The sequence below is a fragment of the Ruegeria sp. R8_1 genome, from assembly GCF_017743815.1.
In the GTDB taxonomy this organism is placed as follows: Bacteria; Pseudomonadota; Alphaproteobacteria; order Rhodobacterales; family Rhodobacteraceae; genus Ruegeria; species Ruegeria lacuscaerulensis_A.
Genome location: NZ_JAGHRL010000004.1, coordinates 337900 through 393728, shown reverse-complemented (window position 1 = coordinate 393728; position 55829 = coordinate 337900). Strand labels below are relative to the sequence as shown.

Sequence of the window (55829 nt, the reverse complement as noted above, 5' to 3'; positions counted from 1 at the left end):
TAGCCCCGCCGCAGACGTGGCCGCCAAGGCGGACCGGATGGTTCAGGCGATGCAGGACTGCGGCTGTCAGTTGAACAACGCCTATATGCAGCACTCGCTGCTGGCCCTTGTCGTGATCCCCGAACTGCGGATTTCCGACCTTGGGCTGGTGGATGTGCGGACATTTGAAAAGATCGACCTTTTGGAACTCCTCGCATGACAATAATAAGAACACCCGACGTCCCAAGCCCCGAGAAATTCACCGACCCAGCCGCCGCTGTGGCGCGCCTGGAAGAGCTGTATGAAAAGGCCACAAGTTTCCTGTGCGAAAACTTCGCCAAAGCGATGGAGGCAGGCACTCCGTCCGAGCGATTCAGAGCCTATTACCCAGAGATTCGCATCAAAACGACCTCGTACGCGCATGTGGACAGCCGTCTGAGCTTTGGTCACGTCTCGGAACCCGGCACCCATGCCACCACGGTCACACGGCCTGATCTGTTCCGGGCCTATCTGACCCAACAAATTGCCCTGCTGATCAAAAACCATGACCAACCGGTGACGATTGGCGCCTCGGATACTCCGATCCCGGTGCATTTCGCCGTGGCCAATAACCCTGACCTTGTGGTGCCCCACCAGGGCGCGGCGGGGTTCACCTTGCGCGATGTGTTCGACGTGCCGGATCTGACGACCACCAATGACGATATCGTCAACGGGGTGCATGACCACGAAACCGAGATTGGCCCGCTTGCGCTGTTCACCGCCCAGCGTGTGGATTATTCGCTGGCCCGTCTGGCGCATTACACCGCCACAGATCCCAGCCATTTCCAAAACCATGTGCTGTTCACCAACTACCAGTTCTACGTGTCCGAGTTCGAGAACTACGCCCGCGACCAACTGGCTGACCCGGAAAGCGGCTATACCAGCTTCGTCTCGACCGGGAATGCGCAGATCACATCGGCCGATGGTGTTTTGGAGCAGCCTCTGAAGCTGCCTCAGATGCCGACCTACCACCTGAAACGCGCCGATGGGTCAGGGATCACGCTGGTCAATATCGGGGTAGGGCCATCCAACGCAAAAACCGCGACCGACCATATCGCAGTGCTGCGCCCGCATGCGTGGTTGATGGTCGGCCATTGCGCCGGCTTGCGCAACACGCAGGCGCTGGGGGATTTCGTGCTGGCCCATGCCTATCTGCGCGAAGACAAGGTGCTGGACGATGACCTGCCTGTCTGGGTCCCCATCCCGCCCCTGGCCGAAGTGCAGGTGGCGCTGGAGCGCGCCGTGGCTGAAGTGACAGAACTGGACGGCTACGAGCTGAAGCGCGTCATGCGTACCGGCACTGTCGCCTCGGTCGATAACCGCAACTGGGAACTGCGCGACCAGTCCGGCCCGGTGCAGCGCCTCAGCCAGTCGCGGGCAATCGCGCTGGATATGGAAAGCGCCACGATCGCCGCCAATGGTTATCGATTCCGGGTGCCCTATGGCACTTTGCTCTGTGTCTCGGACAAACCGCTGCACGGGGAATTGAAGCTTCCGGGCATGGCCTCGGACTTCTATACCACGCAGGTCAGCCGCCATTTGGCGATCGGAATTCGCGCGATGGAACACCTGCGAGGCATGCCGCTTGAACGCCTACACAGCCGGAAATTGCGTTCTTTCGACGAAACAGCCTTTCTCTGAAGCAAAAAAGCAACGTTTTCCCCCTATTTTTAGGGTTTTCCGCGCTACTATTCGTTGTGTTCGCCCACAATATCCCGTTACAGTTACGCGGTGAGGCCCAAGACATCGGGCACGTTAAGGAGACCAAGAAATGGCAAAGCCTATGACAAAGACTCAGCTGGTTGCTGCTCTCGCTGAGGAAATGGGGACTGACAAGAAAGCCGCGAATGCCGCGCTGGAGGCCATGACCGGCCTGATCACCCGCGAAGTATCCGCCGGCGGCGCAGTAACCCTGCCCGGCGTTGGCAAAATCTACTGCCGCGAACGCCCCGAGCGCATGGTGCGCAACCCCGCCACCGGCGAGCAGTTCAAGAAAGAGGCCGACAAGGTGGTCAAGATGACCATTGCGAAAGCTCTGAAAGACAGCGTTAACGGCTGATCACAGCCTTTACAGAGATACGATCAAGGGCCGCCGGTTGGGGGCCCTTTTTCTTTGGGATCAGTGCAAACTTAACAGCACTTCCAGATCACGACGGCTGAGCCGGTTCATCAAGGCCCGATCGTCTGCAGACAGTTTCGCTTCCTTACGAATATACGTTTCAAGGTACGTCGCGATCTCACTGGTCGGGCGATAGTACAGATCAGGCGAGGTTTGGCTGAGTTCATCCACAAGCCGAAACAGCAGTTTTTTCTGCCGCTCTGAATCCAGATCTTTTCGCTTCTCTTCCAACATAACAGGGTTCGCCTTCGTTGTGATCATTTATGATCTAGCGTGCCGAAAAGTAACTCCAACTCCGGTCAGATATAAAATATGCGCTGTGCGTGTCGTGCTCCTATTAGGTTCCTAGCTCGTACGGCCAGACGGTACATCTTGCGACCCTTACTGATTTAAGGAACAGTGCGCGAAACCAACAAAGGGGATGGGCGATGGATCTGCGCGCCATGGCCATGGGGTTGACATTTGCACTGATCTGGTCGTCGGCCTTTACTTCGGCGCGGATCATCGTGATGGACGCATCACCGCTGTTTTCGCTGGCGTTGCGGTTTTTGGTATCGGGGCTGATCGGCGTAGCCATTGCGCGCGCAATGGGGCAGAGCTGGCGGCTGACGCCGCAACAATGGTACGCAACCATCCTGTTCGGAATCTGCCAAAATGCCCTGTATTTGGGTCTGAATTTCTACGCAATGCAAACGGTCGAAGCCTCGGTTGCGGCTATCATCGCCTCGACCATGCCATTGCTGGTGGCGCTGGCAAGTTGGCTGTTTCTGGGTGATCGTCTGCGGCCCATGGGCGTGATCGGCCTGCTGGCAGGGTTTGCAGGCGTCGCCCTGATCATGAGCAGCCGCATCAGCGCGGGCGTTGATATGTTCGGCGTGATGCTCTGCGGTGTTGGAGCCTTGGCGCTGACCTTCGCCACCTTGGCGGTGCGCGGGGCGACCTCGGGCGGGAATTTCATGATGGTTGTGGGGTTGCAGATGCTGGTTGGTTCAGCCGTTCTGTTCATCGCCGCACCGGTATTCGAGACGATCTATATCCACCCCACCGTTCCGCTGGCGCTGGCTTTCACCTACACAACCCTATTCCCCGGCTTGCTGGCCACATTGATCTGGTTCTTGCTGCTGGACCGGATCGGAGCGACCCGCGCAGCCACCTTCCACTTCCTCAACCCTGTTTTCGGTGTGACGATTGCTGCGTTGCTTCTGGGGGAGAAACTCGGCCCACTGGATGCCGTTGGTGTCCTGATCACCACCGCCGGCATTCTGGCCGTGCAGCTATCACGCCAACCTGCTCAGGGCAGCAAAGCCTCGACCTGAGAAAGTACCTGCCGGGAATCGGGGCGCGTAGATGATCCATAGGTGGCAACCACCGTGCCATCACCGTCCAGCAGGATTTTGTTGAAGTTCCAGCGCGGCTCAAACCCGGTCTGCTCCGCCACCGACTTGTAGAACGGATGTGCTTCGGCCCCTTTGACCGGAGTAATATCGGTCATCGGCAGGGTCAGGTTGTAGTTGAAGTCACAGAACTCTTTGACTTCTTCCGCCGATCCCAACTCTTGGTTGAAGGAATCCGACGGCACCGCCAACACGACCAGACCACGCGGGCCATAAGCCTCATGCACCTGCTGTAGCGCGCTGTATTGCCCGGTAAAGCCACAATGCGAGGCCGTGTTCACCACCAAAACCGGCTGCCCGCGCCAATCCGCAATCGACAAGGTGCCGCCGTCGATCGACGGAAACTCTCCGCTCAACGGCGCAGCCTGCACTGTGCGTCCGGTCAGAATCAAAGCGGTCAACAGCAAGATACGGAACATGGTGAACCCTCCTCTGCCCCAGTATACGCGCCAAATCGCCCGCCGGATCAACGCACGAGGGCGCGAGGTGCAAGAATCAGGCTTTGATTTCTGCGCCCCAGCCCCCAAATATTAGTGCAAGTCAACCGACCGGAGGATCCATGACCCAATACACCAAATCCCCCGAGGCCATCGCCGCCCTCTCGCCCGAAGAGTACCATGTCACGCAGAACAGCGGGACCGAGCGACCGGGCACCGGCAAGCTGCTGAACAACAAGGAACCGGGGATCTATGTGGATATCGTCTCGGGCGAGCCGCTGTTCGCCTCGACCCATAAATACGAATCCGGCTGCGGCTGGCCCAGTTTCACCAAACCCATCGTGCACGAGTATGTGGAAGAGTTCCGCGACACCACCCATGGTATGATCCGCACCGAAGTGCGTTCAAAACACGGCGACAGCCATCTGGGCCACGTCTTCCCCGACGGGCCGCGCGAACATGGCGGGCTGCGCTATTGCATCAACTCGGCCTCCTTGCGGTTTGTCCACCGCGATGACATGGAGGCCGAAGGCTATGCCGACTATCTGATCCATGTGGAGGAAATCCAATGACCGAAGAACGCGCTGTCCTGGCCGGAGGTTGTTTCTGGGGAATGCAGGACCTGATCCGCAAGCTGCCGGGCGTGTCCCGCACCAGCGTCGGCTATACCGGCGGCGATGTCCCCAACGCCACCTATCGCAACCACGGCACCCATGCCGAAGGGATCGAGATTTTCTTTGACCCGGCGCAGATCAGCTATCGTGACCTGCTGGAGTTCTTCTTCCAGATCCACGATCCGACCACGGTAAACCGTCAGGGCAATGACCGCGGGATGAGCTATCGTTCGGCCATCTACTATGTCGATGACGCACAGAAACAGGTGGCCTTGGACACGATTGCGGATGTGAACGCCAGCGGTTTGTGGCCCGGCAAGGTCGTGACAGAACTGGAGCCTGTCGGTGATTTCTGGGACGCCGAGCCCGAGCATCAGGACTATCTGGAGCGTATCCCCAACGGCTATACCTGCCATTTCCCGCGCCCCGACTGGGTTCTGCCCAAACGCGACGCGGCAGAATAAGCGATCAGCCGGCGGCAACCCTTGGGCGGCCGCTGGCTTCAACCGTGATCATGGCTTCGACAAACACCTCCTGCGCCTCGACGCGGGCAGTGCGGATGTCGCGGTCAACGATCACGCGGATATCTTCGGCCCCGGCATCGCGTACCGCGCCCTCAGCCTCGCTTCGCAGCACGGATTCCAGCAGCGACAACGCCGCCTCGGAGTCGTTGAAATCCTGCGGTCCGTCCTCAAGATGCACCCGGAACTTGCCCTCAGACGGTGAGGTGACAGTTCCCGCCCGGCGCAAGGTCAAGCGACCAACGACCGCGCCAATGGCATTGGCCACGCCGGTATGTTCGGGCAAGATCATCTTGCAATGCAAACGCTCCCCGACCGCCGGATAATAGCTGGGGGCCGAGGCACCCAACCCGATCACATCCACGTTCAGCGCAGCATCCAACGCCAGCAGGCCCCGATGCCCGGCCAACCCCTTACGGGTCAGAACATGCCGCGCCAGATCGGCGGGGGGGAAGCCGAAATCCTCAGCCTCTTCGGCAAAAGCAGTCTCTAACAAAGTCAAAGAGGTCTGTTCCGTCAATTGATCGACGATCATCTGCGCCAAAGCCTCTGGGTTTTTCGCCAGCACATCGCCTGACCCAACCCGTTTGCGCGACACCAGTTCCAGCGCTTTGCGCGCAGCCTCGGCATCCCATGCGTCCAGCCGTCCCAAGACATGACTGGCATCCGACGGCGTCACGCCCGAGACCTGAACGATCCCGCGATCCACCAACCGCGTCAGAGCGCCATTCTCCATCCGTGTGCGCAACAGATCGCTCAGCGGCAGAACCTGATCACAAAGACGGTCCAACAGCGCCTCTTCCCGCGCGCCCAGCCCTTCGGCGTGGATACCGGGCACACGACGCGCGAACCGCGTGTCATGTTCCCCTACGGTGGTCGCGCGCAGTTGTTTGTCCAACTCAGCATGCACCACATCCGGGGCCTCGGCTGCGATCAGCGACACTGGCAAAACCCGGCGCGGCCCAAGGACAACGCCGCCGCCCAAGCCTTCGGTCACCACATGCACCTGACTGTCGCCGCCCAGCCCATGGGTGCGCATCGCCACCGCCTCGACCATAGTGCGGAAACCGCCGACCTGTGCACCATTGGGGTCAATCGCTGGCTTGCCGTCGCAGATCACGGCGATGTCCGTGGTCGTCCCACCAATATCCGACACAAGGGCATTCTCGGCCCCCGTCAACCAGCTGGCTCCCACGATCGAGGCCGCAGGCCCGCTGAGGATCGTTTCGATCGGGCGTTCCCGCGCCTGCTCGGCGCTCATCAACGCGCCATCGCCACGCACCACCATCATCGGCGCGGTGATACCCAGCGCCAGCAACAGATCCTGCGCCCGTCCGATCAGCCGGTCGATCATCCCGATCAGCCGCGCGTTCAATACAGCCGTCACCGCCCGTTTCGGGCCGTTCAGCTTGGCCGACAGGTGATGCGAGCAGGTGACCGGAGCCCCCGTCCGCTCGGTAATAATCCGCGCCGCTTCCAACTCATGCGCGGGGTTGCGCGTGGCAAATTGCGCGGCCACAGCAAAGCCGGAAATGCCTTTATGAGTGTCTAAAAAGGCCTCCAACGCGGCCACATCCAACGGCGTGGCTTCGCCCCCCGCATGACTGTGACCCCCAGCAATAACCAAGGCCGGATCATCCTTCAACGCGTCGCGTAACCCGTGCCGATCCAAATCGCCTTCCTTGAACCCGATATAGACCAGCGCCACACGCCCGCCCTGCCCCTCGACCAGAGCATTGGTGGCCAATGTGGTCGACAAAGATGCCATCGAAATCTGCTCAGGACCAACCGCCGCCTGCTCCAACACAGCGGAAATCGCCTTGCCCACACCGATTGCCAAGTCTGCCCGCGTGGTCAGCGACTTGGCCGACGCGATCACCTCAGCCTCATCCCGGATCAGTACCGCATCCGTATAGGTTCCGCCCGTATCCACCCCCAAAGCCAGCGCCATCGGGTTCTCCTTCCTGTTCGCTGAATTGGGTGTAGCGGTTTGGACCGACACGTCCAGCCTGTTTGCGGCACTTATGACAGTTGTTGCACCGCCCAGCGCGCGGCGTCAGCCACGGATGCATCCGGATCGTCCACTAACCCCCGCGCCACCGGCCTCAGGGCGGGCAATCCGGAATTACCAATCGCATACAGCACATTGCGCACAAACCGATCCCGTCCGATGCGTTTGATCGGTGATCCGGAAAATTTCGCCCGGAACGCCGCGTCATCCAGCGCCGCCAGGTCCGCCAGGGCGGGGGCCTTCAGATCCTCGCGCGCGGCATAGCGAATGTCACTGGCCGCTACGGCAAACTTGTTCCACGGACAGGCCGCCAGGCAATCGTCGCAACCATAAATCCGGTTGCCAAGTTTGGCGCGCAATTCCTCATCCACCGGGCCTTTATGCTCGATGGTCAGATAGGAAATACAACGCGTCGCATCCAGCTTGTAAGGGGCAGGGAACGCATCTGTCGGACAGGCGTTCAGGCAAGCACGACACGAGCCGCAATGATCCACCTCGGCCCTGTCCGACGGCAGCTCCAGAGTGGTAAAAACAGACCCTATAAAAGCCCAATTCCCCCAATCCCGGCTGACCAGATTGGTGTGCTTCCCCTGCCATCCCAACCCGGCCGCTTGGCCCAGCGCTTTCTCAGGCACCGGCGCGGTGTCGACAAACACCTTAACCTCGCCGCCAGCCTCGGCAATCAACCAGCGCGCCAGACGTTTCAGGCGCTTTTTGACCAGATCATGGTAATCCTTGTTCTGGGCATAAACCGAAATGGCCGCGCGATCCGGATAGGCCAAAACCTCCGTCGGATCATGTTCAGGCGCATAGCTTTCGGACAGCATGATCACCGACCGCGCCTCGGGCCACAAAGCCGACGGATCGCCCCGCCAATGGGTCCGCTCGGCCATCCAACCCATCTGCCCGTGATACCCGGCATCCAAAAACGCCTGTAACCGCGCAGGCACTTCCGGCACATCCCAGGGCCGACACACACGACAGGACACAAACCCCTCGCTCAATGCCCGAGCGACCACCTTGTCCTTTAAATCCGATCCGCTCTTCATCTGGCTAAAAATACCTTCGGGGGGAATCGCGCCCCGGCGCGATGGGGGGCAGACGGCCCCCATGCCACCCTATCAGAAATCCAGATCGGCGTAATGCGGCGGAGGCCGGAACCCCGGCACCTGATCCGCCAGTATCGACCGGAACGCAGGCCGGGACTTGATCTTGGCATACCAATCCTTCACCGCCGCCGACCGGTTCCAATCCACATCCGAGATATAGTCCAACGCCGACAAATGCGAAGCCGCCGCGAAATCCGCCAGCGTCATCTGATCGCCAGCCAACCAACGCCGGTGATCCAGCAACCATGCCATATAATCCAGATGATATTTAATGGCCTTGGCACCCTCTTTCACGTTCTTGCTGTCCGGGTATCCCTGACCGGTCATCTTCTTGTTGACCCGCTCATACAACAGTTTCGATGTCACCTCGTGATGAAACTTGTCGTCGAACCAACCCACCAAACGCCGCACCTCATACCGAGCTTCGGGGGTTTTCGGCATCAAAGATGGCTCGGGGCGCGTTTCCTCAATGTATTCACAAATCGCTGCGCTTTCCGCCATCACCTGACCGTCCAACCGCAGAACGGGAACTTTACCCGCCGGATTGCGACGCAGGAAATCCGGATCTTGCTCCCAATACTTCTCTTCGACCAGCTCAACTTCGATCTTCTTTTCCGCTAGCGAAAGACGGACCTTGCGGCAATACGGGGACAGGGGAACGTGAAACAGACGCGCCATGAGCTTCCAATCGAACCAGTGAATACAATCCAGCTTTAGCGCCGAGAGGGTTAGTATTTCAATCCTCGAAACAATCTGCGCGACCATCTGCGCGGATGGTGGCCGCCCCATCCAGGATCGAGGCCGCCCGCCTACGTGTGCGCACTGATGGATCAGTGACTGATCTGTTTCGGGGGGAGGGCAGGATCGCAGCGATCCGCGCGGCCTGAACCGGCGACAGCTTGGAGGCGGGTACATTGAAGTTACGCTGAGCCGCTGCTTCGACTCCAAAAACGCCATTCCCGGTCTCGGCCACGTTCAGATACACCTCAAGGATACGTTGTTTGCTCCAGAAGATTTCAACAACCGGAGTGATCGAGGTTTCAAGCGCTTTGCGTACCCAGCTGCGTCCTTGCCACAGGAACACATTCTTCACCACCTGCTGTGTAATCGTTGACGCACCCCTTGACCCACCGTCCTCAAGTGCATCGCGAATGGCTTCGACATCAAAGCCCCAGTGCAGACAGAAATTGGCGTCTTCCGCCGCCACAGCCGAGCGCGCCATGACCGGAGAAATCTGTTCTATCGGAACCCAATCCCGTTCGACTTTGCCTAGGCGCCGCCACTCGGACCAGATCGTGTGGGTCACCGGCGGATTCACCACCGAATACAAAACCACCAGCCCAACAACACATGCGATCACCACCAAAAACCCACGCCCTACCCAGCGGCGGATTCTCGGAATAATCGGTGTTTTTCTTTTAGCGGCCTTGCGTTTCTTGCTGCTCGATTTGCGCGCTGCTTTTTTTGCCATGCTGTTGCTATACGACGCCGAAGACGGGTATGGAACGGGTTAAATCGCAATTACGCGGGCTTCGCGCGGGCGTACTACCGGACGGGCGGTATCCGGCAAAACAGGGTTCTCGCGACCAAGCTCGGGAAACAAGGTCAAAATCTCGGCCTGCGTTTGGCTGTCGGCCATTGATACGGCATGACCCGGATAAAAACTTTCGCTTTTTGCGCCATTTGCCGTCACGATTTCATGTCGTGTAAACAGCAGATGCAGATATTCGACCTCGCCCCCTTCGACGCGCGTGACCGTTTTGCCGTTCACAAGACAATGCGCCGCAATCAGAACTTCGGAATGCCCAAATAGATAGGGCGCGCGCCAGTCCTCGATCAGAATACGGTGTTGCGGAGAGACGATCAGCGGTTTGTTCGTCCCCAAAACACCGGCTTCAAAGCGTACCGGGGCAAGTTTCCCCTGGGCTTTCACCGTTGTTCTGCCGACCCAAAGCAAAGGCTGTGCCCCGTTGTCAGAGGTCAGAACCAGATCACCCGGACGCAAGTCCTCGACCCGGCGAGGGCCGGATGCCGTCTCGATCATTGTGCCGGGCGTGAAACACGGTGGGCCCAGATCGCCGGCTCCGATATCGACCGAACCAAATGAACCTCCGGTGTCGCTGAAATCAGTCACAGATGAGCTGACGAACGTCCCGCTTTCCAAAACTTGTCCGTCGGTGGGTGTGAACACCTCGCGCCCATCGGCAAGATAGAAGGTCACACCCGTGTAGGTGATCTGAGTGCCGTCATCCAATTCAATGGTCACCATGTCATTGAAATAGGACGCCGTAATGTCTGATCCGTCGACCGAGTCGTTGTTCAGCCGGTTGATCAGGCCGTTGTCGTTCTGGTCGACGATGTCGAATTTCTGAACCGTCAGGGTCGAGCCAGGTGTCGTACCGTTCGCTCCGGGATTGGCCGGGTCGATGACAAAAAACTGATCCGTGTAGGTTGTTGGCATATGCCTGCTCCCTGCGACGCGTTAAATGGGCTGGCGACCAGAGCGCCGAGATAACGTTTTCGTTAGCTAGGCGTGAAACGATTAAAAACGCAAGAAAACCGTCAAAAATGCCAAAAAATAGAAAAACCCGCGTGTTTCAGGAGACACGCGGGTTTCTCGATTAACGATCAGACGGGGTCTTACTCCGCAGGAACAGCTTCAACTTCGTTTGTCAGAGGATGGCTGAGCTTGTTCAGCATCTCCTTTGGGCAGACCTGAAGGAAGTTTGCCTTTTCCACATCCCAATGCTGCAGGATATCTGCAGCTTTGCGACTGTTGGTTTCCAAAGCATGGCGTTCAATCAGCGTTTTCATCTGATCCATCCAGTGATCCACCGTCACCGGGCAGGTCACCAGTGTTTCCATGTTCATCAGCGCCTGCGCCTTGCCTTCCGGATCGTACAGGTACGCCATGCCGCCGGTCATGCCCGCGCCAAAGTTGGCACCAATGTCGCCCAGAATCACCGCGACACCGCCGGTCATGTATTCGCACCCGTTCGAGCCGCAGCCCTCGATCACCACTTTGGCACCCGAGTTCCGAACCGCGAACCGCTCACCGGCGCGACCAGCCGCAAACAGGTGTCCATCGGTAGCCCCGTACAGAACGGTATTGCCGATAATCGTGTTGTCGTCTGCCTTCAGCGGGCTGACCTGCGGCGGGCGCACGACGATCATGCCGCCCGACAGGCCTTTGCCGACATAGTCATTGGCGTCGCCAGACACTTCTAGCTTCAGACCCGGAGCCGCAAACGCCCCCAGCGACTGACCGGCCGAGCCCTGCAGTTTCACATGCAGATGGTCGTCCTGGAACGTGTTCCGCATACCGAAATTCTGCACAATATGGCTGGAGACGCGGGTGCCCACGGTCCGGTGCGTGTTCTGGATCGCGTAGGACAGCTGCATCTTCTCGCCGTCCTTCAGGAACCGCGCCGCATCGCGCACGATCTCGGCGTCCAGCGTATCGGGCACCGCGTTGCGGTCCTTGTCGCGGTTATAGACGATGTCATGTGCGCCATCGACGGTGATCAGCAGCGGGTTCAGGTCCAGATCGTCCAGATGGGCCGAACCCCGGCTGACCTGCGCCAGCAGATCGGCCCGGCCGATGATCTCATCAATCGAACGCGCACCAAGGCTGGCCAGCAGCTCGCGCACTTCCTGCGCATAGAAGGTGATCAGATTGACGACCTTATCCGCATTGCCGGTGAATTTGGCGCGCAGGGATTCGTCCTGCGTACAGACGCCGACCGGGCAGGTGTTCGACTGACACTGACGTACCATGATACAGCCCATCGCGATCAGGGCAGCGGTACCGATGCCGTATTCCTCGGCTCCCATCATTGCAGCCATGACGATGTCGCGCCCGGTGCGCAGCCCGCCATCGGTGCGCAAGGTCACACGATCCCGCAGGTTGTTCATCGCCAGAACCTGATGCGCCTCGGTCAGGCCCATCTCCCACGGCAGACCGGCGTATTTGATCGACGTCGCGGGAGACGCGCCGGTACCGCCATTGTGACCCGAAATAAGGATAATATCCGCTTTCGCCTTGGCCACACCGGCTGCAATCGTGCCCACGCCCGAGGATGCAACCAGCTTAACCGTCACTTTACAGCGCGGGTTGATCTGCTTCAGATCATAGATCAGCTGCGCCAGATCCTCGATCGAGTAGATATCGTGATGCGGCGGCGGCGAGATCAGCGTCACACCCTTGGTCGAATGCCGCAGGCGCGCGATCAGGTCGGTCACTTTCATGCCCGGCAGCTGGCCACCCTCACCGGGTTTCGCACCTTGGGCGACCTTGATCTCAAGCTCTTCGCACTGGTTCAAGTACTCGGCAGTCACGCCAAACCGGCCCGAAGCCACCTGTTTGATCTTGGCCGAAGGGTTGTCGCCATTCGGCTCGGGCACGAAATGCGCCGGATCTTCGCCGCCTTCACCCGAGTCGGACTTTGCACCAATCCGGTTCATCGCCACGTTCAGCGTCTTATGCGCCTCGGGCGACAGAGCGCCTAGCGACATGCCCGGCGTCACGAACCGTTTGCGGATCGAGGTGATGGATTCCACCTCTTCAATCGGCACCGGTTTACCCAACGGTTTGAAGTCCATCAGATCGCGCAGGTGAATCGGCGGATTCGACTGCATCTTGGCCGAATATTGCTTCCACAGCTCATAGGATGCGCGATTGCAAGCCATCTGCATCATATGCATCGAGGTCGCTTCCCACGCGTGGGTCTCACCCGATTTGCGCGATTTGTAGAAACCACCGATGGGCAACACGTCCAGACCGCTGTCCCAGCCTTTGGCGTGGATTTCTTCGGCCTTGGCCTGAATACCGGTGACGCCGATACCGGAAATCCGGCTGGTCATCCCGGGGAAGTATTCGGCAACCATGGCGCGGCTGAGGCCAACAGCCTCGAAGTTCAGACCACCGCGGTATGAGGAAATCACTGAAATCCCCATCTTGGCCATGATCTTCAGCAGACCCTGATCGATGGCCTCGCGATAGCGTGCGACGTTCTCGGTCAGCGTGCCTTCCAACAGACCACGGTCAATCCGATCGGCCAGCGAATCCTCGGCCAGATAGGCGTTCACCACGGTGGCACCGCAGCCGATCAGAACCGCAAAGTAATGCGGATCGACACATTCGGCGGACCGCACGTTCAGAGAGCAGAAGGTCCGAAGCCCTTGCCGCGTCAGATGCGAATGCACAGCGCTGGTCGCCAGGATCATCGGCATCGCCACACGGCCCTCGCCCGAGTTCATATCGGACAGTACCAGATGCCCCGCGCCCGAGCGCACGGCCTCTTCTGCTTCGGCTCTAACACGAGCCAAAGCGGCGCTCAGCGCGCCCCGTCCGGGTTCAAAGCTACAATCAATTTCCGCCAACGGAGAACCGAGATTTTCAACCAACTTGTCCCACTGGGCGTTGCCGACAAAGGGGCTGTCCAGCGTGATGATCTCGGTCTGGCTGCTGTCTTCGTCCAGCACGTTTTTCAGGTTCCCGAACCGGGTTTTCAGCGACATGACGCGGTATTCGCGCAGGCTGTCGATCGGGGGGTTGGTCACCTGGCTAAAGTTCTGACGGAAGAAATGGCTGAGAGGGCGGTATTGCTTGGACAGAACCGCCGACGGGGTGTCATCGCCCATCGAGGCGAGTGATTCCTTGCCATCTTCGGCCATGGGGGCAAGGATTTGCTCAAGCTCTTCAACAGAATAACCGGCTGCGATCTGGCGCTTGCGCAGTTCTTCGCCGCTGAACTTTGCGGTCTCGGCTACGCCTGACAGGCTTTCATTCAAGTCGTTGATCTTACCGACCCACTCACCAAACGGCAGGGCGCGGGCCAGCTTGTCCTTGATCTGCTTGTCGCGGTACAGCTTGCCGCGCTTCATATCCACGGCCAGCATCTGCCCCGGACCCAGCGCGCCTTTTTCCGTCACCGATGCCTCATCAATCGGAACCATCCCCGCCTCAGAGCCCGCGATGACCAGACCATCACCCGTCACCACATAGCGCATCGGACGCAGGCCATTCCGGTCGAGCCCGGCGCAAACCCAGCGACCATCGGTCATGGCCAAGGCGGCGGGGCCGTCCCATGGCTCCATCACCGAGTTGCAGTAGGAATACATGTCGCGCCACGCCTGCGGCAGTTCCACGGCCTGCTTGGACCAGCTTTCCGGCACCAGCATGGTTTTCGCCATCGGGGCAGACCGGCCTGCACGCACCAGAACCTCGAAAACCGAGTCTAATGCGGCGGAATCCGACGATCCGCCCGCGATGATCGGTTTGATGTCCTCGGCGTAGTCCCCAAAGGTCGAGGATGCCATGCGGATCTCATGGCTTTTCATCCAGTTGACGTTGCCTTTCAGCGTGTTGATCTCGCCGTTATGGGCCAACATGCGGAAGGGCTGCGCCAGCCACCATTGCGGGAAGGTATTGGTCGAATAGCGCTGGTGATAGATCGCAAAGGCCGACTCGAACCGCTCATCCATCAGGTCGGGGTAGAAGACAGCGACCTGTTCGGCCAGCATCATGCCCTTGTAGATGATCGAGCGGCACGATAGCGACGCCAGATACATCCCCGAAATCCCTGCGGCGGCCGCCGCTTTTTCGATCCGGCGACGGATCACATACAGCTCACGCTCAAAGGTTTCTTCGTCCACGCCTTTGGAGTTCGAGATCAGGATCTGCTCAATCTCGGGACGGGTCGCGTTGGCCTTTTCACCCAGACAGGTCACATCGACCGGCACGTGGCGCCAGCCATAGATGTAGTAACCCATGCGCAGAACTTCGGTTTCAACAATTGTCCGGCAGCTTTCTTGCGCACCGAAATCGGTCCGGGGCAGGAAGACCTGACCAACGGCGATCAGCTCGTCCAGATTGGGCTCGTGACCGGTGCGGCGGATCTGATCATAGAAGAAGGGGACCGGAATCTGCACATGGATGCCTGCGCCGTCGCCGGTCTTGCCGTCGGCATCCACAGCGCCGCGGTGCCAGATCGCCTTGAGCGCATCAATCCCGGCATCTACCACCTTGCGCGACGGCTTGCCGTCAACAGACACAACAAGGCCCACACCACAGGAAGAATGCTCTTCCTCCTCGGAATAGAGACTGTTTTCTGCCATCCATTGACGTTTGGCTTCTTCGGCGCGCACCCAATCGGCATCATATTTGGTCATTGGCTGTCTCCTTCTTCCGAGGGGGCGAACATGGCCTCAACCTCGGCTTTGGTCATTTGCTGGCGCTCACCTGCGAACGCATAACCCTGGGGTTTTTTGTCGATAAAAAGTTCATGTGTCAGGCCGTGCCCGGTATCCGGGAACAACCCTGCGGCCATAAGCGTCTGGCCATGCATCTCACCTTCTGTGGTGATCCGGTACCATAGCACCGAGCCACATTCGGCGCAGAAGGCGCGCTCGGCCCAATCGGACGAGGTGAAGGTTTTCACAGGGCCTAACGCGGCATAGCCCTCTTCTGCCTCAAACGTCACAAGCATCGAGCTGGTCCAGCGGCGGCACTGGTCGCAATGACACGCGCCCAGCGCATTTTGCGCCGGGGTGGCGGTCACGGTGACCGCGCCACACATGCATTGGCCTTGCAACTCGGGCATTCCGGCGCTCCTGATTGCTGGGTTATTCGGCTGCAACCGCCGCCTTGGCGTTTAAACGGTCGATGATCGCATCGGCACAGTCGCGCCCGTCGCGGATCGCCCACACGACCAGAGAGGCCCCGCGAACGATATCACCGATGGCGTAAACACCGTCCATCTCGGTCTCGCCGGTCTGGAAGGCGGCCTTGACGGTGCCCCAGCGGGTTACGGGAAGGTCGGGCTGGCCGAACAGGGTGGGCAGGTCTTCGGGCTCAAACCCCAGCGCCTTGATCACCAGATCGGCGTCTTCGACATAATCCGCGCCTTCGATCACCTCGGGGGCCTGACGGCCAGTGGCATCGGGCTGACCCAGGCGCATTTTCTGCACCATGACGCCCTGCACTTTGTCGTCGCCGGTAAAGCCCTTGGGGGCGCTGAGCCATTCAAATACCACGCCTTCTTCTTCGGCGTTCTGAGTCTCGCGCTGCGAGCCGGGCATATTCGCACGGTCGCGGCGATACAGGCATTTGACCGAAGTCGCGCCCTGACGGATCGAGGTCCGCACGCAGTCCATCGCGGTATCCCCACCGCCGATCACGACAACCTTTTTGCCAGCCGCGTTCAGGCGACCATTGTCAAAGTCTTCGACCGCATCGCCAAAGCTTTTGCGGTTCGAGGCGGTCAGGAAGTCAATCGCCTTCTCGATCCCGGCCAGACCACTGCCCGGCATGGACAGGTCACGCGATTTGTATACGCCAGTGGCAATGATTACCGCGTCATGCTTGCCACGAATGTCTTCGAATTTCGTGGCGTCGACATCGCAATTCAACTCGAATGTCACGCCGCCATCGGCCAGCAGGTCGTTGCGGCGCTGCACGATGTCCTTTTCCAGTTTAAAGCCCGGAATACCGTACATCAACAGGCCACCCGCGCGATCATAGCGGTCATAGACCGTGACCTGAATACCCGCGCGGCGCAACATGTCCGCCGCCGCCAGCCCACCAGGGCCCGCACCGATGATACCAACGCTTTCGCTGCGCTCGGCTGTGGGGACGGTGGGTTTGACCCAGCCTTTGTCCCACGCGGTATCGGTAATGTATTTCTCGATCGTGCCGATGGTTACTGTCCCGTGACCGGACTGTTCAATCACGCAATTACCTTCGCACAGGCGATCTTGCGGGCAGATGCGGCCACAGATTTCGGGGAATGTATTGGTCGCCTGGCTGGTCTGATAGGCCTCTTCCAGACGGCCAGTGGCGGTCAGGTGCAACCAGTCGGGGATATTGTTGTGCAACGGGCAATGTGACTGACAATAGGGCACACCACATTGGCTGCAGCGGCTGGCTTGCTCTTCTGCTTTGGCCGAGGCGTATTCGGCATAGATCTCGTCAAAGTCTTCCTTGCGCGTGTCAGCGGCACGCTTTTCAGGCATGGCGCGATCGACTTGCACAAATTTCAGCATCGGTTGCTTGGCCACGGGTCAGACTCCATGAATTGGCTTGGTCGAGCTTCTTTAAGTGATGCAAGATCGGATGAAAAGTCAATTATGCTGACCTAATTGGTGAATTTGCGATCAAAAATCCTAGGGTCACATGAAAAAAGCAAAAATTTAGATCCGAATCGGACCTATATGCGTTCTTTCCTTTTCTTCATCACGCTTATACCCATGAATCGCAAAGAACACGTGACGATGGCACGGGCAGGTTAATGAGTCTATTTCAACTGATTCTTGCGGCGATCATTCAGGGTATCACCGAATTTCTGCCGATTTCGTCATCCGGGCACCTGATTCTGCTGCCCAACTTAACTGGTCTGGCGGATCAAGGCCTTGCCATTGATGTGGCGGTTCATGTGGGCACCCTAGGCGCGGTGGTTCTTTATTTTTGGTCTGACGTCAAATCAGCCGCAGCAGGTTTGCCAGACGCGCTGCGAGGTCAAACAGACACGCCACAGGCGCGGCTTGCGCTTGGTCTGATCATTGCGACGATTCCAACGGTTATCGTTGGGGCCATTCTTTATCAAACCGGGCTCAGCCAGTCTTTGCGATCGATGGCGGTGATTGGATGGACCATGTTGGGATTTGGTCTTCTGCTCTATTGGATGGACCAGAAAGGACAGCAAAGAAAAAAGGCAAATGACTGGGGTCTGAAAGATGCGGCCATTATGGGTTTGTGGCAAATGCTGGCGCTGATCCCCGGCACATCCCGGTCCGGCATCACGATTACAGGCGCCCGGCACTTGGGGTACACCAGAGAAGACGGCGCGCGGATCGCAATGTTGATGTCGATCCCGACTATCTTGGCGTCGGGCATATTGCTTTCAGTCGATGTGATCAAAGAAGCCGACGCTCAACTGGCTATTGACGGAGCAATCGCCGCGCTTTTTGCCTTTGCTGCGGCCCTTCTGGCGCTGTCCTTCATGATGCGCTTGCTGCGCAGCGTCAGCTTTACGCCATACGTAATTTATCGCGTTGTTCTTGGCATAGTTCTGCTGGCCATTGCCTACAGTTGATCAGGTCCGCAGGTTGTCAGCGGATCTTTGAATCTCGTCATACTGGCCCGAGGGGCGGAACTTCCAAAGATAGTCCGGCAGAACCGACTCCAGCGTGGCCGGCTCGATCCCAAGATCGGCGAAGCTTTTCGCCCCATCCGACACGACGTTGTCGCGGCGCAGGTTTTTCAGCTGATCCCGCGTCAGAATGCTATTCGGGAACAGTTGGAAACTGACGTATTTAACGATGTCCAGAACCCCGGCCATGATCCGCGCGGCAAAAAACGGCATCCCGACAATCACGCGGCGTCGGTGGATCACGTCAAGCATCTGCTGCATGAGCGCGCGGAATGTCTTTACCTCGGGACCGCCCAGTTCATACGTGCCGGCCGCAGCTTGCCCCAGAACGCCCTGAACAGCAGCTTTAGCCACATCATCGACATAGACCGGCTGAAACTTCGTTTCGGCCCCGACCAGCGGCAGGAACGGCCCCATCCGGGTCATCCCGGCAAAGCGGTTGAAGAATTGATCCTCGGTCCCGAAAATAACCGAGGGGCGCAGGATCACGGCGTTGGGCATATGAGCAAGCACTCCGGCCTCACCCTGCGCCTTGGTTTGCGAATACTCACTGTCCGAATCCGCGTCTGCACCGATTGCCGACACATGAACCATCGTAGTGATCCCTTGTTCGGCTGCGATCCGTGCGATCCGCTCGGCCCCGTCGGCCTGTACGGCGTCAAACGCGTTCTTGCCCAGCTCGTTCAGCACACCCACGCAGTTCACCACCGCATCCGCGCCCTGCATCGCCGCCGCAACCGACGCATCGTCGCGAATGTTGCACAGGATGGGTTCAACCTGTCCAACCACGCCGTAAGGTTTGACGAACATCGCTTCATTCGGGCGCCTGACAGCGACCCGAACACGCCACCCTTCGTTCGCCATACGCCTTGCGACGTACCTGCCGACAAATCCGGATCCGCCATAAATCGTGACCAGTTTTGACATAGAAGGGCTCCTGCTTTTGGCTCCTGATCCGATCTACCGCTCAAAGAGGCGCGGAACAAGGCGCAATAACGCCGCGCGCAGGTGAAAAACCCTGCCTTTTTCGGGTGCGTTTTGGATGGGGTCAAAAAACTTTCAAAAAACTTCCCGAATCCGGTTGACCCTCCTCTCCAGTGGGCTTAAACGCCCCTCCACGACACCTGCCCAGGTGGCGGAATTGGTAGACGCGCTAGCTTCAGGTGCTAGTGTCCGTATGGACGTGGAGGTTCGAGTCCTCTCCTGGGCACCATATCCCCGACATCATTAGAATAGCTCGGAACGCCGGATTTCGCGGTTGTTTGCTGCTGTGTTGCGAGCGCACCTTGTCTTTGCAGACAGGTTTTCATCAGCGGTAGGGTAAGGTGCATCTGTGGATCAAAGAATCCCAACAGGGCAGCGGACTAAACCCCAACCGTCATCGAGTCCGGCGGCTTTCATGGCTGAGACGAGACGTTCGGAGAGGAAAAGAATTCGGGGTGTCTTTTGATCAATCCAGAGGTCAGGGCCGTCTAGTGCTTCGGGGACAACGACCAATTTATGCTCCCACCCCGACCTTGGACTGAAAATCTTGCCGGCAAGATTGTTCAATGGAGCTGCAAAATCGCCCTCGGGTCCCAAGGCTTCATAATTCCCAATAGACCGTTTGTTGCATACATTCAGGATGTAATAGGGCTCGTCCGTGCTCGCATGGCCAGCCGGGGTCTGCAATCTGATCGAGTGGAAATAGGTGTCACCCAGATCGAACTGTTCCAAAACCGTTTTGGCAGAGTCTGACAGCACCGGCAGACCGCCTCCGTTCATGAAACTCGGCGCCGGATTGCCGTCCTGAGAGCCATAGTACCAGACATCGCCGATTTCTTCCGCCGTCAGCACCTCGCCCATAGGAACTTTCTATAAGTTCGTTGGAGCAATTCACTGTATTTTTGACCGATTTCTTTGGGCTGACCCGCGCGCCAATGCCGCTCATATTCCCTCCGCGTCATCGGAGTTACGCCAACCGCATCGTTCCAGGTCGTAGAAATCCAGACATGAGAATCCCACCCCGAAGGGTCATTTTCATCAATCATTTTCACCGCTTAACTCTGTGCTAAAAATATCAATATATTCTAACGACTTGCACCAAGCGCACAAAGATCAAAGCTTTTCGCACGGGATAAATTCACACAGCAAAATTCGGGCCAGTCCGGAAACCGGCCCAAAAAAATGATCAGGACACAGCCTGTTCCGCCACGATCTCACCAAAGCGGGTGAAGAACTTGCCCGACAGCTTTTTGGCCGTACCCGCAATCAGACGGCTGCCCAGCTGGGCGATCTTGCCTCCCACGTCAACCTTGGCGGTGTAGGCCAGAATTGTCTCGGCTCCATCCTCGGTCAGTGTGACCTCGGCACCGCCTTTGGCAAACCCGGCTGCACCGCCTTTGCCTTCACCGGTCAGGGAAAACCCGCCGGGGGCATTGGAATTGTCCAGCGTCACTTGCCCGGCAAATTTCGCTTTGACCGGACCGATTTTCAGGACCACCTTGGCCTCAAGATCCTCGGGCGAGTTCTGGATCAGCTCTTCACAACCCGGAATGCATTCCTGCAGAATCTCGGGCGTATTCAGCGCCTTGTAGACCACGTCGCGCGGGGCGGCGATGCGGATTTCGTCACTCAGTTCCATTCATGTTTCCTTTGTTCAACAGCATTTCGGAAAGACCAAAAGCGCGGTTTCCGTCGCCTGTTCCGGTGTTTGTTTCGGACGCGCCGGCCATAGGCGCTTAAGCAAGTTTTTCATCCTGAGAGACCTCCGTCGATTTGTCTGTGTTTCGCCACATCACGATCTCGGCCAGGATCGACAGGGCGATTTCGTGCGGATCAATGGCATGAATGTCCAGCCCGGCTGGGGATTTCAGACGCGCCGCGCGGGCCGGGTCCAGACCCTGTCCAATCAGCTTTTCCATGAGTGTTTCGGCTTTGCGGCGGCTGGCCACCATCGACACCCGCGCGGCTTGCGTCCTCAGCGCGGCCCCAAGGGCTGCGCCATCCCCCTGCCCTTGTGAGGCGACGACAACAAAGTCGCGCGCCTCGATATCCAAATCTCCGACCGTCTCGGGCGTGCTGGATGTCACCCGAAACCCGGCAAGCGTCCCGTGTTCGCCCAGCGCCTTGGCGATCAACGAGGTGCCAAAGATCACCAATCTTGGCGCGTGCTGATACGGTTCAACCAGCAAATCCACCGTCCCGCCCGAGGGACAGCCGCTTTTAAAGGTTTGCACGCCATCCGGGTCCGTCATGTCGACCACCTTGTCCGAGGGTTTCACGCGGATCATCTGCGGCGCACCGCTGGCCAGCGCTTGTGTCGCTGAACTGCGCACCGCGCGCTGCACACAGGCACCGCCCAGATGACCCAATATCCGCCCGTCGCGCGCAATCGCCGCCTTTCCCCCGGCCTTGGCCGAGGTCGCATCCGCTGTGCGCAGAACCGTGGCGACGCAGAACGGCTCACCGGTTTGGCGCAGGGTTTCGATCGTGTCAAATATGTCGAAATTTGCCATATCAGACTCCTTTCACAACTTGCGAAACTGCGGCTCAAGCGCTGCCAGCGCCTCGAGTGTGTTGGCAGGCAAGTGCGCGTCCAAATGGGGTTCGGCCGCCTGCATCGCCGCTGCGATGGGTTGGTAGTCTTTCCATCCCTTCAACGGGTTCAACCAGACGATGCGCCGTGACTTGCGCCGGATGCGCGCCAGAACTGCGCCCAGCGCTTGCGGGTCGGAACTGCAATAGCCGTCGGACAGGATCAGCACGATGGTCCGCCCGTTCAAAGCGCGCGCGCCATAGCCGTTCAGAAAGCTCTCTAGGCTGCCCGAAATGTCGGTGCCGCCACCGAACCCTTCGGCCATCAAGGACAACCGCCCAGCCGCACGGATCGAGTCGTGATCGCGGAGGGCGTCCGTCACCCGCATCAGGCGCGTGTGAAACAGATAAGCATCCGCTTCGGTCCCGCTACCGATCAGACCTTTGAGAAAGGCCAGAAACACCCGCGAATACACAGTCATCGAGCCGCTGACATCGCACAGCGCCACGATCCGCATAGGACGCGGCGGTTTCGCCCGTCGGTACAGATCCATCGGCTCACCCCCGCGCGCCAGACTTGCGCGCTGGATTCGTCGCATGTCCAGTGCAGGCCCCCGCAATGCCCGTTTCCGCCGACGCGAGCGTCGATCCCGAATGGCACGTGCCAACATCAAAGCCGCCTTTTCCGCCTGCCTTAGAGCCTCGTCATCCATCAACTCGCGCAGGTCCCTGCGTGACAGGTTGACTGTGCGTGTCGCAATCAACTTGCCATCAGTCCCCTCGGCCTCGCCTTCGCCCTGATCGGCAGAACCCTCTTGCTCTGCGCTTTCGGCACCCTGTTCGTCGGAATGTGCGGCATCCTGCCAAATCATGGGTTTGGCAGATTGCACCCTCACGTGGTTCGTTTGCGCGACCCCTTCGCGCTGCTTTCCAACGTTGAACCAATAGGCATCGAACAGATCATCAAAACGTCGCCAATCCTCGGCGTCACTCGCCAGCAACACACATAGCGCCCGACGGGCCTGATCCGCATCCGTCGCTGTGATCTGAGACAATGCAGACAACGCATCCGCGGTCTCACCCGGACCAACCCGCAGCCCGTTCGACCGCAAATGCGCGATGAACCCAGACATCCGATCTGCCAACCCATCAGCCCGAGAAGGAAACCGCGTGACCTGCATCACGCCACCTTGCCGATCAGCCGGTCCATCACCTCGGGCGGAGCCGCGTCATAGTCCGCAGCCGTCTTCAACAAACATACAAGCGTTGCCTGCACAGCGTCGCGCGATTGCGCCATGTCGTTGACGCCCAAACCTGACAGGGCTGCAGCCCAATCCAACATCTCTGCAATGCCCGGCGTCTTTTCCAATTCCTCTTGGCGCAACGCCTGTACGACCCCAATGATCTGCCGCGCCAGCACGCCTTCAACCTCGGGCATCCGCGCCCGAAGGATCGCCATTTCAACCTCTTTCGAGGGGTAATCAAGGAAACTGTAAAGACACCGCCGACGCAAAGCATCCGACAAATCACGCGTCCCATTGGCGGTCAGGATCACAATGGGCCGAGTCGTCGCCTCGACCGTCCCAAGCTCGGGGATGGTGATCTGAAAGTCGGACAGGATTTCCAGCAAATAAGCTTCGAATTCCTCATCCGCCCGATCAATCTCATCAATCAACAAAACCGGAGGCTCGTCCTGCGAAATAGCCTCTAATAAAGGGCGTTTCAGCAAATACGCATCGGAAAACAACTGCGCCTCGCCAACCCCTCCCTGCGCCTCCGACGCCCGGATCGCCAGCAGTTGCCGCTGATAGTTCCACTCATAAATCGCGTGGCTGGCATCCAGCCCTTCATAGCACTGCAACCGGATCAATCTGGCATCCCGCCAAGCCGCCACCGCTTTGGCGACCTCGGTCTTACCCACCCCGGCCGGGCCTTCCAACAACAATGGCCGCCCCAAAGCCTGCGCCAGATGCAGTGCCATCGCCAACCGATCATCAGCAACATAGCCTTGCGCGGCCAATCCGTTCTGCACATCACTCAAAGTCAAAACCGGGATCCATTCTTCATCTGGCAAAAAATACCTCGGGGGAGGTTCGGAGGGGGCTGGCCCCCTCCGTTTAGTCGGATCGGGCAAGCCGATCCGAACCCAATCACCCATGCATCCCCAGCCCATTGGCAATCTTCCAGATGCGCCAGTGGTCATGCGGCATATGGCTCTGCACCAACCCAAAGGGCCGGAATGCATCATGCACCGCGTTCGAGAAACAGGGAACGCCCCCAACATTCGGGCTCTCACCCACACCCTTCGCACCAATCGGATGATGCGGGGACGGTGTCACCGTATAGTCGGTGATATAGTTCGGCGTCTCCCACGCAGTCGGCAGGAAGAAGTCCATCAGCGTGCCGGTCTTCACATTGCCCATCTCATCATAGGCAATCTCCTGCCCCATCGCGATGGCCAGCGCCTCGGTCACGCCGCCATGAACCTGCCCGTCGATGATCATCGGGTTGATCCGCGTGCCGCAATCGTCCAGCGCATAGAACTTGCGAACATCCCATTCGCCAGTATCCACGTCGATCTCCATGACACAGATATAGGCTCCGAACGGATAGGTCATGTTCGGCGGGTCGTAGTAGCTGACCGCCTCAAGACCGGGCTCCAAGCCAGGGATCGCCTGATTATAGGCAGCAAAGGCGATTTCCTTCATCGTCTTGAACCGCTCAGGCGCGCCCTTGACGGCGAACCGATCCACATCCCATTCGACATCGTCATCATGGACCTCCAGCAGATAGGCCGCAATCATCTGCGCCTTGGCGCGGATCTTACGCGCGGCCATTGCCGTTGCCGCACCGGCCACAGGCGTGGACCGAGACCCGTAAGTCCCCAGACCATAGGGCGCGGTGTCGGTGTCGCCTTCCTCCAACGTGATGTCATCGGCAGGCAACCCGATCTCACTGGCAATGATCTGCGCAAAGGTCGTGGCATGACCTTGACCCTGAGAGATCGTCCCCAGCCGTGCGATAGCCGACCCGGTCGGGTGGATGCGGATTTCGCACGAGTCAAACATACCCAGCCCAAGGATATCGCAGTTCTTGACTGGCCCGGCCCCGACGATTTCAGTGAAATGCGTCAGACCAATGCCCAGCAATTTGCGGGTTTTACCAGCCTTGAAATCCTCGACCCGCTGTGCCTGTTCCGCCCGCAAGCCGTCATAATCCACAGCCTTCAGCGCCTTGTCCCAGGCGGTGTGATAGTCGCCCGAGTCATACTCCCAGCCCAGCGCGGACTGATAGGGGAACTGATCGGCCTTGATGAAGTTGATCCGGCGCAGTTCGGCCGCGTCCATGTTCAGCTTGATGGCCAGAACCTCGATCATGCGCTCTATGAAATAGGCGGCCTCGGTCACACGGAAAGAACAGCGATAGGCCACCCCGCCCGGAGCCTTGTTGGTATAGACACCATCCACGGCCAGATAGGCGGTCGGGATGTCATAGGACCCGGTGCAGATATTCATGAACCCGGCAGGAAACTTTGTCGGGTCCGCACAGGCGTCAAAGCCACCGTGGTCCGCCGTGGTGTGACACCAGAGCCCAGTGATCTTGCCGTCCTTGGTAGCCGCGATCTTGCCCTGCATCCAGTAGTCGCGGGCAAAGGCGGTGGACATCAGGTTCTCCATCCGGTCCTCGACCCATTTCACTGGCTTGCCGGTCACGATGGACGCCACGACCGAACAGACATAGCCCGCATAGGCCCCGACCTTGTTGCCAAAGCCACCACCGATGTCGGGGCTGATGACGCGGATATTGTGCTCGGCAATGCCCGAGATCAGCGACACAACCGTGCGGATCGCGTGCGGGGCCTGAAACGTACCGTAGAGCGTCAGCTTGCCGGTCACCTTGTCCATGCTCGCGACCGACCCGCAGGTCTCCAGCGGGCAAGGATGGGTGCGGTGGTAATAGACCATCTCTTCAGCCACCACATCGGCCTCGGCCAGAATAGCCTCGGTCGCGTCTTTGTCGCCCTGTTCCCAGGTGAAGATGTGGTTGTGATGCTTGCGCGGCCCGTGCGCACCTTCGGTCTGACCCTCAAGGTCTTCACGCAGGACCACATCGGATTTCAGCGCCTCGAACGGGTCGGTCAGAACGGGCAGTTCTTCGTATTCAACCTCGACCAGTTCCGCAGCATCCGCCGCGATATAGCGATCCTCGGCCACAACGAAAGCGACTTCCTGACCTTGGAACAGCACTTTGCCATCGGCCAGCACCATCTGCTTGTCACCCGCCAGTGTCGGCATCCAATGCAGGCCCAGCGGCGACAAGTCTTCAGCAGTCAGAACAGCGATCACGCCGGGCAGCGCCAGCGCGGCCTCTTTGTTGACGCTGACAACGCGGGCATGTGCGTAGGGGGAGCGCACAAAGTCGCCGAACAGCATCCCGTCCAGCTTGATGTCATCGACATAATTGCCCTTGCCTTGGGTAAAGCGCACATCCTCGACGCGTTTGCGCGAGCTGCCCATCCCTTTGAGGTTGGCGGCGCGTTCTTCGGGGGTCAAAGTTTGATCGTTCATTCCGCGGCCTCCTTCTGAGCGTTCAGCATGTCAGCCGAAGCCGAGATCGCCTTGACGATGTTCTGGTAGCCGGTGCAGCGGCACAGGTTCCCAGCCATACCGAAACGGATTTCTTCTTCGGTTGGGTTCGGGTTCTCCTGCAGCAGGCGATGCGCGCGGGTGATCATGCCCGGCGTGCAGAAACCGCATTGCAGGCCATGATGTTCGCGGAACATTTCCTGCAGTACGCCAAGGCTGCCATCGTCGTTGGTAAGCCCTTCGACCGTTGTGATGTCGGCACCGTTCACCTGCGCCACGAAGGTGGTGCAGGATTTGACGGACTTGCCATCGATATCAACGGTGCAAGCGCCGCAATGGCTGGTTTCGCATCCGATATGGGGTCCAGTGATTTTCAGATCTTCCCGCAGGAAGTGGATCAGCAACGTGCGCGGCTCGGCCAGACCTTCGACCTCGCGCCCGTTCACGGTGAGTTTGACGTGCATTTTTGACATGGGTTCTCCTCCCCTCAACCCGCGCGGCTTTGGGCGCGGTCGATGGCGCGGCGCAGCATGACGCCTGCCACATGTTTCTTGAACTCGACGGGGCCGCGATTGTCGGCAACCGGATCAATCGCATCCAGCATCGCCGCGACGCAGCCATTCACATCGCCATCGGCCAGCGCCGCACTGGCACCTTCGGACCAGATCGGCGTGTCGGCCAGGTTGGTCATCGCGACCGAGGCCGTTCCGTTGCCCACCATCACAGCCGCCGCAGCCGTGGCATAGTCGCCGATCTTGCGCTTTTGCTTTTCATAGGCCTGACCGACTCCCGCGCTGGGCACCGGGATCGAGATACGGGTCAGGATTTCCTCATCCTCACGCGCGGTGAAATACGCGGCCTCGTAAAACTCACGCGCGGCGACGCTGCGATTGCCATCGGGGCCGGACAGATCAAACGTGGCGTTCAGGCACTGCATCAACCCCGGCATGTCATTGCCCGGATCGCCATTGGCGACGTTACCGCCGACAGTACCCACATAGCGCACCTGCGGATCAGCGATCTGCAACGCCGCCTCGCGGATCAGTGGAATGGCAGCGGCCAGACCGTCATGCGTGATCAATTCGTGCTGCGTGACCATCGCGCCCAAGGTCACGGTGTCGGAGCCGACCTCGATGCCCTTTAGTTCGTCGATGGCCTGCAAATCGACCAGATGGCCCATCTCGGCCATGCGCAGCTTCATCATCGGAATCAGGCTGTGCCCGCCCGCGATCACGCGCGCCTCGTCTCCGTGTTCCTGTAAAATGCCGATGGCCGAGGCGATATCGCCTGGCCGGTGATACTCAAAACCGGCTGGTATCATGTTTTTCCTCCCTGGGTCCGAGCAATATGCCTTGGGGGACCTAGGGTCAGGAAAGAACGCCCGTGTCAGCCGTTCCAGTCAACGGGAACGGGGCGCGCAGCTTGTTTCACGAAATGCGAATAGGCTGCACGAGTTGCGATCAAAGGCCCAGCGCTTCGCGAATGTCAGACAGGCGTGACCGGCTGACAGGCACCTTGGTCAACGCATCCACACCGTCGAAATAACAGGTGCCATTGTCCTTGTGACGCTCAAAACTGGAGACATGTTTGGGGTTCACCAGATAGCTGCGATGGGCACGCAAAAAGCCATCGGGGGTCAGGCGGGTTTCAGCCTCGGTGATGGACCAGGGACAGAACAGTTTCTCGGCCCCAATATAGAGCACGGTATAATGCCCCTCGGCCCGGATGGCGGCGATCTCGGACGGGGCGGCGAAAAAGGTCTGGCCTTCGCGCTCAAAGGGAATCCCTGCCCGCAAGGTTGCGGGTTCGGGGCTGGGCGAAGCAGGCGCCGCAACTGCGGCAGGTTCAAGGAAGCTAACGCCAGTCAACAGGAACGCTCCACAGATCAGGAACACAGCCACGGTGACACCCATCGCCAGCACCTGATTGTTCAGTGCCGGACCGGCCCCGCCGGTGCTGTCGCTGACGGTGAAATCGGTCAGACCGGTGGCTACGAAATGCATGGTAAACACCGCCAATCCGAAACAGGCCGTTCCCAGCAAGATGTTACGCTGCGTGCGGTTGTCGTAGGCCACCCAGATCGCCACAACCGACAGCACGACCGAGGCCAGCGTTGACAACACTACGTCCCACACGTTGTAGACCGGGCGGCACAGTTCCATCCCGGCCATACCGATATAGTGCATCACAACGATACCAAGACCCACGATCACGCCCGCCCCCACTATGGTCTGCACCGAACGTGGTCGGAAATGCAGCAACAGCAGCGCCAGACCTACCATCAGGATCGCCACAAGGGCCGAAATCAGAGTGATCAGCGCGTCATAGTAGAACAGGATCGGAAGTTGCAGGCCCAGCATGGCGACGAAATGCATCGACCAGATGCCGCCGCCCAGAACCACCGCAGCCAGCGCCACGATGATCTTACGGCGCTGGTCGTCCAGCTTCGATGCACCATGCGTAAGATAAAGGCCGGTAAAGCCTGCCATCAGCGCCACAGCTAACGAGGCTGCCACAAGCCAAGCGTTATGCGAATAGTCCAGCATTTTTGGTTTAGGCGCCCTCCCCGACGCGTGGATGACGTTAGCAAACGGATTTGATTGGGACAATTGGCTCTCGAACACGAATACGGTGCTCGCCTCGGCCGTAACCTTTTTTCGTTTGCGACTAAGAAATTCAGCACGTTACAAGTTCGCGCTCAGATCTACTTGATGGTCTCCGCTGCCTATTGAATCACCGCATTTTCCCATGCGGAAAGAAACTTTTTACGCTTAAGGTCATCCAAAAAAGTCAGCAAAGCCGGGTTCAATCCAATCGTTTCTCTGTCAGTCACCCCTCCCGGAGACGTCAGCGGCGGGAGGGAGGACTGCGTTTCCTGCACGGCAGATTTTTCGGCAACGAGATGGCGGATGAAAGCTTCTGCTGCGTCTGGTTCCTGAGTTGCATTTGAAACCAAAGCAGTACGCATCATAATCGTTTGAAAATCAGTCGGAAAAATAACTTCAAGCGCATCTTTACCTTCGGCTCGGACAGCGGCGTAGCTGCCCAACACGTTATATGCGACCAGAATCGTGCCATCGGCCAGATCATTGATCATTTCGCCCGAGCAACAATACAGCCGCACATCAAGCCCGCCCATAACTTCCATCAAGCGCCAATAGGTTTCCGAAGCTCGCGCATCCTGCGTTGCAAAGAGGTAACCCAAACCGGACTGGCGAACATCATAAGTGCCTACCTTGCCACGGAATTCTTCCGGACGTTTCCGTAAAGCTTCGATCAACATTTGGCGCGTTACGGGAACTTGCTGGCCTTCAAATGCCGCCCTGTTGATCACAATGGCCGCCGGCTCAGTGGTGAACGAGAAAAGGCTATTGTGCCATTGTGCCCAGTGCGGTGTATCGATGTCGTCGATTGGTAGGGCATACCCATCATTGGCCAGTTTGAGTTGCAGATCCATCGCACTGGACACAACCACGTCAAATGCATCAGCAGCGGCTCGGACCCGCATGTTGATATCGGCCGTGCCCGAGACCAGATATTCGACACTAATTAAGGGGTTCTTCGCCACAAACTCCTCAATCAGTGGCGCAAATAGAACTGTGTCCGTGCTAGAGATTACCCGCAGCCTGGGACCCTCTGCACCTTCGTTGAAAATCAACTGATCTTCCCAGTCTTCTGCCCATCCAGCGCCGGGCAGAAAAGCCAGCATCAAAGCGATAATGTAACGCATGCGCCCCCCTTGGGCCGGTTCGATAGAACCAGCATTCCCCCATGTGCAGTTGCCACATCCTTTGCAATGGTTAGTCCCAGTCCAGAGCCAATGGTTCCTACAGCGTTTTCCCCACGCTCAAATCGCCGGGTCAGTCTGTCAACTTCGCTGGGAAGAAAGCCGGGCCCGGTGTCGCTGACCTTAACCTCGGGTTTCGCTGTGACCTCTATATCTACGATGCTGTCTGCGGGGGCATATTTCAACGCATTGTCGATCATGTTTCTGACAGCGTTTTGAATAAGAATAGGATCTCCAGAATACGGAACCGATTTATCGCCCGTCAGACAGAGCGACAGTTCCTTCATTTCAGCGATGGGCGTCAAACGCTGAACCAGTTCTTGGATCAACTCGACAAGGTCAACATTCTCGCGCTCTAGCCGGTCCGCGCGAGACGTAATCATGGCGTGATCCAAAAGTTGACCTGCTGCGCGCGAGCTTTCGTCAATCGCGCGAACCATAGCACGCAGCGCCTCGCGGTTTTCTTTTCTTTCCACACGGTGGAGCGTGGCTTCGGCATATGATCTGACAGTCGCCAAAGGTGTCCTGACGCGATGGGCTGCTTCGGCGATAAAGTCCTCGGATTGGCTAAGCGACTGATCCAACCGGCCCATCAAGGAATTCAAGGACATGACAAGCGGCGCCATTTCTCGTGGAACTGGTTTTTTGAAAGGACTCAGATCCTGCGGCCCCCTTCGGGTTACCGAAGTCGTCAACTTGTTGAGCTGACCAATGGTTGTCGACGTGATCCAGAAAGATAAAGCTGCGGTGAGTAGAAAGAACCCCAACCCAAGAAAAGCAGCATTGCGCGAAATCTGATCAAGAGTTTCGGAAAGTGCATCCTGAGTTTGACCCAGTACGACTTCGACCTCGGTTTGTCGGTCAAGTCCAACAAGAGTCCGGCTGGCGCTGACCTGTCGGATAAGTTCTTCGCGAACTTCGCCGGTTTTGAACGACCAATCGCTTTCTCCGAGCCCACCAGCAAACCGAAGGTCTTCGTAGCCTGATAGGAACTCACCGTCCTGAAAGATCGCATAGAACACTCGGTCATCTGAAGGTGTACTCAGCATTGAAAATGCTGCGTACGGGATATCTACCTCGAGTGCACCATCTCTGAGCGCCGCAGCATCCAGTATCGATGTGACTGAAGCTTCAAGTATGTTGTCCTGACCTTGTTGTGCCACCTGCGCCGCATAGTTGCGAACTGTGAAGAACAGAAGAATTGCAAGAACAGCCGCACCGCCAATCAACGCGAGCACCAGCCTGTTTCGCAATGACCCTGAAACGGTCGGGTTAGTTGTCATGATCCAGCCTATACCCCAGACCGCGCAGGGTAGTTATTTTGAGGTCCGATTTTTCAAGATGCCTGCGCAATCGGCCCACATAGACCTCGATGGCGTTGTCTGAAATGTTGTCATCGTAGGAAAACAGCCGATCTGCCAGCTTCTGTTTCGAGAACACATGACCGGGTGCGTTGATGAACAGCTCCATCATACGCAATTCACGATTCCGCAAAGAAACGATGTCCCCGGCGACGGTCAAATGCCCCGCGACCGGATCGAAGACAATGCCGCCCATCTCGATCGTCGTTTTTGTGATGCCTGACTTGCGACGCAAAACGGCACGGCATCGAGCCTCGAGTTCAGCGTGATCAAATGGCTTTGTGACGTAATCGTCGGCCCCAAGATCCAAAGAACCGATTCGATCAGAAACCTGACTGCGCGCGGTCAATACAATCACGGGAGTGTCCAGTCGACTTGCCCGATGCCGTTTCAGAAAGTCTCGGCCATCCCCATCTGGGAGCATGATATCCAACAGAATCAGGTCATATTCCTCGGTTTCGACAAAGGCGGTTGCGTCCTCCAAATTCGCTGCGTGATCAATGACATGACCGTCCAGACGCATGCGCGAACTGACCGCGTTCGCGAGGTCCAAATTGTCTTCGACAAGTAGAAATTTCATCAGGCTTTTTCAGTATTTTGCCGCGTGACAGGTTGATGTCAGGTTGGTGTGTTTTTGTTCCATCCAATCTGAGCCGCCATGCGGCCGGTTGTCAAACGGGAGGAAATCATGACAACGATTAAACTGGGCCGTCGCGCCCTAATCGCAGCTGTGGCCGCAATCGGCCTGACCGGCCCGACATTGGCCGGAGATCAAGTCGTGGACAGCATCCACTTTCTGATCCCCGGTGGTGCCGGTGGCGGTTGGGACGGAACTGCCCGCGGCACGGGTGAAGCCCTTACGAATGCGGGTCTTGTTGGCACTGCATCCTATGAAAACATGTCCGGTGGCGGCGGCGGTAAGGCCATCGGCTTTCTGATTGAAAACGCTGACAGCAATCACGGCACATTGATGGTGAACTCAACCCCCATCGTGATCCGTTCGCTGACCGGTGTTTTCCCGCATAACTTCCGCGACCTGACTCTGGTTTCAGGCACCATCGGTGACTATGCGGCGATCGTCGTAGGCAAAGACAGCCCGATCAACTCGATGGACGATCTGTTGGCAGCTTTTGACGCTGATCCTTCGGCCACAGCAATTGGTGGTGGCTCGGTACCGGGCGGCATGGATCACTTGGTTGCAGCCATGGTCATGGAAGCCGCTGGTAAAGACGCTCTGGGCGTGAAGTACATTCCGTATGACGCAGGCGGCAAAGCCATGGCGGCGCTTCTATCCGGTGAAATCGCGGCACTGTCGACCGGTTTCTCGGAAGCTGTTGACCTGTCGAACGCGGGCGAAGTCAAAATCATCGGTGTCACATCGGAAGAACGCGTTGACGCTGCTCCTGATGCGATGACCATGAAGGAACAGGGTATCGATACCACCTTCGTCAACTGGCGCGGATTCTTCGCAGCACCTGGCCTGCCGGAAGACAAGCTGGCGGCATATCAAGATGCAATCGCCAAGATGTACGACACTCCTGAATGGGAAGAAGTTCGGGCGCGCAACGGTTGGGTCAACATCCACAACTCGGGCGCTGACTTCCAGACGTTCCTTGAGCAGCAGGAACAACAGATCGGTGATCTGATGAAGAAGCTGGGCTTTCTCTAACTGAAAATCGGCAGAGCGGACCGCCGCTCTGCCTTCCCCAAAGACAACAAAAAAGGAGGGGGCATCATGGCGTTGGATCGCTGGATCGCGCTCGTTCTGCTGGGTGTATGTTTAACATATGGCTACGCCGCCTGGTTCACGATGGACGGTAGCCTTCCCCCCTTCATGCAAAGAAATCCCATCTGGCCAAGCACCTTCCCCAAAGTGCTGTCCATTCTGGGGATCATCACCACAACGATCATCCTGCTGGGCTTTGAAAAGTCCGAGATCAAGGAAGCCGACATCGATTATCGCCGGTTGGGTGAATACCATCTGGATCAGGCGCTGATGCTGCTGGCTTTGATGGTGATCTACGCTTTGTGCCTGCGTCCTGTCGGTTTCCTGATTTCGACGTCGGCATTCCTGATCCTTGGCTCTTTCATTCTGGGTGAGCGCAAGTGGCACATCATGCTGCCTGTTGCCTTCATCGCCACGGGGGCCGTCTGGTATCTGGTTCAGGAAGTTCTTGGCATTTACATGCGCCCGCTGCCGGGCATTTTCGGAGGCTGACATGCTTGAAGGACTTCTGATCGGCCTGCAAACGGCATTCTCAATCCAAAACCTACTGATGGTCATCGCTGGGTGTCTGATCGGCACATTCATCGGGATGTTGCCCGGTCTTGGACCGATGTCGATCATCGCCATCATGATCCCGGTTGCGATCTCGATGGGCGACCCATCCGCCGCACTGATCCTTTTGGCTGGGGTGTATTACGGAGCGATCTTCGGAGGATCGACATCCTCGATTTTGCTGAACGCGCCGGGTGTCGCAGGCACGGTAGCTTCAAGTTTCGATGGCTATCCGATGGCACGACAAGGCAAAGCAGGCAAGGCGCTGACAATCGCTGCGATCGCCAGTTTTGCCGGCGGCACGCTGGGTGCTGTGCTTCTAATGGTGTTTGCCCCTGCCCTGTCATCAGTCGCGCTGTTGTTCCATTCGGCCGAGTATTTCGCGCTTATGGTTGTCGGTCTTTCAGCCATCGCAGCCTTTGCTGGAAGCGGGCAAGTCGCCAAGGCCGTCATCATGACAGTCCTTGGGCTGATCATGGCAACTGTCGGCGAAGGCGCGTTGTTTAACCTGCCTCGGTTCACCATGGGAATCATGGACCTGCAATCGGGCTTTGGCTTCATCACGCTTGCCATGGCCATGTTTGCCCTGCCCGAAGCGCTGTTTCTGGTCCTGAAGCCAAAAGATCTGAAAGGTGATGATGGCGAGATCAAGGACCTGCGCATCACCAAGGAAGAAGCCAAGGCAATTGCGCCCGTTGTGGGACGGCAATCCGTACAAGGTTTCTTTATCGGCGTTCTTCCCGGCGCCGGTGCGACGATCGCCAGTTTCCTCGGCTACGCCGTTGAACGCAACATCGCTCCGAAAGAGGAACAGGAAGAATTTGGCAAAGGCTCGATCAAGGGTCTGGCAGCCCCGGAAACAGCGAACAACGCGGCCTGCACAGGATCATTCGTTCCACTGCTGACTTTGGGCATTCCAGGTTCCGGCACCACGGCAATCCTGCTGGGCGCGCTCATCGCTCTGAACGTGACACCCGGTCCGCGACTGATGCTGGATGAGCCTCAGATCTTCTGGGCTGTGATCATGTCCATGTTTATCGGAAACCTTGTCCTGTTGATCCTGAACCTGCCGCTGATCCCCTACATCGCAAAGGTACTATCCGTTCCGCGCAACTATCTGATACCGTTCATTTTGTTCTTTACGTTGATGGGCGCTTATATTGGGCAGAACAATGCAACGGAGCTGTTGATCCTTGTTGGGTTCGGCGTCTGCGCCACGGCCTTGAAATTTGCCGATTATCCGCTGGCCCCGCTTCTGATCGGGTTCATCCTTGGCGGAATGATGGAAGACAACTTTGCAAGGTCCATGCAGCTCTATGACGGAATCGGGTTTATCTGGGAACGCCCCATGACGCTGGGGCTGCTGGTTATCGCCGCGCTGCTGGTGCTGCTGCCCAGCTATCGCGCGCGTCGCGCACGGGCACGGGCTGCCGGTATCGCCGATGGCGACTGAGCCTCTGGCAGGAATACGGGTTCTTGACCTGACGAATGTTCTGGCGGGCCCGTATTGCTGCTATCAGCTTGCCCTGATGGGGGCCGAAGTGATCAAGGTCGAACGGCCAGAGGGCGGCGACCTTGCTCGGGTGTTGGGCGCTGACCCAGACCGCAACAAGACCGGGATGGGCATCAGTTTTCTCGCCCAGAACGCGGATAAGAAATCCGTCACGCTGGATATGAAGCCAGCAAAGGGCAAAGACTTGCTGAAGAAGCTGGTTCAAACCGCCGACGTGCTGGTCGAAAATTTCCGGCCCGGCGTAATGGACCGGCTTGGCCTTGGCTATGACGTTCTGCGCGCGGAAAATGCCAACCTGGTCTATTGCGCAATCAGCGGTTTTGGGCAGGACGGTCCTCGCAAAAAAGACCCGGCCTACGACCAAATCGTTCAGGGTATCAGCGGTGTCATGTCGATCACCGGAGCAGCCGATACAGCGCCCTATCGCGTCGGTTATCCGCTGGCCGATACCGTCGGGGGGCTAACGGCCGCTTTTGCGATCAGTGCGGCCCTGAACGCCAGACCACGCGGCACGTTTCTGGATATCGCAATGTCCGAGGCGGTGATCTCCACCATGGGCTGGGTGGTGTCGAACTACCTGATCGGGGATGTCACACCGGCAGCGCATGGCAACGAAAACACCACATCCGCCCCGTCAGGAACCTTTGCCACTGCGGATAACCCGATCAACATCGCGGCCAATCGTGACGAACAATGGCAGGCGCTTGCTCGACACCTTGGACGGGAAGATTTGCTGGGCAACCCTGACTATGCCTCGCGTGAAGATCGCAAGAGGAATCGCCATACCCTAAGGGACGATCTTGAAGCCACGCTGCAATCCCGACCCTCGCGGGAATGGGTTCGCGAGTTGAACGCGATTGGCGTTCCGACCGGGCAGGTGATGACCGTGCCCGAAGCGCTGGCCGACGAACAGCTTACAGGCCGCGGATTGATTGGATCTTTGCCGTCCCACAGCGAGGAGTTGAAACTAACCGGCAGCCCTGTTGTGATGGATGGTCAACGCAGAATGCCCCGGACCGCCCCACCGGACTTGGGGGCAGATAATTCTGTGATCTGGTCTGAGCTTGGTCTGAGCCGTGACGAAATAAAAGCGTTGACGAAGGAGGGGATCATATGAGCGATGTCGCTGACTGGTGGTCAACATCCATCATCGACATGGAACCCGGACGAATAGACCTGCGGGGCACACCTATTCGGGACCTGATCGGCAACCTTGGTTTTGCGGAAATGATCTGGTTCATGGTGCGCGGAGACAGGCCATCCGCCGCACAGTTGAAATTGTTCGAGACCGCCCTGGTTGCTGCCGTGGATCACGGGCCACAAGCCCCTTCTATCGCTACAGCACGCATGGCAGTGACGTGCGGACTGCCGCTCAACAATGCCATAGCAAGCGCGGTGAACATGCTGGGGGACATCCACGGCGGTGCTGGCGAGCAAGCGGTGACCCTGTATCAGTTCGTCAACGCTCACCCATCCGCCGTTGGCCCGGCGGTGGATGACTGGATTGCCGCGCAAGGGAAAATTCTGCCCGGGTTCGGCCACCGCTTTCACACCCCAACGGATCCACGCGCACCGCGTTTAATGAGCCTAGTGGAGGAAGCGATTGAGGCAGGTGCCTGTGATGGGCGCTACAAATCTGTCGCGATCGACATCGAAGGCGAATTGGCGCAGCGCAAAGGCAAACCCGTTCCGATGAATATCGACGGAGCCACAGCGGTGATCTATGCCGAGCTTGGTTTTGACGCGCCATTGGCGCGTGGCCTGTTTTGCCTGTCCCGGTCTGTCGGCATTCTTGCACATGCGTGGGAACAATCTCAGCAAGGTGGCCGAAACAAAGGCCCTACCCCGCCAAAATATCGCTGGACGTACTTGCCCAGCGACAGGTGAACGGCGTCCTCAGACCTTTTCTTCGACCGCAGGCTCGACATCGGGGCGCACCGGGTCGGCCTTCATTTCGATAACGTCAGACGCAATTTCTTCTTCCGGCTCTTCAACCTCCGGCTCGGCCTTTTCCTCAAGCGCACCTACGATCAGGGGCAGCATGTGAACACCGGTCGCCGAGGCGATCTCGGGCGTTTGCGGGGTTTGCCAGCTTAGCGTGTCAAAGCTGCCGCAGTTCTGGCAGACCGGAGCCCATTCGGGCTGGATATCATGGCAGTTGTCGCAAACCCATTGCGGCCCGCGCGGCGCGTTCAGCGCTTTGGCCAGCCATCCCTGCACCACTGCATCCGATGACCCCTCGCCACGTTCAATCGCTGCCATCAGCGTATAGGCGCGGGCATCGGCCTGTTTTTCCACCACATCGCCCAGCGCACGGCGAGCTTCGGGGAAATCCTCGGCCACGATGTTCAACTCGGCCAGGATCAGGCGCGTTTCAGGGTTTTCCGGGTGGATGCGGGTCAGGGCGGTGAACCGCTTGATCCGCGCATCCGGCGTTTCATCCGGCGCGATTTCGGCAAAGGCATGGGCCAGATCGGGATGCGGCTGTACTTCCCACGCTTTTTTCAGGATCTTGGTCGCAGCGCGCGGCTTACCCTTTTCGATATAGGCTCGCGCGGCCATCGCAGCGGCAGGAACCAGATCAGGCGATAGGCGGTTGGCCTCGATCGCGTGTTCTTGCTGTTCGACTGTCGCGCTTTCGTCCAGAATGCCCTTGGCCTCGGACAGGGCCAGCACCGCATCGCGGCGCTTGAACACGTCACGCGGTAGGTGACCGGCCTTCAGCTTGGCTGTCAGTGTCGAACGCGCGCCGGTCCAATCCTGCGACTTGGTTTGCAACCCCAACAGAATGTCTTGTGTTTCGGCGTGGCGCGGTTTGATCGCCAGCGCCTTTTCGGCCAGCTTCCTGGCGGTATCGTCATCACCCTCGGCCAGTTTCTGCTTCAAGATACCACGCACGCCCACAAACCGGGTGGCGTTGTTCGTCACCAGTTTCTTATAGGTGTCCGAGGCTTTCTTGGTGTCACCATTCATCTCGGCCGCCTGCGCCACCAGCAGGTTGGTCAATTCCGGCTTGTTCAGCAGTTTTTCGGCCTTGGTGGCCTTGGACATGGCAATGCGCCCCTCGCCCGAAGCCAGTGCCATTAGCCCATCAGCCAGCGCCTGATAGCCGCGCTGTTCACGGCTGCGGTCGAAATAGCGCGACAGAGCGGTTTCATCGCCATTTAGGAATTTCAGCGTGGCGATCAGCAGGGTCAGCAGTTTGAAGAACACCCAGATCGCAAAGACCAACACGCCCAGCGCAATAACCGATTGCAAAGGCCCCAGAGTGTATTCCGTGCCACCCGCCGTGATCTGAATACCGCCGCTGGTTTCCATCAGGAACCCGGCACCAATAGCCAGAAGGCCAACAATGGCAACAAATACAAGGATTTTTATCAGTGACCACAGCATGGCAGGTCCTTCAGTTCGAGTTCGCGCCAGAAGCAAGCGCATCTGCGGCATCCAAGGCAGATACCCGTGTCTGCGCCGCTTGTTCCCATTCAGCCAGCGCAGCACGGGCCGCCTCGGGCAGAGATTTCAGTTCGTTCAAAGCCCCGGCTACATCGCCGGTGGACAGCGCCGCTTGCGCACGAGACAAGATCGCATCCGGGTCATCACCCTCTTGTGGTGTTACCGAACGCGCACCCGTCTGGCGCTGGAGGAACGCGACGATCCCTGTGCCTTTCTCCGCCTCTCGGGCGTCGGCAAGAGCAGCGCGGGCGGCTGGCGCAAAATCCTCACGCAGGGCCGAAACCGTCGCGACTCCATTGTCGGCCGCCGCGGACAGCGCACTCGGGATTTCGACCCCGCCAGCTGACAGCTCGGAAAGAAGGTCGGAATAGGGTTGCCCAGCATCCAACTGCCCGTGGAGCTTAGACAGTATCGCTGCATTGGTCGCGGCCAAAGCCTCATCCGAAGCTTTTGCTTCCAGAGCCTGAGCTTCCGCAACCATCTTTTCAACCTCGGCGCGTTGGGCAGCCAGCGAGTCCTGCAGTTTTTTCAGCTCGGCTTCAAATGCGGCTGTGGTTTCGGGGGTGGCTCCTTGAGTCAGCGCGCCGCTTTCCAGTGCGGTCAAGCGATCAGCCAGAGGCTGGATCTGTTCTGACAAACCATCAAGGCCGGATTGGACGGCGTCCAGATCCGAAGTGACCGGAGCCAACTGTTCTGTCAAAGCAGCAATCTTGCTTTCCAAGTCCGAGCCATCGGACAGAGATTTCGAGAGCGCATCGATTTGGTTGGCTTGATCGGTCAGCTTTGTCTCGAGCGTGGTCAACGCGTCCGAGCTGCCGGAGTCAAACAAACCAGCGCTGCCCGCCGCGAACCCGATTGCGGCTGCAATCGCACCGCCGATCAAGGCCGGAACAAAGCCACCTTTCTTTTCCGACTGACGTTCGGACAGGTTCTCCTTGAAACGTTCAAGATTGGCTTCGGCTTCGGCTTCGGCTTCGGCTTCGGCTTCGGCTTCGGCTTCGGCTTCGGCTTCGGCTTCGGCTTCGGCTTCGGCTTCGGCTTCGGCTTCGGCTTCGGCTTCGGCTTCGGCTTCGGCTTCGGAAAGGGCCTCTTCTAACGCTTCGGCGTCGTCAACAGTGGATTCGTCAGATGCGGAAACAGCTTCAACCGCCTCATCTGTCTTGGGATCATCCACCGGTTTTTGATCGGAGTTCTTCTTATCAGCCACCGCAATATTCCCCTTATCGAATCCGAAATGCTTGGAACAACAGACCCGGCTAAGTTAGTCGGTGGCCACGTCGCCCTCAACCCGCAACGCATGTTTCACGAGTTTTTTAACGGCCTTACGCATTTTCTGGGGCGTCGGCTCTTTGGCGACTTTCAATCGCGCATAGGGCAAAGAATAAAGGGGTTCGGCCGTGGCCTGGCTGATGGCAGCCACCCAAAGCGGAGCAGAACCGCGCCAGATGTCGGCAAAATGTCGCGCCGTTCTGGGTGAAAATATTGGAACCAAAACAGCGGATTTGCCGCTTGCGGCGGCAGTCGCTTCGGGTGTCAGCGGTAACAGGTTTTGCTGGTAAACGGGCTGTTCGCGCACGGTCAGGCCGGATTCGGTCAACCGCTCGGCAATATTGCCCCGGCTGTGCTCGCCTCGCAGGTGCAGTAGCGGACTGAGCGGTCGGGTTTGCAAAAGGGCTGCGATTAACTCCTCGGCGGTCTGGCCCATCATTTGCGCGTCCCACCCAGCACCTTTTGCCGTACCTGTTGTTGCAGGACCCACGCAGAAAGCAGGCAGAGACCGCTCAACCCCAGCCGAGGCCGCCGCGTTCACCGCATTGGCCGAGGTGAAAATCAGCCCACGCGTATCAATCGTATCCACATGAACCGGCAGGGGTTTGATTTCCAGAATCGGCGAATAGATGACCTGCACCCGAGACCTGACGCGGGTCGGAAGTTGCGCGACGAACCTTTCAGAGGCCGCGCGCGGGCGGGTCATCAACAAATACAACGGTCGGCGCCTTGGGCCTTGGGATTGTTTGCATCCGCACAGGGTGATACCCCGCTTGGCAACCAAGATGTAACGGATCAGGCCAATGGTGCAAACACTTACTGTCCTCGGGTTGGAAAGCAGCTGTGACGACACAGCCGCCGCCGTTGTGCGCCATGGGGAAAACACGGCCGAGGTTTTGTCCTCGATCGTTCATGGCCAAAACGACCTGCACAGTGCTTTTGGCGGCGTTGTCCCCGAGATTGCTGCCCGCGCTCATGCCGAGAAACTGGACATTTGCGTCATGCAGGCGCTTGAAGAGGCCGGTTTGGCTCTGTCCGACATGGACGCCATCGCCGTGACTGCGGGACCGGGTTTGATCGGCGGCGTCATGTCCGGCGTGATGTGCGCCAAAGGGATCAGTGCCGCGACCGGGTTGCCTTTGATCGGGGTGAACCACTTGGCAGGCCACGCGCTGACCCCGCGCCTGACTGACGGGATCGCGTTTCCGTATCTGATGCTGCTGGTTTCGGGCGGACATTGCCAATACCTGATCGCCCACGGGCCGGACCACTTTACCCGTCTGGGCGGCACCATCGACGACGCGCCCGGTGAGGCATTCGACAAAACCGCTCGTCTACTGGGCCTGCCGCAACCCGGCGGCCCTTCGGTTGAGACCGAGGCCCGCGCAGGCGACCCCAAACGGTTCCGCTTTCCCCGGCCTTTGCTGGACCGGCCCGGATGTGATCTGTCCTTTTCGGGGTTGAAAACGGCGCTGATGCGGATGCGCGATCAGGTTGTGGCCGAGAAAGGCGGGCTGACCCGCCAGGACCGCTCCGATCTGTGCGCCGGGTTCCAACAGGCCGTTGTCGATACACTGGCCGAGAAAACCCGCCGAGCGATAGATCTGTATCTGAATGAAAACCCCTCGGAGCCGGTGATTGCCGTGGCCGGAGGCGTTGCGGCAAATTCGGCCATTCGTTCAGCATTAGAGACTGTTTGCAGTGAGAAAGGCGCGCGTTTCATCGCGCCGCCCCTCGCCCTTTGCACCGACAACGCGGCCATGATCGCCTATGCCGGGATCGAGCGATTCCGCACCGGCGCGCGCGACGGGCTGGACTTGACCGCCCGCCCCCGCTGGCCTTTGGACCAGACCAGCCCCGCAATGCTTGGCAGTGGCAAGAAAGGGGCCAAAGCATGAGCGTCTCAGTACTGGGCTCGGGCGCATTCGGGACCGCGCTGGCAATTTCGCTGGCCGGAAACGGACCGGTGACGCTGTGGGCGCGAGACGCGGAACAGGCGCGGGTGGTGCACAGCACGCGTGAAAACGCGGCGCGGCTGCCCGGCGTGGCTTTGCCCGACATCATCACCGTGACGGCTGACATTGCGCAGGCGACACAAAGCGAAACGCTGCTTGTCTCGGTCCCGATGCAAAAACTGCGCGGGGCACTGACGGACCACGCCGGCGTATTGGCCGGGAAAACACTGGTGGCCTGCTGCAAAGGGATCGAGCTGTCGACAGGGCTGGGTCCGATCTCGGTCATCCGCCAGACCATCCCCGACGCGCGCCCTGCCCTGCTGACCGGCCCGAGCTTTGCAGATGATATCGCGCGCGGGCTTCCCACCGCGCTGACGCTGGCCTGCGCCGAGGATGCTCATGGGTTGCAACATGATCTGACCACCGCGAACCTGCGCCTCTATCGCACCCCCGATCTGATCGGGGCGGAACTGGGCGGCGCGTTGAAAAACGTCATGGCCATCGCCTGCGGAGCAGCGATCGGAGCCGGTTTGGGCGACAGCGCCCGCGCCGCGTTAATGACGCGCGGATTTGCAGAGATGCAGCGCTTTGCCCTGATGCGTGGCGCGCAGCCCGAAACCCTGATGGGCCTGTCGGGGCTGGGTGATCTGGTGCTGACCTGTTCGTCCGAATTGTCCAGAAACTATCGTTTCGGCCTGTGTTTGGGTCGAAATCAGCCCTTTGACACCACCACCACGGTCGAGGGCGTCGCAACCGCGCGTGCCATGTCCGACATTGCCCGGGCCGAGGGGCTGGACATGCCGATCAGCGCTACTGTCGCCGACCTGAGCCAAGGCACATATAGTGTGGCGCAGGCCATTGATACTCTGCTCAACAGACCCCTGAAGGAGGAATAATATGCTCATCGCTCTGATCGCCCGTGACAAGGACGGCGCGTTGCAAACCCGGCTGGACAACCGCGCCGACCACCTGGCTTACATCGAAGAAACCGGTGTCGTTGCACAGGCCGGACCCCTGTTGGATGGCGACGCAATGATCGGATCGCTGATCATCCTTGAGGTCGAGGATATGGCCGCCGCCCAAAACTGGGCTGACAATGATCCCTATGCCAAGGCGGGGCTGTTTCAATCGGTCGATCTGATCGCGTGGAAAAAGGTCATCGGCTGATGGCATATTGGCTGTTCAAATCCGAACCCTCGACCTGGAGCTGGGACCAGCAGGTTGCCAAAGGGGAGGCAGGCGAGGAATGGGACGGCGTGCGCAACTATCAGGCGCGCAATTTCATGCGTCAGATGGCGGTGGGCGACCGGGGGTTCTTTTATCACTCGCAAAAGGACAAGGCGATTGTCGGCATCGTCGAGGTCTGCGCCACCGCCCATCCCGACAGCACCACCGATGACGACCGGTGGGAGTGTGTGGACATCAAGGCGGTGCGGCCCTTCACAACGCCAGTCACGCTGGACCAGATCAAGGCCGACGAACGGCTGGGCGACATGGTGCTGGTGAAAAACTCGCGCCTGTCGGTGCAGCCAGTTACCGCAGCCGAATGGCAGGTGATCTGCGATCTGGGGCAGACGCAGGCAGATTAAAAAAGGGAAGGTTCCGACGGACGCAGAACCTTCCCTACCCCGCGTGCTCCCGACTCACCACACGCGTATAGAAATTCTTCGGTTCTGACCGTCCTGGCCACAAGATAACACTAGCCGAAACAGCGGCGCCGATACAAACACCAAGTACTTAAAATTGGAAACGACTGCCGCTGCGACGGGCGCTATTGGATCAGCCGTAGACCGATTCCTTGCCGAAGTGTTTGGTCAGCATGTAATAGACCACAGCGCGGTATTTATTGCGCTCTGACATGCCATAAGTGTCAAGCACCGATTGGATCGCCTCATCTAACGCAGGACCATCGGACAGGCCCAGTTTCTTGATCAGGAAATTGTTTTTGACGGTCTCAATCTCGCCCTCTTGCGAGGCCGCAACGGTCGACGCGTCGGCGTCGTAGATCGCCGGACCGCAACCGATCGTGACCTTGGTCAGCAGGTCCATATCGGGATCCATCCCGCATTTGTTCTTCAGATCTTCCGCGTATTTTGCAATCAGGTCGTCGCGTTTTCCCATGACTGGCTCTCCCGTAAAGCAGCGTCTTGCTGCGATGTCACAAAAGGTTGAAACAAGTGCGGGAAATCTATTCAGCTGAGGGTAGGTCACAACGGGAAAAACTGGTTTATTTCCCCCCAAGGAAATACGTAAAACTCACTGAAAGGCGCGATTGGCCAAATCCGAGAAAGCGCGCACCTTTCGCCCAGGGGTTGCGTTCCCTGCATGCACGAATGAGATCGGAGCGTCAGGTGACCGCAAAACACCAGGCATGACCTCAACCAGTGCCCCGCTTTCCAACTCGCGCTGAACAGCTAAGCGGGATTTGACCGCTAGCCCCAACCCCTGTACCGCCGCTTCGGTCAACATATCCGAGTTCGATACTGCAATCCCGCGCGGGATCGAAAACTGCGCAGCACCGTGCCCATCCATGATGTCGAGCCGAGTTTGCCACGGCAGACAGGCCCAGCGCATTAGGCGTAAGTCTTCAGCCGTGGTCGGCAGTCCATATGTTTCGCAAAACACCGGTGAAGCACAAATGATCCTGTCATTATCGCTTAGTTTACGGGCCTTTAGTGTGCTGTCGGCCATCTGTCCCACCCGGATCGCGCAGTCGATACCCTCATCCACCAACGCGACATAGCGATCAACGGCCAGAAACTCGACCGTCAGGTCCGGGTGCTCGGCCTGAAACGTGCTCATGACCGGCATGATGAAACGCGACAAGATCCAGGGTGACAGCGTCACGCGCAAATGTCCGCGCAATGCGCCACTGCCACTGCCGGCCTCAAGCTCGGCGTCGCGCAAATCAGCCAACAAAGGTTCGATCCGGTCCAGAAAGATCAGACCTTCTTCGGTCAGTTGCACCTTGCGGCTGTTGCGGTGGAAGAGTTTGAGGTTCAAAACCTCCTCAAGCTTCGTGACGCGATGGCTGACCGTCGCCGCTGAGATCCCCTGCGCCTTGGCCGCGGAGCCGACGCCGCCTGTTTTTGCGACCGAGACGAAGGTCAACAGGTCATTCACGTGATACATTCGAAAATTCCTAACGCTGGTTTCAGGATTGAGCCAGTTATCGCAGAAAAATTCAAATGGTATCTGCTCTGCCATCACCCAGAGGAGGACCCAATGAAATCTCTTTACGCAGCCACATGCGCGCTTGCGCTGGCCCTGCCCGCCGCGGCGGCCGAGTTGGAAACCTATCTTGAGTTCGAAAAATCCATGCCCCCGGGCAATCTGGCCATTGGCCCCGATGGGCGCATGTTCATGTCGGTGCATGAATTCTATGGCCCCGAACTGCGCGTGGTCGAGGTGATGCCGGACGGGTCCACCAAACCCTACCCGACTGAAGACTGGGCGCGCGCACCGAATGATGATGCCGATGGGCTGAACGGTGTTCTGGGTTTGCGGGCCGACCGCGATGGCATCCTGTGGATGCTGGACGGTCAGGGCGAGAACCAGACCGGGCGCGTCGTCGCCTGGGACACCAAGACCGAAACGCTGCATGAGATCCACTATATCGGCGCACCTGTTGCGCGCCCGACCTCATTCCTGAACGATCTGGCTGTGGATCGCGATCATGGGGCCATCTACATCTCGGATACCGGCGACGGGCAGAACTCGGCCATCATCGTGGTTGATCTGGACACTGGACGCGCGCGGCGGGTTCTGGAAGGCTCTAAATATACGATCCCCGAGGACACACCGATGGTGATCGACGGGCGCGAGATCACATTGGGCGGCAATCCGGCCAAGATCGGCATCAACCCGATCACCGTCGATCCGACCAATACATGGGTCTATTTCGCCCCAATGACGGCAAGCGCGATGTACCGCATCCCCACCGCCGCGCTGCTGGATGAAAGCTTGTCAGATGCCGATCTTGAGGCCAAGGTCGAACGCTATGGCGACAAGCCGATCTCGGATGGCTCGACCGTAGATACCGGCGGCAATGTCTATATCACCGCGATGACGGACAATGCGCTGGGCGTCACCAAACCGGATGGCAGCTATGAAGTGCTGTTCCAGTCGGATGATGAATTGCCGTGGCCAGACGGGTTCTCGATCGGTGCGGATGGGTATGTCTACGCCACGATTAACGAGTTGCACCGCTCGCCCGTTCTGAACAATGGCGAAGATGCCTCTAAGGGTATCTACAAGATCGTCCGCTTCAAATCGCTGGCCGACGCGGTCAGCGGACGCTAAGCCAAGCTCCGGCCCCGGTTCTCGGGGCCGGATTATCTGCAATAGCCCCAGCCAGGCCCCTGCAAATGAAAGTGGTCCGCGTGCAGCTTGTTGAAATTGGGGCCAAGCACTACGCGGAACCAATCACAGGCGCCCTGCCCGATCTGGCGTAGGAATTCGGATTCGGGTCCTTCAGTCGGCCAGTCCCGCAACAGGTTCAGCGTGCGGCCATCGGCCAGATCAACCCCTATGATATCAATGGAATCCGCGGTTGCATGACTGCTCCACCGGCTGTCCTGCCCCTGCGCGGTGCGCATCCGGCGGCAGTTATAGCTGCCCAGATGCCGCAGCGCGCGCGCGTCAGAACCCAAGATGTCCCGCGCAGCAGGCTGAACCACGTGATGTTCCCACATGGCCAGACGCAGGGCGGTGGTACAGCGCGTTTCGACCCCTGGGACATCTGCGGTAACAAGGCGCGACAGAAGGCCCCGTCCGCTGATCCCGCAATTCTGATCGACGACCAAATCCTCCATCTCAGCAAACGCCACCCCATCCGCAGACAGTACCGCCCTGCATTGTGCCTCATCCGCCAGAGCTCGGTTCAACTGAAACCGCGTGACCAGAGTGACCGGGGCCGTAACCGACAGATCGCGCAGGGGGTTCCAATTGTCAGGCAAGGGTGACTTCGGGTGTGTCACCAGAAGGAATCCGGCAGAGCCAACAAGAAATAGAAATACGATGATGGAAAAGAAAGACGCCGCCAGTTGCATGAACCGGCGGCGTCCCGTGCGTTTCGTCATTCCCGATCCGCGATCAGTAGCGGTAATGCTCGGGCTTATAGGGACCTTCGGGTTTCACGCCGATATAGGCAGCTTGTTCCGAGTCCATCTTGGTCAGCTTCACGCCGATGCGGTCCAGATGCAGGCGGGCGACTTTTTCATCCAGATGTTTGGGCAGGATGTAGACGTCGTTTTTGTACTCATCACCTTTGGTGAACAGTTCGATCTGCGCCAGAACCTGGTTGGTGAAGGACGCCGACATCACGAAGGACGGGTGCCCGGTGGCGTTGCCGAGGTTCAGCAAGCGGCCTTCGGACAGCAGGATGATGCGGTTGCCCGAGGGCATCTCGATCATGTCCACCTGTTCCTTGATGTTGGTCCATTTGTGGTTCTTCAGGCTGGCTACCTGAATTTCATTGTCGAAGTGACCGATGTTGCCGACGATGGCCATGTCCTTCATCTCGCGCATATGCTCGATACGGATCACGTCCTTGTTGCCGGTGGTGGTGATGAACACATCAGCGCTGGCAACTTCGTCTTCCAGCAGAGTGACCTCGAACCCGTCCATTGCGGCTTGCAGCGCGCAGATCGGGTCAACCTCGGTCACTTTCACACGGGCACCGGCACCGGCCAGCGACGCGGCCGAGCCTTTGCCCACATCGCCATAGCCGCAGACCACGGCAACTTTACCGGCCAGCATCGTGTCGGTGGCGCGGCGGATGCCGTCGACCAGCGATTCCTTACAGCCGTATTTGTTGTCGAATTTCGACTTGGTGACGCTGTCATTCACGTTGATCGCGGGGAAGGGCAGGTGGCCTTCTTTCACCAACTGATACAGACGGTTCACACCGGTGGTGGTTTCCTCGGACACGCCTTTGATCTGGTCGCGCATCTTGGTGAACCAGCCGGGGGATGCGGCCATCCGCTTGGCGATCTGCTTCTTGATCACCTCTTCCTCTTCCGAGCCCGGAACAGGGATGATGTCTTCGCCCGCTTCGGCACGTGCACCCAAAAGGATGTACAGCGTCGCGTCGCCGCCATCGTCCAGGATCATGTTGGGGCCGTCTTCGAACAGGAAGGACTTGTCCAGGTAATCCCAATGCTCTTCCAGCGTCTGGCCTTTGATGGCGAAGACGGGAATGCCAGCTTCGGCGATTGCCGCTGCCGCGTGGTCTTGAGTCGAGAAGATGTTGCACGATGCCCAGCGTACATCTGCACCCAACGCAACCAGCGTTTCGATCAGAACGGCTGTTTGGATGGTCATGTGCAGAGAGCCAACGATGCGCGCACCGCTCAGGGGCTTACTGTCGCCATATTCCGCGCGCAGGGACATCAGGCCCGGCATCTCGGTTTCGGCAATATCCAGCTCTTTGCGGCCGAACCCGGCCAATGAAATGTCTTTGACGATATAGTCCCCGGCCATCAGGTACTCCATTCCGGTAAATACTGTTCCGGGTTGCCCCTAACATCCCTTTATGGGCGTGGCAACGCAGATGGCCGGAAACGGGATTTTTGTCGCTAAAATCAGCTTGGCGTGCCGTCTACCTTGATCTTGGGGATCGCCTCGAAAAAATCGGTACCAACGGCGACGATACAACTCAGGCCGTTCGCATGGGTCACCAAAACGGTATAGCTTCCCGTTTCCTCAGAGGTCCAAACCTCCATCACCGATTGCCCGCCGCGCGATTTCTGCAATCCGCCAAAGGCCAGCTGTTCCGAATAGCTGTCCTGTAGCTTGGCGATTACGTGATCACGCTGCGCACAAGTGTTCTGTTGAGCAAAAGCCGGAGGCGCAGTCGCAGCCATTCCAAAAGCCAGGGCAATTCCAAATAAACGCTTGAACATAACAAGCTCCTTTCGATTCTGGTTTCAATCGAGAGGGGCACACCGGGAGAAGCATGCGCCCCCCTCGGTACTTGATGTCGGTATCACCGCGCACTTGTTCAAAGCACGAATGCTCAAGAAAAAGTTGGCAGCTGGTGATCTTGACAGGTAAACCATACCATAAAATTGAGGCGCAATCGCGGCTGTTCGGACAAGGCATGGTATAATGGCAACACAACCCCGCGCGTGGCAGAGGATGCTGTCTGGCCGCAGGCTGGATTTGTTGGACCCGACCCCGGTGGATATCGAGATCGAAGATATCGCGCACGGGCTGGCCTTTGTGGCGCGCTGGAACGGTCAAACCAAAGGGGATTTCGCTTATTCCGTAGCCGAACATTCCCTGCTGGTAGAAGAACTGTTTGGCCGCATCGCACCCAAAGCACCGATCAAATGGCGGTTGGCTGCTTTGTTACATGACGCCCCCGAATACGTGATCGGAGATATGATTTCTCCGGTCAAATCCGCTGTCGGTCCCGACTATGGCGCGCTGGATGACCGTCTGGCCGCGGCAATCCACATCCGGTTCGGCCTGCCCGCCGCAGTTCCGAAAACCGTGAAACGTCAGATCAAGAAGGCTGACAAGATCAGCGCCTGGATGGAGGCCACGCAGATCGCAGGCTTTTCCGAAACCGAGGCATCCAAGTTCTTTGGTCGCCCGGATAAGACCGTAATGGAGGGGCTGAACATCGTCCTGCGCCCTCCGGTCGAGGTGCGGCGCGCCTATACTGACCGGCACGCCACCCTGTTGGCACAGCTTTAGCCGAAGACGTAGAAACAGATCTTGTTGTTGTCCGCGTCACGGACATAGGCCCCGTAGAACATGTCGGGCACACGCTGGCCGGGCTCGCCTTCGTCAGTGGCGCCAAGGCTGATCGCTTTGTCATACATCGCCTGCGCGTGTTCTTTCGAATCCGCTGCAAAAGCCACCATGGTGCCGTTGCCCGGCGCACAATCACCACCGTCATAGGGTTCGCACACAGCCAGCATCGGCGCACCGGGCTGATTGCCGATAAAGGCGATGCGTCCCACATCCAGCGTCACCTTGGCACCGCGATCCGAGAGCAGCTCGGTATAGAATTTCTTTGCGCGCTCCATGTCTGACACGCCGATGGTCACATAACCGATCATTTGAGAGGTTCCTGTCTTGTTAAGTGTTTTCCCGAGGCGAACACTTGGTCTCAGGGCATAGAGGTGCAAGTCACGAAGTCGTGACAAAGGTAATCAAAAGAATGTTCTTGTTCGGAGCAGGTTTCGTGTCCCTTGCTATTGCGCAAAAACTGGCGTTGTCGGGACTAACACGATGTGATCGTACTGTTCGAAAACCTCTCCCCCGATGACAGATAGGTCGAGAAATTCATGGCTCCGCCGATCTCGAAGAAACGACGAGTATTGGGATCACTACAAAGGTTCTTTTTCGCAGAAATCGTCAATTCTTCTGATGGTGTTCGACCACCCGTCGTCGGAACGTTTTTTATGCGGTCAGGTACATAGAATGCTAAATCGACAATTTTTCCATCGGTCTCAGCGCTCTTTACGGATATACCTTGTCCAAGAGATTTACCCACTAACTTGCCATATTCTTCAGCAATCAAAGTTGCAAAAGAACAAAGCTCATTTCCATCGCATCCTTCAATGGTACTCCAGATCTCATCCCTGCTGGGTCCTTTAGACGCGCATGCACCAACTGTGGCCAACAATGAAAGTGTGGCTATTGCTCGAACAATCATCAAATTTCTCGTGAATTTCCGCATGGTCTTTAGTCTAATCCATACGCACAACTTCTAGTTACTCAATTTATAATCCGCAAGCATCCGCAAGCGTTTGACCAAACTATAACTATTACCGCGGGCTGCGCTTCGCCAAAATCCGCTGCAACGTCCGACGGTGCATGTTCAGGCGGCGCGCAGTCTCGGACACATTCCGGTCGCACAGCTCATAGACCCGCTGAATATGTTCCCAACGCACGCGATCCGCGCTCATGGGATTTTCCGGGGGTGGCGGTAACTCGTCACCCTTTGCCAGCAGCGCGTTGGTGATGTCGGTGGCGTCGGCGGGTTTCGACAGGTAGTCGGTCGCACCGATCTTTACGGCGGCCACGGCAGTGGCGATGGCACCATATCCGGTCAATACCACGACCCGGCTGTCAGGGCGCTTTTCACGCAGCACTTCGACCACGTCCAGACCGTTGCCGTCCTCAAGCCGCAAATCGACAACCGCGTAGGCAGGTGGGCGGGCGGTGGAAATAGCCCGTCCTGCGGCGACCGAGCCTGCGGTCTCGACCTCGAAGCCGCGCTTTTCCATGGCTTTGGCCAGACGTCTCAGAAAAGGCTCATCATCATCTACCAGAAGCAGGGATTTGTCCGGGCCGATATCCAGATCAGAGCTGTCTGCCATATTCTATTCTTTCCGCTATTTCACGCCGTTGGCTTAGCTATGAGTAATAGCAGCGCCATTGCAAAGGTCAAACGGATCACAGTTTGTCCAGAAAACACCCGACCTTGTCAGCCATCTGTTCAGCCGAGTCATTGCGGTTGAAGAATTCAAGGAATCCGGTTTCCGGCGTCATCAGATAGGTAAAAGTGGAATGGTCGACCAGATAGTATTCGTCGCTTTTGTCATGGGCCTTGTAATAGGTCTTGTAAGCCTGGCTGGCGGCTTTGACCTGCTCGGCCGAACCGGTCAGCGCGATGGTTTTACCACCCATGTTAAAGGCATAGTCCGCCACCACTTCGGGCGTGTCCCGGTCTGGATCGATTGAGATGAACAGAGGCGTCACCGACTGGCCACGCTCGGCCAGTATATCCACAGCCTCGGCATTGCGCGACATGTCGAACGGGCAGACATCAGGACAGAACGTATAGCCGAAATAAACCAGGGTCGGCTCGGTGATAACGTCAGCGTCGGTGACAGTCTGACCCTCTCCGTTGATCAATTCGAATGGGCCGCCAATGGCTGCGGTGCCGCCGGCGATTTGGCTGGACCGGCATTGTGCGAACTGATCATCCGATCCGGCACCTCGGGTCAGCAGCCACATGGCCCCCAGACCAATGGCAAGAACAACAGTGGCAAGAACGGCATAAAGACGGACCATGACTTCAATCCTAATGATCAGAGGGGTTGTTGATCGTTTCGGCCCGGACACCTATCAAGATGATCAGCCGATGCAACAGGACATAGTGAACCCATGGCCAATTCCAACATCACATTATGGCGTGGACAGGAACGCAGCAGCTGGATCAGGCTGCGCACGCTGATCCTGCTGCGCTGGGTTGCCATCATCGGCCAGATCACAGCCATCACCGTCGCCCAACAGACCTATCACGTCGAGCTGGATGTGATGCTGTGCTACCTGGCCATCGGGGTCTCGATCCTGGGCAACCTGACTGCGATCCTGATCTTCCCTAGAAACAAGCGCTTGTCAGAGTTCGAGAACTTCCTGATGGTTCTGTTCGACCTGCTGCAATTGACCGTTCTGCTGTACCTGACCGGAGGGCTGAACAATCCGTTTGCCTTGCTGCTTGTGGGGCCAGTAACGATCTCGGCCAATGTCATGAGCACCCGGTCGACGTTGATCGTCGGCGTGGTTGCAATTGTTCTGACCACTCTGCTGGCCGAATTCCATGTGCCCTTGCGCACGGATGTCGGAATGGATCTTGAAATCCCGGATATCCTGTTGTTCGGAAACTGGGCCGCGATCGTTATCGCGATCGTCTTTTTGGGTGCTTATTCACATCGTGTCAGTTCCGAAGTTCAATCCATGTCCGAGGCTCTGGCCGCCACGCATATGGCCCTGGCGAGAGAACAGAAGCTGACTGACCTGGGTGGGGTTGTTGCTGCGGCCGCGCATGAACTGGGCACGCCGCTGGCCACAATCAAATTGACCAGCTCGGAGTTGATCGAAGAACTGGATGACCGGCCCGAACTGAAAGAGGATGCCGCGCTGATCCGGGAACAGGCCAACCGGTGCCGGGACATATTGCGCGACATGGGCAGGGCCGGCAAGGATGATCTGCATCTGCGACAGGCCCCTCTTTCAACCGTGGTGAACGAGGCTGCAGAACCACACATTCACCGGGGCAAAACCGTCCATTTTACCGAAGGCCCCGCGGATGACGGGGATGTTCAGCAACCCTCAATCCTGCGCAAACCCGAAATCATTCACGGGTTGCGGAACCTGATCCAGAATGCGGTGGATTTTGCCCGCGCGAACGTTTGGGTCGAGGCGGAATGGAGCTCTGATCAGATCATTGTCAGCATCATGGATGACGGGCGCGGATATCCGTCTCAGATGATCGGGCGGATTGGCGATCCGTTCATGCGCCGCCGTCGCGCCGAAACCGATCAGCGCGCACGCCCGGAATACGAAGGCATGGGTTTGGGCCTGTTCATCGCCAAAACCCTGCTGGAGCGCAGCGGAGCGGAACTGGATTTTGCCAACGGTTCAGACCCCTATCAGACCTTATCCGAGAACCCCGAACGTCGGGGAGCTATCGTAAAGGTCACTTGGCCGAGAAATCTGGTTGATGCGCAACAAGGAGACACCCCGGTCCCGTCTGGCGCGAACCAACGGATTCAGGTCTGAGTTAAGACCCCGTTAACCATTGGTAACCATAATCCGGTTTCGTAATTTCTATTGCGGGGCGTTCATGGTCGACTGGTTCATTCTGGCTGTCATCAGCTTGGTCTCTGCCGGCCTTGCGGTGCAATGGCTGCTGCCGCGCCGTCGGCACAGGGGTGACAATTTCGGACTATCCTCGCCCACGTCCTTGTTTGACGCAGTGTTTTTGTTCGACGATCAACGTCTGATCAGCCACTCGGATATCGCGCTAGAAGGGTTCGAAGAAGTCCGGTCGTGGCACGACCTGCGCCGTTTACTGCAGCGTGACTTTCCCACGTTTCCCGAAACTCCGGACTGCATCCGGCAGGAGGGTAATCTGATCATCCCCGCCATAGACTGCACGGTCGAGCGTGACGTCATGTGCGAATGGATCGACGGCATAGTCAGGGTTCAGTTGCGTGAAAACAGCATCTGCCCTGCCACCATCCACCGCGAGGCGAACGACCCAATCCGCCTGGCAATGGAACGCGCGCCGTATCCCGTCTGGTTACTGGATGAACACGAAACAGTTCGTTGGTGCAACGCAGCCTATATTTCGTTGGTGCGCAAGGTCCGGGGTCAGGATACGGATCTGACCGCGCCGTTGTTTCCCGGATCCGAAGAAGATGCCCGACTGGGTGGAAAGACGCGGGTTTCAATTTCGTCGGACGGCAGCGAAATCAAGCTTTGGTTCGATCTGACGCGAGTCCATCATCCAGAGGGGCACTTATGTTACGCCGTCGACATCAACGCGATTGTCGACGCCGAAACCGCCCAGCGTAAATTCGTTCAGACGATGACCAAGACCTTTGCCCAACTGTCAATTGGGTTGGCGATTTTCGACCGCAACCGACAACTGGCCCTGTTCAACCCGGCCCTAATTGACCTGACCACCCTGCCCCCGGACTTCCTCAGCTGCCGGCCAAGCCTGTCCAGTTTCTTCGATCGGCTACGGGATCAACACATGATGCCCGAACCCAAGAACTACCGAAGCTGGCGCAGTCAGATGAATGACCTGCTTGAGGCTGCCGAGGACGGGAATTATCAGGAAACGTGGTCGCTGCCCTCTGGGTCGGTTTATTCGGTTAGCGGTCGCCCCCATCCCGACGGTGCCGTCGCCTTTTTGTTCGAAGACATCACGGCCGAGATCACCCTGACCCGGCGGTTCCGTTCAGAAATGGACCTTATGCAATCAGTTCTGGACAAACTGGCGGATGCGGTCGCCGTTTTTGGCGATGACGGAACCCTGGCCTTTACCAACTACGCCTATCAAAATCTGTGGGGCGATAGCGGAGACTCGGGGTTTGATGCCGATTCAGTTCTGGATGTCACACGCAATTGGCAGGAACTTTGTACTGCATCCCCTGTTTTCGGTGAGATTCGAGAGTTTGTAGGGATGCGCGACAACCGGGCAGAATGGTCGGCCGAGTTGCGTATGCGCAATGGTGTTTCGCTTGAATGCACAATCTGCCCGATGCAAAACGGAGCGACGATTATCCGGTTTGCAACCGAAGATAAAACAGTTCTTCAACCTAAGTTACACCAGATCAGCGCCTGAACCGGGTTGCAGGCAAACCGGTGCGACGTCATTGTGGCGCCATGACGACCGCGCCCTTTGCAATCACCTTCAACTCGCCTTGTGAGACGGCAGATTTTGCCGCTCGGTTGGGCCGGATTCTACGTCCGGGCGATACTCTCTTGCTCGAAGGCGAAATTGGCAGCGGAAAAACCCACTTCTCCCGCAGTCTTATTCAATCGGTGATGAACATCCCCGAAGACGTTCCTTCGCCAACATTCACGTTGGTTCAGGTTTATGACACCGAAATCGGAGAAATCTGGCACTGTGATCTTTACCGCCTCGGTGCAGTGGATGAGGTCGATGAGCTTGGCCTGACCGAAGCATTTGAAACAGCGATTTGCCTTGTGGAATGGCCTGACAAACTCGGGCCGATGCAACCTGAAAATGCCTTGACGCTTTCGTTTGAAACAGACCCTAACACTGTCGAAAAACGCCTTGTGACCCTATCGTGGGTAAATACCGAATGGGCCAGCAGACTGGAGGCCGCGCAATGACAAACCGAGCTGTGCTGGCCGAAGCGCTGATCGCTCAGACCCCCTGGGCAAATGCGCAGCGTGCGCCTTTGGCCGGAGACGCCTCGAACCGCCGTTATGAGCGTCTGACGGACCCGGATACCG

Annotated in this window: 58 protein-coding genes and 1 tRNA gene (2 of these 59 only partly in view); 24 read left to right on the top strand and 35 right to left on the bottom strand. The window is 58.2% G+C overall.

The window, feature by feature from the left end; all coding sequences use genetic code 11:
- From ade to J7380_RS12190, 3 genes are all read left to right on the top strand, one after another.
- A protein-coding gene (gene ade / locus J7380_RS12200) for an adenine deaminase (RefSeq protein ID WP_209196068.1) crosses the window boundary here: on the top strand, positions 1-199 show its final stretch. 1604 nt of this gene lie to the left of the window's left edge; only the last 199 of its 1803 coding nucleotides appear in the window; its start codon lies off the left edge, out of view; its stop codon occupies positions 197-199.
- Entirely contained in the window at positions 196-1659 is a 1464-nt protein-coding gene (locus tag J7380_RS12195; RefSeq protein ID WP_209196067.1) for an AMP nucleosidase, read from the top strand. Before ade ends, J7380_RS12195 begins: the two co-directional genes overlap by 4 nt.
- Positions 1660-1789: 130 nt before the next feature.
- Entirely contained in the window at positions 1790-2077 is a 288-nt protein-coding gene (locus J7380_RS12190; RefSeq protein WP_039533371.1) for an HU family DNA-binding protein, read from the top strand.
- Positions 2078-2137: 60 nt separating this feature from the next.
- On the opposite strand, the gene J7380_RS12185 is transcribed toward J7380_RS12190, so the two are convergent.
- Positions 2138-2398 (bottom strand): hypothetical protein, encoded by a 261-nt coding sequence (locus tag J7380_RS12185; RefSeq protein ID WP_247742513.1) that lies wholly within the window; start codon positions 2396-2398, stop codon positions 2138-2140.
- Positions 2399-2565: 167 nt separating this feature from the next.
- On the opposite strand from J7380_RS12185, the gene J7380_RS12180 reads away from it, so the two are divergent.
- Positions 2566-3453 carry a DMT family transporter gene (locus J7380_RS12180; RefSeq protein ID WP_209196066.1) on the top strand — a complete coding sequence of 296 codons (888 nt, stop codon included), beginning with the start codon at positions 2566-2568 and terminating at the stop codon, positions 3451-3453.
- Here the strand turns inward: J7380_RS12180 and J7380_RS12175 are convergent.
- Entirely contained in the window at positions 3429-3950 is a 522-nt protein-coding gene (locus J7380_RS12175) for a glutathione peroxidase (RefSeq protein ID WP_209196065.1), read from the bottom strand. The genes J7380_RS12180 and J7380_RS12175 overlap by 25 nt on opposite strands.
- A gap of 140 nt (positions 3951-4090) precedes the next feature.
- Here J7380_RS12175 and msrB point away from each other — a divergent pair, with 140 nt between their 5' ends.
- The gene (msrB, locus tag J7380_RS12170; protein ID WP_209196064.1) at positions 4091-4540 is read left to right on the top strand and encodes a peptide-methionine (R)-S-oxide reductase MsrB; all 450 of its coding nucleotides are present in this window, start codon (positions 4091-4093) and stop codon (positions 4538-4540) included.
- Positions 4537-5046: a peptide-methionine (S)-S-oxide reductase MsrA gene (msrA, locus tag J7380_RS12165; protein WP_209196063.1), complete on the top strand. Its 510-nt coding sequence runs from the start codon at positions 4537-4539 to the stop codon at positions 5044-5046. The genes msrB and msrA overlap by 4 nt, the downstream gene beginning before the upstream one ends.
- Before the next feature lie 4 nt (positions 5047-5050).
- Here the strand turns inward: msrA and J7380_RS12160 are convergent, their stop codons facing one another.
- The 4 genes from J7380_RS12160 to mtgA all read right to left on the bottom strand — a co-directional run bounded on the left by J7380_RS12160 (position 5051) and on the right by mtgA (position 9583).
- Positions 5051-7054: a hydantoinase/oxoprolinase family protein gene (locus tag J7380_RS12160; protein ID WP_209196062.1), complete on the bottom strand. Its 2004-nt coding sequence runs from the start codon at positions 7052-7054 to the stop codon at positions 5051-5053.
- Positions 7055-7125: 71 nt separating this feature from the next.
- On the bottom strand, positions 7126-8163 hold the full coding sequence (queG, locus tag J7380_RS12155) for a tRNA epoxyqueuosine(34) reductase QueG (RefSeq protein WP_209196061.1): 1038 nt from the start codon (positions 8161-8163) through the stop codon (positions 7126-7128).
- Between the two features lie 72 nt (positions 8164-8235).
- A complete protein-coding gene (locus tag J7380_RS12150) occupies positions 8236-8901 on the bottom strand; it encodes a glutathione S-transferase family protein (RefSeq protein ID WP_209196060.1) in 666 nt (221 codons plus the stop codon).
- A gap of 58 nt (positions 8902-8959) precedes the next feature.
- Positions 8960-9583, bottom strand: a complete 624-nt coding sequence (gene mtgA / locus J7380_RS12145) for a monofunctional biosynthetic peptidoglycan transglycosylase (RefSeq protein WP_348539098.1) — start codon at positions 9581-9583, stop codon at positions 8960-8962.
- Between mtgA and J7380_RS20590 the strand changes: the two genes are divergently transcribed.
- Positions 9519-9737 (top strand): hypothetical protein, encoded by a 219-nt coding sequence (locus J7380_RS20590; protein WP_331252861.1) that lies wholly within the window; start codon positions 9519-9521, stop codon positions 9735-9737. The two genes, mtgA and J7380_RS20590, sit on opposite strands and share 65 nt — an antisense overlap.
- Here the strand turns inward: J7380_RS20590 and J7380_RS12140 are convergent.
- The 4 genes from J7380_RS12140 to J7380_RS12125 form a co-directional block, all read right to left on the bottom strand.
- On the bottom strand, positions 9734-10684 hold the full coding sequence (locus J7380_RS12140; protein ID WP_209196058.1) for a Hint domain-containing protein: 951 nt from the start codon (positions 10682-10684) through the stop codon (positions 9734-9736). The genes J7380_RS20590 and J7380_RS12140 overlap by 4 nt on opposite strands.
- A 179-nt stretch (positions 10685-10863) precedes the next feature.
- The gene (gene gltB, locus J7380_RS12135; protein WP_209196057.1) at positions 10864-15396 is read right to left on the bottom strand and encodes a glutamate synthase large subunit; all 4533 of its coding nucleotides are present in this window, start codon (positions 15394-15396) and stop codon (positions 10864-10866) included.
- A complete protein-coding gene (locus J7380_RS12130) occupies positions 15393-15827 on the bottom strand; it encodes a GFA family protein (protein ID WP_209196056.1) in 435 nt (144 codons plus the stop codon). Before J7380_RS12130 ends, gltB begins: the two co-directional genes overlap by 4 nt.
- Positions 15828-15849: 22 nt before the next feature.
- Positions 15850-17283 carry an NAD(P)-dependent oxidoreductase gene (locus J7380_RS12125; protein WP_209196055.1) on the bottom strand — a complete coding sequence of 478 codons (1434 nt, stop codon included), beginning with the start codon at positions 17281-17283 and terminating at the stop codon, positions 15850-15852.
- Positions 17284-17513: 230 nt separating this feature from the next.
- Between J7380_RS12125 and J7380_RS12120 the strand changes: the two genes are divergently transcribed.
- On the top strand, positions 17514-18317 hold the full coding sequence (locus J7380_RS12120; RefSeq protein WP_209196054.1) for an undecaprenyl-diphosphate phosphatase: 804 nt from the start codon (positions 17514-17516) through the stop codon (positions 18315-18317).
- On the opposite strand, the gene J7380_RS12115 is transcribed toward J7380_RS12120, so the two are convergent.
- Entirely contained in the window at positions 18318-19301 is a 984-nt protein-coding gene (locus J7380_RS12115; RefSeq protein WP_209196053.1) for a complex I NDUFA9 subunit family protein, read from the bottom strand.
- Between the two features lie 199 nt (positions 19302-19500).
- Here J7380_RS12115 and J7380_RS12110 point away from each other — a divergent pair.
- A tRNA-Leu gene (locus J7380_RS12110) sits at positions 19501-19587 on the top strand.
- A 125-nt stretch (positions 19588-19712) separates the two neighbouring features.
- Here J7380_RS12110 and J7380_RS12105 read toward each other — a convergent pair.
- The 12 genes from J7380_RS12105 to J7380_RS12050 form a co-directional block, all read right to left on the bottom strand.
- The gene (locus tag J7380_RS12105) at positions 19713-20219 is read right to left on the bottom strand and encodes a DUF1629 domain-containing protein (protein WP_209196052.1); all 507 of its coding nucleotides are present in this window, start codon (positions 20217-20219) and stop codon (positions 19713-19715) included.
- Between the two features lie 325 nt (positions 20220-20544).
- A complete protein-coding gene (locus J7380_RS12100; RefSeq protein WP_209196051.1) occupies positions 20545-20997 on the bottom strand; it encodes a carbon monoxide dehydrogenase subunit G in 453 nt (150 codons plus the stop codon).
- Positions 20998-21094: 97 nt separating this feature from the next.
- Positions 21095-21871 (bottom strand): XdhC family protein, encoded by a 777-nt coding sequence (locus tag J7380_RS12095; protein ID WP_209196050.1) that lies wholly within the window; start codon positions 21869-21871, stop codon positions 21095-21097.
- A 12-nt stretch (positions 21872-21883) separates the two neighbouring features.
- Positions 21884-23071 carry a VWA domain-containing protein gene (locus J7380_RS12090; RefSeq protein ID WP_209196049.1) on the bottom strand — a complete coding sequence of 396 codons (1188 nt, stop codon included), beginning with the start codon at positions 23069-23071 and terminating at the stop codon, positions 21884-21886.
- Positions 23071-23937, bottom strand: coding sequence for a MoxR family ATPase (locus J7380_RS12085; RefSeq protein WP_247742512.1), 867 nt, complete (start codon positions 23935-23937; stop codon positions 23071-23073). Before J7380_RS12085 ends, J7380_RS12090 begins: the two co-directional genes overlap by 1 nt.
- Positions 23938-24040: 103 nt before the next feature.
- The gene (locus J7380_RS12080; protein WP_209196047.1) at positions 24041-26458 is read right to left on the bottom strand and encodes an aerobic carbon-monoxide dehydrogenase large subunit; all 2418 of its coding nucleotides are present in this window, start codon (positions 26456-26458) and stop codon (positions 24041-24043) included.
- Positions 26455-26949, bottom strand: a complete 495-nt coding sequence (locus tag J7380_RS12075; protein ID WP_170386829.1) for a (2Fe-2S)-binding protein — start codon at positions 26947-26949, stop codon at positions 26455-26457. Before J7380_RS12075 ends, J7380_RS12080 begins: the two co-directional genes overlap by 4 nt.
- A gap of 14 nt (positions 26950-26963) precedes the next feature.
- Entirely contained in the window at positions 26964-27797 is an 834-nt protein-coding gene (locus J7380_RS12070; protein ID WP_209196046.1) for a xanthine dehydrogenase family protein subunit M, read from the bottom strand.
- Positions 27798-27936: 139 nt separating this feature from the next.
- Positions 27937-29022 (bottom strand): MHYT domain-containing protein, encoded by a 1086-nt coding sequence (locus J7380_RS12065; RefSeq protein WP_209196045.1) that lies wholly within the window; start codon positions 29020-29022, stop codon positions 27937-27939.
- A 179-nt stretch (positions 29023-29201) separates the two neighbouring features.
- Positions 29202-30206, bottom strand: a complete 1005-nt coding sequence (locus tag J7380_RS12060; protein WP_209196044.1) for an ABC transporter substrate-binding protein — start codon at positions 30204-30206, stop codon at positions 29202-29204.
- Complete coding sequence (locus J7380_RS12055; protein WP_209196043.1) at positions 30185-31546, bottom strand: sensor histidine kinase; 1362 nt, start codon at positions 31544-31546, stop codon at positions 30185-30187. The genes J7380_RS12060 and J7380_RS12055 overlap by 22 nt, the downstream gene beginning before the upstream one ends.
- Positions 31536-32204, bottom strand: a complete 669-nt coding sequence (locus J7380_RS12050) for a response regulator transcription factor (RefSeq protein WP_209196042.1) — start codon at positions 32202-32204, stop codon at positions 31536-31538. The genes J7380_RS12055 and J7380_RS12050 overlap by 11 nt, the downstream gene beginning before the upstream one ends.
- A 108-nt stretch (positions 32205-32312) precedes the next feature.
- Here J7380_RS12050 and J7380_RS12045 point away from each other — a divergent pair, with 108 nt between their 5' ends.
- The 5 genes from J7380_RS12045 (at position 32313) to J7380_RS12025 (ending at position 37302) form a co-directional block, all read left to right on the top strand.
- Positions 32313-33293: a tripartite tricarboxylate transporter substrate-binding protein gene (locus tag J7380_RS12045; RefSeq protein ID WP_209196041.1), complete on the top strand. Its 981-nt coding sequence runs from the start codon at positions 32313-32315 to the stop codon at positions 33291-33293.
- A 66-nt stretch (positions 33294-33359) separates the two neighbouring features.
- Positions 33360-33842, top strand: a complete 483-nt coding sequence (locus J7380_RS12040; protein ID WP_209196040.1) for a tripartite tricarboxylate transporter TctB family protein — start codon at positions 33360-33362, stop codon at positions 33840-33842.
- A 1-nt stretch (position 33843) separates the two neighbouring features.
- Positions 33844-35355, top strand: a complete 1512-nt coding sequence (locus J7380_RS12035; protein WP_170355570.1) for a tripartite tricarboxylate transporter permease — start codon at positions 33844-33846, stop codon at positions 35353-35355.
- Entirely contained in the window at positions 35345-36532 is a 1188-nt protein-coding gene (locus J7380_RS12030) for a CoA transferase (protein ID WP_209196039.1), read from the top strand. Before J7380_RS12035 ends, J7380_RS12030 begins: the two co-directional genes overlap by 11 nt.
- Positions 36529-37302 (top strand): citryl-CoA lyase, encoded by a 774-nt coding sequence (locus tag J7380_RS12025; protein WP_209196038.1) that lies wholly within the window; start codon positions 36529-36531, stop codon positions 37300-37302. The genes J7380_RS12030 and J7380_RS12025 overlap by 4 nt, the downstream gene beginning before the upstream one ends.
- A gap of 9 nt (positions 37303-37311) precedes the next feature.
- On the opposite strand, the gene J7380_RS12020 is transcribed toward J7380_RS12025, so the two are convergent.
- Genes J7380_RS12020 through J7380_RS12010 form a run of 3 tightly spaced genes read right to left on the bottom strand, consistent with a single transcriptional unit; the run spans position 37312 to position 40843 of the window.
- Positions 37312-38808 carry a heme biosynthesis HemY N-terminal domain-containing protein gene (locus J7380_RS12020; RefSeq protein ID WP_209196037.1) on the bottom strand — a complete coding sequence of 499 codons (1497 nt, stop codon included), beginning with the start codon at positions 38806-38808 and terminating at the stop codon, positions 37312-37314.
- Between the two features lie 10 nt (positions 38809-38818).
- On the bottom strand, positions 38819-40075 hold the full coding sequence (locus J7380_RS12015) for a hypothetical protein (RefSeq protein WP_209196036.1): 1257 nt from the start codon (positions 40073-40075) through the stop codon (positions 38819-38821).
- 54 nt (positions 40076-40129) lie between these two features.
- Positions 40130-40843, bottom strand: coding sequence for a uroporphyrinogen-III synthase (locus J7380_RS12010; protein WP_209196035.1), 714 nt, complete (start codon positions 40841-40843; stop codon positions 40130-40132).
- Positions 40844-40940: 97 nt separating this feature from the next.
- On the opposite strand from J7380_RS12010, the gene tsaD reads away from it, so the two are divergent.
- Genes tsaD through J7380_RS11990 form a run of 4 tightly spaced genes read left to right on the top strand, consistent with a single transcriptional unit; the run spans position 40941 to position 43681 of the window.
- Positions 40941-42035: a tRNA (adenosine(37)-N6)-threonylcarbamoyltransferase complex transferase subunit TsaD gene (gene tsaD, locus J7380_RS12005; RefSeq protein ID WP_209196034.1), complete on the top strand. Its 1095-nt coding sequence runs from the start codon at positions 40941-40943 to the stop codon at positions 42033-42035.
- Entirely contained in the window at positions 42032-42988 is a 957-nt protein-coding gene (locus J7380_RS12000) for an NAD(P)H-dependent glycerol-3-phosphate dehydrogenase (RefSeq protein ID WP_209196033.1), read from the top strand. Before tsaD ends, J7380_RS12000 begins: the two co-directional genes overlap by 4 nt.
- Before the next feature lies 1 nt (position 42989).
- Positions 42990-43259, top strand: coding sequence for a YciI family protein (locus J7380_RS11995; RefSeq protein WP_209196032.1), 270 nt, complete (start codon positions 42990-42992; stop codon positions 43257-43259).
- On the top strand, positions 43259-43681 hold the full coding sequence (locus J7380_RS11990; protein ID WP_209196031.1) for an EVE domain-containing protein: 423 nt from the start codon (positions 43259-43261) through the stop codon (positions 43679-43681). The genes J7380_RS11995 and J7380_RS11990 overlap by 1 nt, the downstream gene beginning before the upstream one ends.
- Before the next feature lie 190 nt (positions 43682-43871).
- Here the strand turns inward: J7380_RS11990 and J7380_RS11985 are convergent, their stop codons facing one another.
- Together J7380_RS11985 and J7380_RS11980 are read right to left on the bottom strand one after the other, a co-directional pair.
- Positions 43872-44213: a DUF2853 family protein gene (locus J7380_RS11985; protein WP_209196030.1), complete on the bottom strand. Its 342-nt coding sequence runs from the start codon at positions 44211-44213 to the stop codon at positions 43872-43874.
- Positions 44214-44348: 135 nt separating this feature from the next.
- A complete protein-coding gene (locus J7380_RS11980; protein ID WP_209196029.1) occupies positions 44349-45224 on the bottom strand; it encodes a LysR family transcriptional regulator in 876 nt (291 codons plus the stop codon).
- Between the two features lie 93 nt (positions 45225-45317).
- Here J7380_RS11980 and J7380_RS11975 point away from each other — a divergent pair, with 93 nt between their 5' ends.
- Positions 45318-46394: an L-dopachrome tautomerase-related protein gene (locus J7380_RS11975; protein ID WP_209196028.1), complete on the top strand. Its 1077-nt coding sequence runs from the start codon at positions 45318-45320 to the stop codon at positions 46392-46394.
- A 32-nt stretch (positions 46395-46426) separates the two neighbouring features.
- Here J7380_RS11975 and J7380_RS11970 read toward each other — a convergent pair whose 3' ends face one another.
- From J7380_RS11970 to J7380_RS11960, 3 genes are all read right to left on the bottom strand, one after another.
- Positions 46427-47173, bottom strand: coding sequence for an extensin family protein (locus tag J7380_RS11970; RefSeq protein WP_209196027.1), 747 nt, complete (start codon positions 47171-47173; stop codon positions 46427-46429).
- Positions 47174-47186: 13 nt separating this feature from the next.
- The gene (ahcY, locus tag J7380_RS11965) at positions 47187-48575 is read right to left on the bottom strand and encodes an adenosylhomocysteinase (RefSeq protein ID WP_209196026.1); all 1389 of its coding nucleotides are present in this window, start codon (positions 48573-48575) and stop codon (positions 47187-47189) included.
- A gap of 101 nt (positions 48576-48676) precedes the next feature.
- On the bottom strand, positions 48677-48997 hold the full coding sequence (locus J7380_RS11960; protein WP_209196025.1) for a hypothetical protein: 321 nt from the start codon (positions 48995-48997) through the stop codon (positions 48677-48679).
- A 205-nt stretch (positions 48998-49202) separates the two neighbouring features.
- Between J7380_RS11960 and J7380_RS11955 the strand changes: the two genes are divergently transcribed.
- The gene (locus J7380_RS11955; protein ID WP_209196024.1) at positions 49203-49796 is read left to right on the top strand and encodes an HD family hydrolase; all 594 of its coding nucleotides are present in this window, start codon (positions 49203-49205) and stop codon (positions 49794-49796) included.
- On the opposite strand, the gene J7380_RS11950 is transcribed toward J7380_RS11955, so the two are convergent.
- The 4 genes from J7380_RS11950 to J7380_RS11935 form a co-directional block, all read right to left on the bottom strand.
- Complete coding sequence (locus J7380_RS11950) at positions 49793-50164, bottom strand: VOC family protein (protein ID WP_209196023.1); 372 nt, start codon at positions 50162-50164, stop codon at positions 49793-49795. The two genes, J7380_RS11955 and J7380_RS11950, sit on opposite strands and share 4 nt — an antisense overlap.
- A gap of 164 nt (positions 50165-50328) precedes the next feature.
- Complete coding sequence (locus tag J7380_RS11945) at positions 50329-50763, bottom strand: hypothetical protein (RefSeq protein WP_209196022.1); 435 nt, start codon at positions 50761-50763, stop codon at positions 50329-50331.
- Positions 50764-50875: 112 nt separating this feature from the next.
- A complete protein-coding gene (locus J7380_RS11940) occupies positions 50876-51430 on the bottom strand; it encodes an ActR/PrrA/RegA family redox response regulator transcription factor (protein WP_142637470.1) in 555 nt (184 codons plus the stop codon).
- Between the two features lie 76 nt (positions 51431-51506).
- On the bottom strand, positions 51507-52127 hold the full coding sequence (locus tag J7380_RS11935) for an SCO family protein (protein ID WP_209196021.1): 621 nt from the start codon (positions 52125-52127) through the stop codon (positions 51507-51509).
- Between the two features lie 93 nt (positions 52128-52220).
- Between J7380_RS11935 and J7380_RS11930 the strand changes: the two genes are divergently transcribed.
- From J7380_RS11930 to J7380_RS11915, 4 genes are all read left to right on the top strand, one after another.
- Entirely contained in the window at positions 52221-53618 is a 1398-nt protein-coding gene (locus J7380_RS11930; RefSeq protein WP_209196020.1) for a sensor histidine kinase RegB, read from the top strand.
- Between the two features lie 64 nt (positions 53619-53682).
- Entirely contained in the window at positions 53683-55191 is a 1509-nt protein-coding gene (locus tag J7380_RS11925; RefSeq protein ID WP_209196019.1) for a PAS-domain containing protein, read from the top strand.
- Positions 55192-55232: 41 nt separating this feature from the next.
- The gene (tsaE, locus tag J7380_RS11920; RefSeq protein WP_209196018.1) at positions 55233-55706 is read left to right on the top strand and encodes a tRNA (adenosine(37)-N6)-threonylcarbamoyltransferase complex ATPase subunit type 1 TsaE; all 474 of its coding nucleotides are present in this window, start codon (positions 55233-55235) and stop codon (positions 55704-55706) included.
- Positions 55703-55829, top strand: the 5' portion of a protein-coding gene (locus J7380_RS11915; RefSeq protein ID WP_209196017.1) for a phosphotransferase. It continues 878 nt past the right edge of the window; the window shows 127 of its 1005 coding nt (coding positions 1-127); its start codon is at positions 55703-55705; its stop codon lies off the right edge, out of view. The genes tsaE and J7380_RS11915 overlap by 4 nt, the downstream gene beginning before the upstream one ends.

What these genes read in the sequence shown, in the direction of transcription:
- J7380_RS12195 (WP_209196067.1), top strand. Translation starts at nt 196, where the DNA reads ATGACAATAATAAGAACACCCGACGTCCCAAGCCCCGAGAAATTCACC.
- J7380_RS12190 (WP_039533371.1), top strand. Translation starts at nt 1,790, where the DNA reads ATGGCAAAGCCTATGACAAAGACTCAGCTGGTTGCTGCTCTCGCTGAG.
- J7380_RS12185 (WP_247742513.1), bottom strand. Translation starts at nt 2,398, where the DNA reads ATGATCACAACGAAGGCGAACCCTGTTATGTTGGAAGAGAAGCGAAAA.
- J7380_RS12180 (WP_209196066.1), top strand. Translation starts at nt 2,566, where the DNA reads ATGGATCTGCGCGCCATGGCCATGGGGTTGACATTTGCACTGATCTGG.
- J7380_RS12175 (WP_209196065.1), bottom strand. Translation starts at nt 3,950, where the DNA reads ATGTTCCGTATCTTGCTGTTGACCGCTTTGATTCTGACCGGACGCACA.
- msrB (WP_209196064.1), top strand. Translation starts at nt 4,091, where the DNA reads ATGACCCAATACACCAAATCCCCCGAGGCCATCGCCGCCCTCTCGCCC.
- msrA (WP_209196063.1), top strand. Translation starts at nt 4,537, where the DNA reads ATGACCGAAGAACGCGCTGTCCTGGCCGGAGGTTGTTTCTGGGGAATG.
- J7380_RS12160 (WP_209196062.1), bottom strand. Translation starts at nt 7,054, where the DNA reads ATGGCGCTGGCTTTGGGGGTGGATACGGGCGGAACCTATACGGATGCG.
- queG (WP_209196061.1), bottom strand. Translation starts at nt 8,163, where the DNA reads ATGAAGAGCGGATCGGATTTAAAGGACAAGGTGGTCGCTCGGGCATTG.
- J7380_RS12150 (WP_209196060.1), bottom strand. Translation starts at nt 8,901, where the DNA reads ATGGCGCGTCTGTTTCACGTTCCCCTGTCCCCGTATTGCCGCAAGGTC.
- J7380_RS12140 (WP_209196058.1), bottom strand. Translation starts at nt 10,684, where the DNA reads ATGCCAACAACCTACACGGATCAGTTTTTTGTCATCGACCCGGCCAAT.
- gltB (WP_209196057.1), bottom strand. Translation starts at nt 15,396, where the DNA reads ATGACCAAATATGATGCCGATTGGGTGCGCGCCGAAGAAGCCAAACGT.
- J7380_RS12130 (WP_209196056.1), bottom strand. Translation starts at nt 15,827, where the DNA reads ATGCCCGAGTTGCAAGGCCAATGCATGTGTGGCGCGGTCACCGTGACC.
- J7380_RS12120 (WP_209196054.1), top strand. Translation starts at nt 17,514, where the DNA reads ATGAGTCTATTTCAACTGATTCTTGCGGCGATCATTCAGGGTATCACC.
- J7380_RS12115 (WP_209196053.1), bottom strand. Translation starts at nt 19,301, where the DNA reads ATGTCAAAACTGGTCACGATTTATGGCGGATCCGGATTTGTCGGCAGG.
- J7380_RS12105 (WP_209196052.1), bottom strand. Translation starts at nt 20,219, where the DNA reads ATGGGCGAGGTGCTGACGGCGGAAGAAATCGGCGATGTCTGGTACTAT.
- J7380_RS12100 (WP_209196051.1), bottom strand. Translation starts at nt 20,997, where the DNA reads ATGGAACTGAGTGACGAAATCCGCATCGCCGCCCCGCGCGACGTGGTC.
- J7380_RS12095 (WP_209196050.1), bottom strand. Translation starts at nt 21,871, where the DNA reads ATGGCAAATTTCGACATATTTGACACGATCGAAACCCTGCGCCAAACC.
- J7380_RS12090 (WP_209196049.1), bottom strand. Translation starts at nt 23,071, where the DNA reads ATGCAGGTCACGCGGTTTCCTTCTCGGGCTGATGGGTTGGCAGATCGG.
- J7380_RS12080 (WP_209196047.1), bottom strand. Translation starts at nt 26,458, where the DNA reads ATGAACGATCAAACTTTGACCCCCGAAGAACGCGCCGCCAACCTCAAA.
- J7380_RS12075 (WP_170386829.1), bottom strand. Translation starts at nt 26,949, where the DNA reads ATGTCAAAAATGCACGTCAAACTCACCGTGAACGGGCGCGAGGTCGAA.
- J7380_RS12070 (WP_209196046.1), bottom strand. Translation starts at nt 27,797, where the DNA reads ATGATACCAGCCGGTTTTGAGTATCACCGGCCAGGCGATATCGCCTCG.
- J7380_RS12065 (WP_209196045.1), bottom strand. Translation starts at nt 29,022, where the DNA reads ATGCTGGACTATTCGCATAACGCTTGGCTTGTGGCAGCCTCGTTAGCT.
- J7380_RS12060 (WP_209196044.1), bottom strand. Translation starts at nt 30,206, where the DNA reads ATGCGTTACATTATCGCTTTGATGCTGGCTTTTCTGCCCGGCGCTGGA.
- J7380_RS12055 (WP_209196043.1), bottom strand. Translation starts at nt 31,546, where the DNA reads ATGACAACTAACCCGACCGTTTCAGGGTCATTGCGAAACAGGCTGGTG.
- J7380_RS12050 (WP_209196042.1), bottom strand. Translation starts at nt 32,204, where the DNA reads ATGAAATTTCTACTTGTCGAAGACAATTTGGACCTCGCGAACGCGGTC.
- J7380_RS12045 (WP_209196041.1), top strand. Translation starts at nt 32,313, where the DNA reads ATGACAACGATTAAACTGGGCCGTCGCGCCCTAATCGCAGCTGTGGCC.
- J7380_RS12040 (WP_209196040.1), top strand. Translation starts at nt 33,360, where the DNA reads ATGGCGTTGGATCGCTGGATCGCGCTCGTTCTGCTGGGTGTATGTTTA.
- J7380_RS12035 (WP_170355570.1), top strand. Translation starts at nt 33,844, where the DNA reads ATGCTTGAAGGACTTCTGATCGGCCTGCAAACGGCATTCTCAATCCAA.
- J7380_RS12030 (WP_209196039.1), top strand. Translation starts at nt 35,345, where the DNA reads ATGGCGACTGAGCCTCTGGCAGGAATACGGGTTCTTGACCTGACGAAT.
- J7380_RS12025 (WP_209196038.1), top strand. Translation starts at nt 36,529, where the DNA reads ATGAGCGATGTCGCTGACTGGTGGTCAACATCCATCATCGACATGGAA.
- J7380_RS12020 (WP_209196037.1), bottom strand. Translation starts at nt 38,808, where the DNA reads ATGCTGTGGTCACTGATAAAAATCCTTGTATTTGTTGCCATTGTTGGC.
- J7380_RS12010 (WP_209196035.1), bottom strand. Translation starts at nt 40,843, where the DNA reads ATGACCCGCCCGCGCGCGGCCTCTGAAAGGTTCGTCGCGCAACTTCCG.
- tsaD (WP_209196034.1), top strand. Translation starts at nt 40,941, where the DNA reads ATGGTGCAAACACTTACTGTCCTCGGGTTGGAAAGCAGCTGTGACGAC.
- J7380_RS12000 (WP_209196033.1), top strand. Translation starts at nt 42,032, where the DNA reads ATGAGCGTCTCAGTACTGGGCTCGGGCGCATTCGGGACCGCGCTGGCA.
- J7380_RS11995 (WP_209196032.1), top strand. Translation starts at nt 42,990, where the DNA reads ATGCTCATCGCTCTGATCGCCCGTGACAAGGACGGCGCGTTGCAAACC.
- J7380_RS11990 (WP_209196031.1), top strand. Translation starts at nt 43,259, where the DNA reads ATGGCATATTGGCTGTTCAAATCCGAACCCTCGACCTGGAGCTGGGAC.
- J7380_RS11985 (WP_209196030.1), bottom strand. Translation starts at nt 44,213, where the DNA reads ATGGGAAAACGCGACGACCTGATTGCAAAATACGCGGAAGATCTGAAG.
- J7380_RS11980 (WP_209196029.1), bottom strand. Translation starts at nt 45,224, where the DNA reads ATGTATCACGTGAATGACCTGTTGACCTTCGTCTCGGTCGCAAAAACA.
- J7380_RS11975 (WP_209196028.1), top strand. Translation starts at nt 45,318, where the DNA reads ATGAAATCTCTTTACGCAGCCACATGCGCGCTTGCGCTGGCCCTGCCC.
- J7380_RS11970 (WP_209196027.1), bottom strand. Translation starts at nt 47,173, where the DNA reads ATGACGAAACGCACGGGACGCCGCCGGTTCATGCAACTGGCGGCGTCT.
- ahcY (WP_209196026.1), bottom strand. Translation starts at nt 48,575, where the DNA reads ATGGCCGGGGACTATATCGTCAAAGACATTTCATTGGCCGGGTTCGGC.
- J7380_RS11960 (WP_209196025.1), bottom strand. Translation starts at nt 48,997, where the DNA reads ATGTTCAAGCGTTTATTTGGAATTGCCCTGGCTTTTGGAATGGCTGCG.
- J7380_RS11955 (WP_209196024.1), top strand. Translation starts at nt 49,203, where the DNA reads ATGGCAACACAACCCCGCGCGTGGCAGAGGATGCTGTCTGGCCGCAGG.
- J7380_RS11950 (WP_209196023.1), bottom strand. Translation starts at nt 50,164, where the DNA reads ATGATCGGTTATGTGACCATCGGCGTGTCAGACATGGAGCGCGCAAAG.
- J7380_RS11945 (WP_209196022.1), bottom strand. Translation starts at nt 50,763, where the DNA reads ATGATTGTTCGAGCAATAGCCACACTTTCATTGTTGGCCACAGTTGGT.
- J7380_RS11940 (WP_142637470.1), bottom strand. Translation starts at nt 51,430, where the DNA reads ATGGCAGACAGCTCTGATCTGGATATCGGCCCGGACAAATCCCTGCTT.
- J7380_RS11935 (WP_209196021.1), bottom strand. Translation starts at nt 52,127, where the DNA reads ATGGTCCGTCTTTATGCCGTTCTTGCCACTGTTGTTCTTGCCATTGGT.
- J7380_RS11930 (WP_209196020.1), top strand. Translation starts at nt 52,221, where the DNA reads ATGGCCAATTCCAACATCACATTATGGCGTGGACAGGAACGCAGCAGC.
- J7380_RS11925 (WP_209196019.1), top strand. Translation starts at nt 53,683, where the DNA reads ATGGTCGACTGGTTCATTCTGGCTGTCATCAGCTTGGTCTCTGCCGGC.
- tsaE (WP_209196018.1), top strand. Translation starts at nt 55,233, where the DNA reads ATGACGACCGCGCCCTTTGCAATCACCTTCAACTCGCCTTGTGAGACG.